Raw genomic sequence first — 57,671 nt, 5'->3', positions numbered from 1 at the left:
ATCTCCAACGGCACAAGCCGGCTATGCCGATCAACCGCCACCGCTGCCGGGTTGGACGCACCCAGTCTCCTATGGCCTTGGTGTAGATACGACTGCCCGCCACGGGATCAATCTTGGTAATGCGCCAATTATTCGCAGTTCGCCAGTGATTGCCGAAATTGATGGAAATGCGGCCAATCACAAAGAGGTAGCGGTTGTGACCAGTGATGGCTTCTTGCACGTGCGTCGAGCGAATGGAACGCAACTCTGGTCGCCGGTGCAGTTGTTGCCGGCGCCATGTTCGCCGCAAAGCGGCGATCATGTGGGGAATAGTAATCCGGTGGTTGGTGAGTTGCTCAGCGATGGCGTGCCGTACATTGTGGTAGGGTATGGCTCCATACTGCCATCCAATTGTGATGGTGGGATTGTCGCTGTGAATGGCCAGACCGGCCAGATTGTATGGCGGTTTAGCTTGCGCCAGTGGCAACAGCAACAGGGTTACGCACAAGAGGAACTCTATGGGGTAGGTGGGTCGGTTGCATTAGCTGATGCTGATGGTGATGGTAAAATGGAGATCGCTTTCGGCGGCTTTGATCGCAACCTCTACCTGCTCAGCGCCGTTACTAGCACCACCTATACGGTACGCTGGTATTACCATGCCGCTGATACCATCTGGTCAACGCCGATTTTCTACAATATTGACAACGATCCTGAGCTTGAGCTGTTAGCGGCCACCGATATTACTGCTAACGATCAGCTCTTGCCACCAACCCAAGACGGCGGTTTTCTGTACGCCTTTGATATTGCCCCGCGCACCCCCAAACGGATCGAATTCCACACCGGCTTTATTTGGCGCACCTACGTCGATCAGGCGCTCTATTCGTCGCCGGCCATTGGTGATGTGTTAGCCAGCAATCCCGGCAGCGAATTGGTGATCGGTTCGAGTTGTTGGTTGCCGGTTAGCCCTATTAACATTCCTGTCACGAAGAAGGGGCGTTGGGTTAAGATCTTTCGCTTGAGCGATGGTGCAGTGTTACAAACGCTCAATGCTCCTGAATGCGTCGAGTCATCGCCAGCGCTCGGTGATATCGACGGGGATGGCAAACTCGAGATTGTCGTGAATGTGGGGTGGGCAGGCGATAATGGCATCCCTCATAGCGAAACGATCGCGTGGGATCCTGAAAACCCCACGCCGAAATGGCGCACTATTCCATATAGCGCCAACTTTTCGCTTGATCCGAATGTGCGCTTTAACGATCCGAACGGCGGCAATTTGCAGTCGCCAGTCATCGCTGATATTAATGGCGATGGAATCGTTGAGGTCGTAACGGCTAATTTCTGGAGTGTGGTCATTTTACGCGGTTACGATGGCCAGCAGATGACCTGCTATCTCTCGCCGGCATGCGGCGCTCAGCCATCGCTCTATGCGTGGTATACCGTAAAATCGACGCCGGCGGTAGGTGATATCAATGGTGATGGGGTGCTGGATGTCGTGATCGGCGGCGGGCATCAATTTGTCAATGGCCCTAGCGCGGAGCCGCCGATTACGGCCCATCTCTATGCGTGGACGAATCTGGCTACGGTCTTTCCGGGCCAAACACCGCCATCCGGCTACCAGACGGCTCCGGCTTACAGTGCGCCATGGCCGCAATTCCGCCGGTCGGCTACCAATGATGGCGTCCTCAACGTTCCCGGTTTACAGGCGGCAATAACTGAGCTGTTTGTGCTTACCGATGGTTCGACGCCGGAGACGTATGAAATCGCGTTGAGCTCGCGCGATGGTTCGTCGCTCAATCTTAGTTTGAGCGAAAGCGGCGATAGCCAGAATATTATCTCGGCCACGCTGAGTAGCCCAACGGTGAGCGGCACTACGCCAAGCCGGGTCGTGATGACGGTGAATGCAGCCAGCGTGGCGAACGGTGTTTACCCCGTTACGTTGACTGTCAGTGCGCCTAGTTTGCCGGCAGTCACCATTAACGTTACGGTACGAAAAGTTACGGTGGTGTATCGTACGTTGACGCCGTACATTGCCCGTTAGTTGCGTGCTCCTGTCGTCAAGCGAACGCTGGTGCGCCGATTCAGGGCCGCCGGCGTTCGCTGTGTTGGTCACTATGCTATAATTGGCCGGAAAAGCTTTTGATTGATGCAAGAGGTAGATGATCCATGACCCATCTTATCACTGGCGGCGCAGGATTTATCGGCTGTAATTTGGCCGATTACTTGCTCCGCCATGGCGAACAGGTGACGATTGTTGATAATCTGAGCCGGCCGCGCACGCCGCTCAATCTGGCTTGGCTGCAAGAGCGGTATGGCGACCGGCTGCGCTTTGTGCAAGCCGATATTCGTGATGCTGCCGCTATGCAGGCCGTGATTCCCGGCCATCGCATCGTCTATCACCTTGCCGGCCAAGTCGCCGTTACCACCTCGGTGAAAGATCCGCGCAGCGATTTCGAGATTAATGCGCTCGGTACGCTCAATATTCTCGAAGCGGCCCGTCTTGCCCCTGAACCGCCCGCCGTCTTTTTCGCGTCAACCAATAAGGTGTATGGCGGGATGGAGACGGTGGCGGTGGTTGAAGAAGCCACCCGCTATCGCTACCGTGATCTGCCGGACGGCGTGCCTGAGCACCAGTTGCTCGATTTCCATTCGCCCTACGGGTGCAGCAAAGGCGCCGCCGACCAGTATGTGCGCGATTATGCCCGCATCTACGGCCTCAAGACGGTGGTCTTCCGCCAGTCATGCATCTATGGCCCGCGCCAGTTTGGGGTTGAGGATCAGGGTTGGGCGGCGCACTTTGCGATCGCGGCTCTGCTCGAACGCCCGATTACGATCTATGGCGATGGCAAGCAGGTGCGCGATATGCTGTACGTCGATGATCTGATCGCGGCGTATATGGCAGCGCTCGAGCGGATTGATCAGGTGAGCGGCCATATCTACAATATCGGCGGCGGCCCCCATAATGCCTTGTCGATTTGGGCTGAGTTCGGCCCGGTGCTGAGCCGTTTGATTGGCCGCGAGATCTCGGTGCGCTATAGCGAGTGGCGGCCCGGCGACCAGCCGGTTTATATTAGCGATATTACGCTGGCCAAGCAGGAATTGGGCTGGGAACCGCGTGTTTCGGTCTACGAGGGTATTGAGCGCATGGTGGGCTGGATCCGCGATAACCTGCATTTGTTCCGCTAAAGCTTGGCGTAGCGCCTGATCCCACCGGGATGGAGTGTGGCAGTCTAACTCCCGCATACCTGCCGTTTGGCGTAGCGCCTGATCCCACCGGGATGGCGTGCGGTTGTACACTGCCGCACGTTCATAGGAGTATCCTACAATGACTTCTCATGGCCCGATCATCGTCAATCCACGCGACGACGAGCCGCTTGCGGCGGCGGTTGCGCGTGCGTTGAGCAACCCGGCGGTTGACCATAGCCAATTGGCTGTTCTTAGCGAGTTGCTGGCCCGCGATGCGTATCTGGCCGAGCAAGTGAATGCCTTGCGTGCGTTATGGGCAATGACGCCGCTGGCCGATCCACTGCTGGTTCGCTTGCACCGCCGCTTGGCGTGGGGGCTGGCGGGGCCGGAGTTAGCCCGGATGTATGAAACGCTCGCCACGCTGACTCGTATTGTCGAGAGCTTGATTGCTCATCTCGATACTGAACGGGCGGCCCGGCAGGCGCTGGCCGAACGCTTGGCCGCGCTGGAAGAATAACCTGCGCTCGCATGCTGTATGGGCATAGCGGCGCTATGCCTCTTGCCATCTCTATCTTATGCATCCGCACCTTGTTTGGCATTCAACCTTCGCTTCGCCAACCGGCTATAGCAGCTCGTCACAAGCGATTGTGGCTGCGCTGACCGATGCCGGTTTACCGGTGCGCCCGCTCTACTTGTTCGATGTCGATGTCGTCGAGCATATCTACGGCGTCATCCCGCCGCATATCCGCTCGCTGCAACAGTTGCCCATCCGGCTTGATGTGCCGCAGGTGGTGTATGGCCGTGGCGACCTGTTTTGCAAGAATAGCGGTGCGTATCGGATCGGTTTTACGATGCTCGAAACTGACCGCCTGCCCGCCTCTTGGGTTGAACAGGCTAACTTAATGGATGAGGTCTGGACGCCAACGGCGTGGGGGCGGGAGGTGTTTATGGCGAGCGGTGTGGTAAAGCCGGTCTATGTCGTACCGCTCGGAGTGGATCTAGCGGTTTTTGCTCCCGGCCCGGCGCGCCGCGATCTGGCCGATCGCACCGTCTTTCTCTCGGTTTTCGAGTGGAGTAAGCGTAAGGGGTGGGATGTGCTGGTGGCGGCCTACCGGGCCGCCTTTCAACCGCACGATCCGGTGGTGTTGGTGGTGAAGATCGACCATCGTGCCCCCGGCAACCCGCTGCGCGAGCTGGCGGCGGCGCTCGGCGAGCAGGCTCCGCCGGTGGCAGTGCTCTACAACCAGACCTTTAGCCCAGCGCGCATGGCCGAACTCTACCGCAGTGCCGATTGTTTTGTCTTGCCCAGCCGGGGCGAGGGGTGGGGTATGCCGGCGCTTGAGGCGATGGCGTGCGGGGTGCCGGTGATCGCCACGGCTTGGAGCGGCCTGACCGCGTTTCTTGATGAGACGTGCGGTTATCCCTTGCCGATCCGCGGCTTAACGCCGACCGGCGCCAACCGCATCCCTTACGCCGGTGCGCAGTGGGCCGAGCCAGACGTTGATGCGCTGGTGGAGTTGTTGCGGCGGGTGCATCGCCAGCGCGACGAGGCCCGCGCCCTCGGTGCGCAAGCCGCTATCCGGGCCCGTGAGTGGCCGTGGCAGCGGAGCGCGCAGACCATCCTCGACCGGTTGCACGCCATCGGATAGAGGCAAAGACGCAAAGGGAGCAGAGGCGCAGAGGATGATATAACGCAGAGACGCAAAGGGCGCTAAGGTTTTTTGGAAAATGGCAAAAGCACGCTAGAGGCTATCACAACAACAGCTTAGCGTCCTTTGCGCTCTTCGCGCCTTTGCGTTTACCATCCTTCGCGCCTTTGCGTTAAACCCTTCGCGTCTTTGCCCCCTCTGCGTCTTTCACTTGGTAGCGGCGTCGAGCGCCTCTCCCACCCGCAGCACTTCGTCGAGGGTGTTGTAGAAGTGGGGCGCGATGCGCACACCCGCGCCGCGCGGCGTCACTACAATCCCTGCCTCGTTGAGCCGGTGGGAGACAGCGTTGGGATTCTCGACCAGCGCCACCACAATCCCGCTACGGTGTTCGGGGGCGGTATCGGCGGCCAGTTGGTAGCCGCGTTCGCGCAGATCATCGATTAGCGCCGCTACCAGCGTGTTAATCTGGCGCTCAATCTGTTCGATCCCTACCTCTTGCAGCATCGTTACTGCCGCTAAGAGGGCGAGATTATTGGCTACATTCGGCGTACCGAGCGTAAACCGTTCGGCGGTTTCGGGCAGGGTTAGGTTGTAATCGAGATAATTCTGCCCGCTCACACTGCTGGCCGCGCCAACATACGCTCCCGGCACAAGATCGCGGATCAGCTCGCGTCGCACGTAGAGAAAGCCGCTCCCCGGCGTTGACAGCAACCACTTCTGCGAACCGCAGGCCAGCATATCGATGTGCCACGCCTGCACATCGAGCGGGAAGGCGCCGAGGGTCTGGATCGCATCCACCACGAAATAGATCCCGCGTTCGCGGCAAATTTGGCCCACCGCGGCTAGATCATTGCGAAAGCCGGTGGCAAACATTGCCGTGCTGAGGGCAATCACGCGGGTGCGGTGGTCGATCCGGCGCGCGAGGAGGTCAAGGTCAAGGCCGCCTTTGTGTTGCGGCACCACCTTCACCAGCACACCCCGGTACGCCAACTGCTGCCACGGATAGACATTCGCGGGATAATCGCCATCGAGCACCAGCACATTATCGCCGGGCCGCAGCGGCAAACTGACGGCAGCGGTATTGATGCCGGCGGCAGTGTTGGGCATCAGTACGATCTCGTCGGGCGAGGCAGCATTGATCAGGCGGGCCAGCCGCTGCTTGAGTTCGGCAAACTGGGCCATCACCTGCGGAAAGACGGCCAGAAACGGCTCGCGGGCAGCGTGGTCGAGGTAGGCTTGCACGGCAGCCTGTACCCGCCGGCTCAGCGGCGAGACAGCGGCGTGGCTGAGGAAGGCGTAGCGTTCGGTGATCGGAAACTCGGCGCGGTAAGCGGCAACATCGATCGTCATGCGGGTGATTCCTCAAGAAACTCGGTCAGAATAGCGTGATACTCTTGTGGACGTTCGAGCATCGGGAGATGGCCGCACTGCTCGATCCAGACCAGCCGGCAGCGCGGGATGCGCGAGGCGGCGACCGGCGCGCCGGGAGGCGGCATAATCTGGTCGTGGCGGCAGGCGATAATCAAGCTCGGCGCGCGCACAGCGGCCATCGCGCCGCTGATCGTCGGGCTGCCGGCGCCGCGCGCCGTTTCCAGTGCCGTGCGCTGCTCCATGGCGAGAAAATCGGCAAACGTCTCGCGTAAGATGCCGTGATCGGCGGGGAGCCGGTAGAAGAAGCGATTGCCGACCAGCCGCATAATCGGCTGTACGTCGAGCATCCATGGGCGGCGTAGCGCTAGCCACAGCGCCATCAGATGGTGAATCGACGCCACTACCCGCCGCTCGCGTTCGTCGCGGAAGGTGCTGAAGCTGGTTAAGACAAGGCGCGTCACCCGGTCAGGGTAACGGGCGGCCACATGCACGGCGACTGCCGCGCAGAGCGAGTGGCCGTTGATTGCAAACCGCTCGATTCCCAGCGAGTCGGCAAACGCGATCACCCAATCGGCCAGCCGCTCCAGCGAGAGCCTCCCGGTCAGCGGTGGCGACGAACCGAAACCGGGCAGATCGGGTGCGATCAAGGTATAGCGATCGGCCAGATCGCGCAGGGTGTAGTGCCACAGGCGTGACGAACCACCCCAACCGTGCAGTAACAGCAACGGCGCGCCTTGGCCGGCGCGGCGAAAACTGGTGCGCAGTCCGGCCACCGCGGTTTCAGCATTCGATGCAGCAAGTGTCGCCATAGCCACCATATCCCTTTGCACGGAGATCCTGCCGATATGATACCAGATTTGTTGACGTGCGGACAAAGCGTAGTCGCATTATCGTCAACTTGTAAATGATTTTGTAACCATTTCCCCGCTTGACACAAGCCTAAGCGCTGTGCTACACTATCGGCGCGTGCGAGAACACCAAGATATGCACCCTATCACTCATCGTACACACTAGATGTAGTATTTACCTCTAGTGACGGCTTTCCGCGTCGTGATGAAAGTGAAAATAACTCTTTACACTTTTGGGTGTGCTGTCCCGGTTTCTCCGCGTGCCGACGGTTTGTCCAACAGAGGAGCATTCTAGCAATGATGAAACGAGAGCTTGCCCCTGCCGATTTGACCGATATCGCCCGCACGGTGTTGAAGAAGCGCTACCTGCTGAAAAACGAGCACGGTGATGTGATCGAAACGCCAGAGACGATGTTTTGGCGGGTGGCCGAGACGATCGCCGCCATCGATGCTCGCTATGGCGCTTCGTCCGAGCAGGTCGAAGAGCGGGCCGAGCGATTTTACCACCTTATGACGCAGGGGTATTTTGAGCCGAATAGCCCGACCCTGATGAACGCCGGTCGCCCGCTTGGCCAACTGAGCGCCTGTTTTGTGTTGCCGATTGAGGATAACCTCAACAGCATTTACGAGACGCTCAAGCATCAGGCCCTGATCCACCAGAGCGGCGGCGGTACCGGCTTTAGCTTCTCGCGCCTCCGCCCGCGCAACGATGTGGTGCGCAGCACGATGGGGGTGGCGAGCGGCCCGGTCAGCTTTATGGATGTCTATAACCATTCGACCGAGGCGATTAAGCAGGGTGGTACTCGCCGCGGCGCGAATATGGGCATTTTGCGCTGCGATCACCCCGATATTCTCGAGTTTATTACCTGTAAGCTCGATACCACCAAGATCACCAATTTCAATATCTCGGTGGCGATTACCGATGCCTTTATGCGCGCGGTCGATCGCGACGAGGAGTACGATCTGATCAATCCGCGCACCGGCCAAGTGCATATCGCTTCCCGCGAAGGCCTGAAGCATCCGCTGACCGGCGAGGTGCTGGTGCCACCCGGCCAGCCGATGCGGCTCCGCGCTCGTATGGTCTTTGACCTGATTGTGCAGTGCGCCCACGCCACCGGTGAACCCGGCCTGTTCTTTATCGACCGCGCCAACGAGTATAATCCGGTGCCCCATCTCGGCGAGTATGAGGCGACCAACCCGTGTGTAACCGGTGATACCCGTCTCCATACTCAGTATGGTCTAGTGCAAGTGCGAGAATTGTTTGAGCGCAAGACGCCGCTGCGGGTGGCCGTTGATACGCGCGCGCTGGGTGAGGGTAGAGGCGTGGCAGTGCGCGACGCAGTGCCAGTCTTTATGACTGCCGAGAGCGCCGATGTCTTCCGAGTTGTGACCGAAGATGGCTACGAGATTCGGGCAACTGAGTGGCATGATTTCTACACCACCCGCGGCAAGGTGAAGTTGCGCGAGTTGCAGATCGGCGATGAACTGCTGGTGCAATCGGCGGAAGGGCTGTGGGGCCAAGAGGGTGATTATCAGTTGGGCCTGTTGTTGGGTCTGATCACCGGCGATGGCGCCTTTACCGCCGAAGGCAGCGCAGTGGTGAATCTGTGGGGCGAAGATCAGCTACTGGCAGCGAGTCTTGTGGCCCATATTAATCAGTTGGTTGCTGGTACTGCCCTCGGCTATCGCAAAGAGTATGAAGTCACGCCGGTGCGGGTTCCGGAGCGTGATCTCACCACGATCCGTTCGGTGCGGTTAGCGCGGGTGCTCGAAGAGTATGGCTTTACTGCCGCTACCAAGCTGCGCGTGCCGGAAGTGGTCTGGCGGGGCCGGCGCGAGTGTGTGGTAGGGTACCTCCGTGGTTTGTTCCAGACCGATGGGACGGTCAATGTTTCCGAGACGAGTCAGACCTGCTCGGTTCGGCTTGCCTCTAGCTCGGTCGAGCTGTTGCGCGATGTGCAGCAATTGTTGGCGAATTTCGGCATCTTTGCCAGCGTGCGGCTCCGGCGTGAGGCTGGTCAGCGTCTCTTGCCTGATGGGCGCGGCAATCGCAAGCTGTACCACTGCCAAGCTGATTATGAGCTGATCATTGATGGCGAATCGCGCGATCGGTTTATGCGCGAGATCGGCTTCCTGACGGCGGCCAAGAATGAGAAGTATGCGCGCTGGGCGGCTGAGCGCGCGTTGCGCAAGACCCAATCCTTCACCACCAAGGTGATAGCGATTGTCTATGAAGGGCAAGAACCGGTATACGATACGACCCAGCCTGATCACAATACGGTTATCTTTAACGGGCTCGTAACCGGGCAGTGCGGCGAGCAACCGTTGCTGGCCTACGATGTCTGTAACCTTGGCTCGGTCAATCTGGGCAAGTTTGTGACCCCCGATAAGCGGATCGATTGGGAGCATCTGCGCGAGGTGGTGCATGAGAGCACCCGCTTCCTCGACAATGTGATCGATGCTAACCATTACCCGCTCGAGCAGATTGCCCAACTGAGCCAGCGCATCCGCCGGATTGGGTTGGGGGTGATGGGTTGGGCCGATATGCTGGTGAAGCTGGGTGTGCCTTACAATTCGCACGAGGCGATCGAGCTGGCGCGCAAGGTGATGCACTTCCTCGATGAAGAGAGCAAAGTCGCGTCCGAGCAGTTGGCCCGCGAGCGCGGCCCCTTCCCCGAATGGGAGTACAGCATCTGGGGGCCGGACGCAACCTGCGCCCGCCGGCCCGATGGCTCGCGCGTCCGCCCGCAGCGCCTCTTGCGCAATTGCAACGTGACCACCGTCGCTCCCACCGGCACGATTAGCATCATCGCCGGCTGCTCGTCGGGCATCGAGCCGCTGTTTGCCATCGCCTTCTGGCGCTATCAGGCCGATACCCGCATGCTCGACATTAACCAAGACTTTGTGGCCCAAGCCAAGCGCGAGGGGTGGTATAGCGCCGAGTTGATGGAGCGGATCGCTGACACCGGCCACATCCACCACCCCGAAGTGCCTGCCGAGGTGCAGCGAGTGTGGGTGACGGCCCACGACATCGCGCCCGAATGGCACGTGCGTATGCAAGCCGCATTTCAGGAGCATACCGATAGCGCCTTGTCCAAGACCATCAATTTCCCCCACGAAGCGACGCCCGATCAGGTGCGCGAAGCGTATGAGCTGGCCTTCCGCCTTGGCTGCAAGGGGATTACGGTCTACCGCGACGGCTCGCGGGCGAATCAAGTGTTGTCAACCGGCTCGACCGGCAAGAGCGAGAGTAAGCCGGCTGAGCAGCCAGCCGCCGCAGCGCCGGTGGAACTCACCCCCCGCCCGGTGCCAGCCGAGGGTCTGCCCAGCCACTCCTTCCCGGTGGTGACGCCACTCGGCAAGTTGCGCCTGTTCGTCACCGAGCTGGAGGGCAAGCCGTTCGAGGTCTTTGCCATCATTGGCCGGGCCGGCAGTGATGTCACCGCCTTCACCGAGGCGATTGGGCGGCTGATCTCGCTGGCGCTGCGCTGTGGCGTGCCGGTCAAGCTGATCGCCGAGCAACTGCGCGGGATCGGCGGTTCGCGCTCGGCGGGCTTTGGCCCGGATCGGGTGCGCTCGGTGCCCGATGCAATCGGCAAGGTGTTGCTCGAGCACTACGTGAAGGGCAACGGCAACGGGAATGGCAACGGTAACGGCTATTACAACGGCGAGTATGCCTTCGCCAGCGATTACAGCAACGGTGTCGCCGAGCCGCCTGCGCCCAAGCCGGCGCCGGTCACGCATCTGCACGTTGAGCCGGGTCACGGCGCGATCGAGTCGGGCGAAATCTGTCCCGAATGCCAAAACGCGACGCTGCTGAACGAAGAGGGTTGCCGCAAGTGCCATTCGTGCGGCTATAGCGAATGCTAGCCATTTCGCCCGGCAGGGGCGCACCAGCGTGCGGCCCTGCCTGATAGACCATCGCGTCAATGTCGTTGGGCCGCACATCTGTGCGGCCCAACGCTAGCCTTTCGATCACCGCATCACCAACGGCGTGTAGATACGGTTGCCGGGGACATCACCCAATGCCGCCAAACCCCACGTTGCCGGACTGCTGGCGCCGCCGCCTGCCGGCCAGACCGACGAGCCACTAGGGATCGAGCCAAAACCAACCCATTCATGCCGCACCGTCATCCGGATACGTTTGTTCCAGCCGCCGAAGAGATTGGCATCAATGCGCAGTTCGGCGCTCCAGTTGTCGCTCGTCTGGCTAAACACCGCCAGAATCCCTTGTGCCACCGGATCGAATTGGTCGGTACTGGTGCCGTTGCCCCGCCCGCTGCGCACAATGCCGGCCCGATCAAGCGTAAAGATAAGGTCGCCGTTCTGTTGGACAGTATCGGTGCTGTTGTCGGGATCAAACTTGATCCGTATCCCATCGCTCACAATGCCGCTGAGCGGCAACCCATTCAAACAGAGGTAGAGATAATCGCCGCTGCGAATCATCCGGCCCTGCGCGCTGGTCGCCGTAGCCGTACCGGGGTTGTACCAGAGCGTGATCGGGTCGGGATCGGCGTTGTAGCCCTCATCGTCGCAGAAGCCGTCGATCTCAGGCGCAGCGCCATCAACCACCCGCTTCGGTTCAACCACGAACGCGAAGGTTGCTTCACTTGCCTGCCCGTCGTTGTCGGTAGCGCGCAGCCGGACGTTGTAGGTTCCGGGTGGCAGATTTAGCAGCGTGAACTGCAAGCCGTCACCGGTGCGCGTGACCGGCCCGCTCACCTCCCACGCCAGCCGGTTGCCGGCTAACGGCCCATCTTCGGGGTCGTAGGCGTCGCCACGGAGCACAACCGGCGCGTTGAGCGGGAAGAAGATGCCGCCTTCGGCTTGCCCAAACACCTGCGGCGCGCGGCGCGGCACGCTAAACGGCGCTGAGGTGGCGATCGCCGTATTGAGGCCATCCGTTGTAATGACCTGCACCCGCGCTTGCGTACCGCCGGGCATGCCGCTTAAATCAACCGTCAGACTATTGCCGGTCAAACCTTGGCCCAGCACGCTCCATGTCGCGCCATTATCCCCGCTATAGCGTACCAGATGGTGAAGCAGATCGCCATCGGCGTCGCTTGCGTTCCAGCTTACGGTGAGCGTGCGGTCAACATTGCTGCCAGCCGCCGGCGCAGTAATCGTCACCGTGGGCGCATTGGGCGAGGCGTTGCGCGTGCCGATGACCGCGCTGCCGGCAACCCGCACAATCTCGATCCGGGTTGGCTTCACGCCCAAATCGAGCCGGTGGAAGAAGCCAATCGTATCCGGTTCAGTTTGGCCCGGCCCGATCTCCGCCGTCGCTTCATTAATCCGCAATTGCTGATCGGCGAGCAGAGTGGCGCCGTTGTAGGCGCGAATGCGGAAGGCGCTGCTTGGTGCGGTGATCGTATTCATGCGCGTGGTCACTTCACCGAGCAGCGGATCGGTCAACTGGTACGCCTCGCGCAGCTCAGCCGTATTGCCGGTGATAAAGCCGGTGACGATGTACGAGAAGGCGGCGGCCGGTGTTGCGTCGGGGGCGGCGGTCAACGCTGCCGGCCCGCTGCGCGGCGCCAGCCGGTTGAAGATGGCGCGCCACGTGTAGTCGGAAGGCCATCGTCGTTGGGGAATGTGGTGGGCATACGACAGCAGATCGCCCGTGCTGCCCGGCACGAGCAAGCTGCGTCCCGCCGGACGAACATCAAGCCCGATATGCTCATTAGGGCCGGTATGATCAAGCTGGCAGCTTGGGTAGGGGTACTCGCCATCAACTCCATCAGGGACTCCGGGAGGGCAGTTGATATGCCCGCGCCCGTAGTAATGTCCGATTTCATGCGCTAATGTCACCCCTCCGCCCGGTGTGTTTTCGATAAAGCCGCCGTCCGGATTCCAAAACGCGAAGAAGAGCAGGGCATTGCCGAATTGGATGCCATTCACTTGACGATCAGGAAAGTCCTGCGCCATCACAGTTTTGATCGTATCGCCGCCGTTGGCGCAGAGATTGCGGTCAAAGAGGGTGTTCACATTGAGCAGAAACACCATCCAACCGCTATCAGCATTGGTTCTTGAGAGACCGAACGGATCGCTCTCGAACAGATACCAGCGCGGTTTGCGCAGCGGATCGCCGCCGCGCGCGATGACGCGCAGTTCGTGGGTGGGCAGCAACTGTTCAGCTTTGCGGAAGAAGGAGTAGAACCATGCGCCTTCGCCTGATCGAGGGAGAGTGGCAATGGTCGTACCGCGTTCGGTCGCAACTGGCCGCAGATCGAGACAGATCGGCGCTTTACGCACAAAGGTGACGGTACGGGTCAGCTCATTGTTGGCATACGACGTTTCGCCGATCACCCGGCGCGGATTCACCACCACCCGCAACTCAACTGTCCCATCGCTCCATGAGGCCGGCAGGCGGAACCAGAAGCCATCGTTGACATTGCGGCGATCTGGCGGGCTACTACGCACCTCATTCCCTCCCGGCGGCAATGGGGTGAGCGGCGACTCAGGCAATGGCACGCCGCCGCGAGCGCCGTAGAGCAGGGCAGCCGGCCAGATACTCACCGTCGCGCGCTCCGGATCGCTGCTCACGATTTGGGCAAAGACGCGCACAAAGGTCTCTTTGTCACTCACCAGCGGTACGTCATTGGCTGGCCGTTGCACGGCTTGGATGATTTCCATCGCATTCACACCCAAATCGATCGTCCACGCCGAGGCATTCACCGGTAAGCGATAGACATCGTGGTTATTCCAGTACAAGAACCGATCGGTGACAAACATGCCGCTTGATGTCATTTGATCGCCAGTGATCGCTTCCGGTGAGCCGCCGAGTCGCAGCCGGTACAGCGGGCCGATGTTCGAACGCACTTCGTGCCAAAAGATCGTGTCGCCATACACCACAATGCCGGCTGCGTTCGGATTACTGGCGTTGCCGCGATTTGCCAGCGTTTCAACGGCAGTCAGGTCGTTGCGCGGCGCGCGTTTGATGATCAGATTCGTAACCTTCTCGGCCCAATAGAAATGGGTGGCTGTCACAGCATACGCTTGTACGCCAAACGGCCGGTTTTCCAGCGAGGTCGCGAAGCCGCTGCCGCTGGGAACCGTCTGCAGCAGGAGATTGGTAAAGAGCGGCGCAATATAAAAAGCGCCGCCGGCGCCATCGGCGCGCACCTTGCTCAGCGGTTGGTTGAACTCCTGCATCAACTGGCGCGGGCCGCCGTTTTTGGGCATACGGTACAGTCTTCCGACGCGGCCTGTCCCGCTGGGAATGCTCTCTGTCCAGAAGATGAAATTGTCATCGACGTCGAGCGAGAATTGCAGTGTGGAGGTCGTATGGGCGGTATTCGCAATAACCACAGCACTGGCGTCATTAGCGCCGTATATCGACTTGCGTTTGATGGTGAAATCGCTGCCGATCCAATATACGTAATGATCATCGGCTGCCACATTCGAGCGAACGAATGGGCCGGCGCTACCGCTGTTGTAGATGATTTGCTGGCTGCCGCCGGGAATGATCCGCCGGATCTGGCACGCCTCAGGGAACTCAAACGTTGTGCAGGTGAGGGGGTTAGCGGCCCACAAGACCATGCCCCTCTTGTAATAGAGTGCATTATAGGCATCACTTCCGAGCATAGTTGGCGTATCGCTCAGCGTCGCTGGCGGCTCGCCCGGTTCGGCTTGAATAATCGGTGGAGGCAACGTCACGGCCAGCATCGTGAGTAGACAAACGAGTAAAAGTAGCCGTCGCGCCATTGGTCTTCCCTCCTTATCGACCACATGCATCATTGTTTGCCGGGATTGGACTTCTACCGTAACGCAGGCGCGTCCACAAAACGTCTACAGCGCGATCCGCCGGGTGCTAATTGACCGCAACGCGCCGCCTCGTTACAATACAACCGCAACATGTACAGACGCACGGCAGTGCGTCTCCCAAGGACAGACGCAAGCAGTGCGTCGTGGTACGGCGCACGGCAGTGCGTCTCCCAAGGACAGACGCACGGCAGTGCGTCTCCCAAGGACAGACGCAAGCAGTGCGTCGTGGTACGGCGCACGGCAGTGCGTCTTCTGCATCGCTGAGGAGCATGCAATGAACATTCGCGAGGCGATTGCCGCGGTGGTTGCGCGGCGCGATCTGACCCAAGCCGAAGCGGCTAGCGTGATGGAAGAGATTATGAGCGGGACGGCGACGCCGGCCCAGATCGGCGCGTTCCTCACCGCGTTGCATATCAAGGGCGAGACCGATGCCGAAATTGCCGGCATGGCGGCAGTGATGCGCGAGAAAGCGACTCACGTCTATTTTGACGGGCCGGTGATCGACACTTGCGGCACCGGCGGCGATGGTGCGCATACCTTTAATATCAGCACCACCGCAGCGTTTGTCGCAGCCGGCGCTGGGTTGACGGTGGCCAAGCACGGCAATCGGGCGATGTCAAGCGTGTGCGGCAGCGCCGATGTGCTGGAAGGGCTGGGGGTGCAGATCGAGCTGGACGCCGAAGGGGTGTCGCGCTGCTTGCGCGATGCCGGCATCGGCTTTATGTTCGCGCCCAAATTCCATCCGGCGATGCGCTTTGCCGGGCCGGTGCGGCGCGAGATCGGCATTCGTACTGTGTTCAACATTCTTGGCCCGTTGACCAACCCGGCCCGTGCCCGCTATCAAGTGTTGGGAGTGGCGAGCGCGGCGCTGGCCGAAAAGCTGGCTAACGCTCTCAGCCGGCTCGAAACCGTCCACGCGCTGGTCGTGCATGGTGACGGCGGGGTTGATGAATTGACTCTTTCCGGCCCCAACCTAATCTTCGAGGTGCGGGCTGGGCATGCGCCGCGCCAAATGATGGTTGCACCGGAAGATGTCGGCTTGGCGCGCGCGCCGCGCGAGGCGTTGCGCGGCGGTGATGTCGCCTACAACGTGGCGATTGTACGCGCCATCCTCAGCGGTGAAGAGCAGGGGCCGCGCCGCGATGTGGTGTTGTTCAATGCCGCCGCAGCGTTGGTAGCCGGCGACCTCGCGCCCGATCTGGCCACCGGCGTTAAGATGGCGCGGGCCAGCATCGATAGCGGGCGGGCGCTCGAACGGCTCAACCGCATGATCGCAGTGAGCCGCGGCGAGGCGTGACGGTCGTTGCATCTTCGTGTTTGAGCGTAGACAACCATTGCTATGGCCCAAGACATTCGCCTCACCCGCCTGCGCCGGCGCCGGTTTGCGTTCTGGCGGCTGATTCTTGCTAACATCATTGACGACCTGCGTATCGTGCGGGAGGCGTGGTTCCCGATCACCGCACTGCTATTGGTATTGGCGAGCAGCACCCTCTACTTGCGTTGGTTTTATTTGCCAGCGCGTCTCGACTACGAACCCGATACCGCCTTTGCCCTGTTTGAGACGCTGAAGCTGCTCATTTTCCAAACCGATCTCGATCTGCCCGATGAGCCGTTCGGGCGGGCGCTCTTTTTTCTTACCCCACTGCTCGGTCTCTTCTTTTTGCTGCAAAGCGCGGTTGACGTGGGCCGGCTGCTGGTTGACAAACGGGCGCGGCCTGATCGCTGGCAGGAGTCGTTGGCGGCTACCTACCGCGGCCACATGATCGTGTGTGGGTTGGGTAGAGTTGGCTACCGGGCCGTGCTGCAATTGCTCGATTGCCGGCGCGAGGTAGTGGCTATCGAGCTCGATCCGAACTGCGAGTTTATCCCGACGCTGACCAGTTTAGGGGTGCCGGTGGTGCGCGGCGATGCCCGTGATCCGGCGGTGCTGGCGCGAGCCGGCCTTAAGCGGGCGCAGGGGTTGATCGCTACTATTGATGATGATCTGAAAAATTTAGAGATTGCGCTGGCCGCGCGCCGCATCCGGCCCGAATTGCCGACGGTGCAGCGCATCTTTAGCCGCGCCCTCGATGCCCGCATTGAACGCACCTTTGGCCGTAATTCGGCCTTTAGCCCGGCGGCCCTCGCCGCGCCAACCTTCGCCGCGGCTTTGCTCAGCTCGAATGTGCGCTACGTGCTCGATCTGCCCGCCGGTTTGCTGGGGGTCGCCTATCTCACCGTCAGCGATGACAGTCCGCTGATTGGGCCAGTGGCCGATCTGGAAACCCGTTTCGGCGTGCGCCGTTTGCCCGGCCCCAATGCCCATCTACCCATCTTGCCCAGCGAAGAGATCGCGCTCGTCGGCCCGCTGCCGGCGCTGGAAGCGGCCCAATGGGCCAACCGTCCGCGGCCTGTGAAACGCAGCGGCGGTCTGATTGTCTGCGGTTTAGGCAAGGTAGGCACGCAGGTGGTGCGCTTGCTCAACCGGCGCGAACCGCGCCCGCCGCTCACGGTTATCTGCAACGTTGAAACGCCGCAACGCTATGTCGAAGCCTTAACCGCGCAGGGGGTGCGCGTGCTGCGCGGCGATGCCCGTGATCCAGAGCTGTTGCGGGAAGCTGGCATCGAGCAGGCGATGTCGCTGGCTGCCCTCTACAGCGATGACCTGCTCAATTTGCAGATCGGGCTGGCCGTGCGCAGCATGTACCCCGATGTCCATCTGGTGCTGCGCGTCTTTAGCGATGTACTAGCCGACCGGTTGGCCGACCTGTTTGGGATTCGCACCGCCTTTAGCACCTCGGCGCTGGCCGCGCCGAGTCTGGTAGCGGCGGCGCTCGTGCCTGATGTCGAAGCAGCCTTTGACATCGGCGATCAATTGCTGGTGGTGCGCCGCCAAATCATTACCGACCGGCGCGCCGGCAAGACGGTCGCCGAACTGCGTGCTGCCGGCCAGTTGCCGTTGAGTCTGCGTCGCGGCGGTGAGTTTCAGTGGTTGCCGCCTGATCATTTGGTGATCGAGAGCGGTGATGAGGTAGAGATGTTAACGTATTTGACGTAGGATTACCGCTCAAACACCACCTCGCCTCCCACCATTGTCACCATCACTCGCGCCGCCGTAATGTGGTCAGGCGGGCCGGTGGTGATGTCGCGGTCGAGCAGGATCAGGTCAGCCAGATAGCCAGCCTCCAGCCGGCCCAATTCGCGCTCGCGGAAGCCGGCGTAAGCGGCCCATGTAGTATAGCCGGCCAATGCTTCGGCCACCGTCAGCCGCTGATCGGGAAAATCGCTTTCTAGCGGGCTCAGATCGAGCTTGCCCCGCGTGCAGGCCACCTGCATCCCGCGCAACGGATTGGGATCGGCCACCGGCCAATCGCTGCCGAGCGCCATCGGTGCGCCGGCCTGCAATAAGTCGCGCCACGGGAAGCCGGAGCGGTGGCGTTGCGGCCCCACCAGCCGCCACCACGGGTTCTGTTGATCCATCCCGAAATCGACATGCACCGGCTGTACTGAGGCGATTGCTCCCAGCGCCGCAAACCGCGGCAGGTCAGCCGGATCGACGATCTCGGCGTGTTCGACCCGGTGGCGGGCATCGCGCCGGCCATTGGCCCGTTGGGCCGCGGCAAAGGCGTCGAGAGTCTGGCGCACGCCGCCATCGCCAATGGCATGCACGCAGACTTGCAGGCCGGCAGCGTCAGCGCAGGTGATCAGTTCCGCAAACTCTGCCGGATCGTAGTTGGCCACCCCGCACTCGCCGCTGCCATCGGCATACGGCGCTAGCATGAGCGCCGTCTTGGCTTCGACCACGCCATCAACGAACAGCTTGACCGCATCGGTCTGCACGAAGGGGTGGAGATGGCGGCGGGCATCGGCGGCCCATGCCGTGATCTGGGCCGGATCAGTCCCCGGCGCCACCGAGAGGGGCAAGCGGATGCGCAAGGTCAACTCACCCGCAGCCGCCAGCTCGCGGTAGCGGGTGCGCTGCGCTTCATCGCCGTCCATATTGTGGATGCCGGTCAACCCCAGCGCCGCCAGCTCGCGCAAGGCGCGGCGCAGCAGGTCACGCAGCTCGGCTTCGGTTGGCGGCGGGATGCAACGCCGCACCAGATCCATCGCCGGCGCTTCACGCAACTCGCCGCTAGCCAACCCATCTGCCCCCAGCACCACAGTACTCAACGGATTACCCGTTTCAGCGCCGTTTAGGATGCCCGCGATCTGCAAAGCAGCGGTATTGGCCCATGCTGTATGCCCATCGAACGCGGTCAGCAAGACTGGCCGGTCAGGCGCGACCGCGTCAAGCAAGCGCCGGTCAGGCGCTAGGCCGCCGGCAAACAGCCGGTAGCGCCAGCCGCGCCCGATCAGCCACGGCAAATGCGGGTGGGCAGCGGCGTAAGCTGCCAGCCGGGCTTGCAGATCGGCGACGCTCTGGGCATCTTCGAGCCGCAGCACCCCCAACGCACGCGCGCCATTGTGCAGGTGGAAGTGGTAGTCGGTCAAGCCGGGCAGGGCGAGCATCCCGCCGCCATCGATCACGCGCGTCGCTGCCGATTGCCACGACGGCGCAGCGTGGTCGGGGCCAACCCAAACGATCCGCTCGCCGCTGATGGCGATCGCATATTGCCCGATTTGCCCGGCCAAGCTAACATGACGCAACAGCACATTGATTGGCGGCATAAGATTAAGCAGTACGGGCGCAGCGGGCTGCGCCCCTCCCGCTCTCCTCATCAATTACCGGTACGGGCAGCGCGCTGCGCCCCGGCTATTATCGCACCAAACTCAACAACACACTCAACGTCACCAAACTCGCAAACGACGACACTACCACCGTGCTCACCACCAACTGCGGGCGCGTATCAAACTCAATCGCCAGAATAGTCGTATTCACCGCGGTCGGCATCCCGGCCATCATCACCCCCACCCCCAGCGCGATACCGTCCATACCGAGCACACGGGCGAGGCCAAAAGCAAGGATCGGCGACACAATCAGCCGGATCGCCGTGGCAAACGCGACCATCGCTGGTTGCACAATCGGCGCGCCGGCCCCCAATTGCACGCCGAGAATGAGCAGCATCACCGGCAGCGCCGCTTCGCTGAGCAGCGCCACCCCCTCGAACAAGCTGCGGGCAATGCCGGTAGCTTCCGCCGGATGAAACCCGATCCCACGCAACGCCAACGCGCCGGCTACGGCGTAAATCTGCGGCATATGGGTGAGACGGTCGAACACCTGCCGCCACGCCTGTTTGCCGCCGCCAGCCGCGCCGGCAGCCGCCACCCCAACCCCTAGCGTCTGCGCCATGATAGACTGCATGATAAAGTAAAACACCCCTAACGTAAAGCCGGCCTCGCCAAAGGCAAACCGCGACGCTGGCAAGCCATAGTTACCCGAATTCATAAACATGCTGGTCAGCAACAGCGCCGTCACCTCTTTGCCGCGCAGCCGCAACGCCAAGGCGCACAGCCAGACCGTCAGCGCCATCAGCGCCAGCACTCCCACCGAAAAAAAGAGCATGCGCCCCGCGTCAGGCCCGCTTAGATCGGCCCGCACCAACGCGACAAAGATCAACGCCGGACTCAGGCCGTAAATCATCAGCCGGTTGAGCGTCACCAGATCGAGCGGCAAAGCCCGGCGTAACGCAAACCCCGCCGCCGCCACCACCGCAATCGGCAAGAGCACTTCAATTAGAACCGCAATCATCGCAACCTCGGCGCCAATATGTTACAAGTCAACAATCATAGCATAGGTTAGCAAGCTAGCTTTCGGGTGGTATAGATGCAACTGGCGAGACCAGAAATACCGTCACCAATGCAGTGACGGCGGACTATGTGAAATCTAGTACCACTAGTGGGTGCCATGACTGGTACAAAATTGGTACAATGGGCGTGGTAGACTCTCCATAACGAGCATTGCAGCATATACGTTATTCGATTCGTGCTAGGAGTAGGTATGCCAAAGCAAAGCGTATGGTGGTTTGTGGTGGTGGTCTTCTCGCTGCTTTTCGCCCCTCTGAACACGCATCTTGTCCAAGCTCGTCAGGCTAATATTGCTGCAATGCCAGCGACCGTGGCCCGTGACAGCGCAGTGCTCGCCGGCCCGGCGACAGAACCTGCGCCGATTGTGTTGGCCCAGAGCGGCGTCAGTGTCACCATTTTGGCCTCACCGGCCCGGATTCGCGGTGGTCAAGATTTGACCTACACCGTGACATACCGTAATAATAGCGGCGCCACGCTGAGCAATGCCCGGATTAAAATCACGTGGAACTTCTGGAGCGTCGCGCGACCGACCACGCTCAACCCTGACAAATTCCAACAACACTGCTTTGACAGCGGCGCCAATGCTTGTGTGGCGACCAATGTGAGCGGGCCATCCATTACCCGCAGTGGTGCGGCTGATTACAATGCAACGACTGCCGTGGGCGGTTTTACCTATACCATTGGTGATGGCACGCTTGCGAATGGCACTGAAGGCAGCTTCCAGATTAAATTGCGTGTGCCGGAATTTGTCTATCCCGTGTTTGGCAAGGATCCGCGCCGTCCATCAGCCTCAGCGGAATTCTTTGTCGGTAGCGAAAGCACTGCGCGCGCGATCGCCAATGCCTCGGCGCTGGTCGAGGGGCCGCTCTTCCGGCTGGAAAAAGAGCGTACTGCCAGCGGTCTGAATCCGCGTATCTTTCCTACCCAAACCGGCGAATACCGCTTACGCCTTACCAACGTCGATCGCGAAGATGCAATTACGGCCACGAATGTCCAACTGACCGATATTGTGCCTTTGGGCGCCGAATTTGTCAGTAGTGCGCGCGGGCCTGAACGCACCAATTTCCCGCCTACGATCACGACGATCAATGGCCGGCCAGCGTTAGTATGGACGATTCCTCAACTGTTACGGGGTGAATCAGTTGATGTTTTCGTCACCTTCCGCAAGCTCGATGTCGAGCCATGTGAGCGCTTGACCAACCGCAAGCCGGACTATTATGTGACGAGCGACGAAGTGCCACTTAAGCTCAATCCGGCTGAAGGGCGCTACACGTTGGCGCCGATAAGTGGTGATATCACCTACTCTGTGCGCCGGCCGGTGGAAGTCGCTTTTGGCTCGCCCCAGAAGGTTATCTTTGGTCAGCGGAGCAGCTTCACCTTTAAAGTGCGCAACTACTGGCCACAGGCGTTGAATGGGTTACAAGTCAGGATCGAGTTGCAACCAAACGTGCGCTATGTTCCTAATAGCGCCAGTAACGTCGGTTCTTTTTCGGCTCAGCCGCCAAGCGCCGGCAATGGCGGTATTCTGATCTGGACGTTGAATATGCCGGCGGGCAATATCAATACGGCGGTCGAGCAGAGTCTTTCGTTTGAAGTGACGGCACTCCATTCGACGGTTGGCAATGGCACTGGTTCTGGTACAACAGTAGGCAGCGTGATTGTGCCGGCTGGCGTACCGCAGACGTGTGCCGGCAGCGATATAGGCGGGTTTAAAGTTGAGCCCCGGTTGGAAGTTGCCAAGTACTCTGAAGCTGAAAAGAGCGGCACAACGTACATTGCCCGCAATAATCAACCCTTCCAGTACATCATTTCGTTGACCAATAATGGTTCGACCACGATGACTGGGATCGAGGTGCATGACCTCTTGCCAGCCGGTAATCAAGCCGATTTTGCCTATGTGACCGGCAGCGCTACGATTGATAACGGCGATCTCGATAGTGCCGTGCCTTTTGAGCCAGCGATCGGCTCGACCCCGGTGGGGTCGCTCGTGCGCACCACGTTGAGCTGGCAAAACATCACGCTTGCGCCGGGAGAGACGCGATACATTCGATACAACGTGATCACGCGCGGCCAGTTGCAGACCCGCACCTACTGCAATGAACTCGACCAAGCGCGCATGCAGAATGCTCTGATAAATCCTGATACCAATCAGCCGGGTGAAGAGATCGCCTTTGCTAGCAAGCAGGCCTGTGTGCGGATCACGCCCAATATTCAGGTGAGTAAGTTCTTTAGCGACGCTGCCGGCGCCAATTTGGGCACAACCCGGATCATTACTGGCCCGGTGCCACCCGGTGGGCAGGAACTGTTCTTCACGCTGATCATCACCAATGCCGAAACGACGACGACCTATACCGCTGGTCTGGTGGATTTCGCCCTGTCTGAATTGGCATATCAGGGTGTTGTTTTCACCAATTTGCCGGCAGGCAAGCAAACCCCTGATATCAGTGGCAATACATGGGCATGGCCAACGCTGACGATCGCTCCCGGCCAGAGCTATACGGTACGGGTGCGCACGCTCTTCAATCCGCCATGCGTGACCGATAAATATAAAAATGCGGTCGGTTACGACTTTTTCGACTCAACGACCGGACGCAATACCCGGGTCACACCGCGACCGCCGATTGAAGCGGTCATTGACTATCGCTGCGGGAGCAACCGGCTCGACTTCGAGATTAAGGCTGAACGAACAACGTTGGGGTTGCGCGATCGAGGTCTATTTACCATAACGGTGCGTAATCTTAATCCAAATGCACCTTTGGAAGGCGTGAGCGCCTACGCGTTCTTGCCGCCGCGCTATCTCTATAGCGAGACGGTCAATAGCTCATTGTATGCCTTTGCCGGCCAGCGTGCGCTACCGGATGGCCGCACTGAAGTGCGATGGAATGTGGCGCCGATACCGGCCAATGGCAAAGTTGACATTCTCTTCCGGGCAGCAGCGTCTGATATCATCGGCACCCAAGATGTCTATGCGCGGGCAACGGCTGATAACCTGTTATCGGCCACGTGCCGCAGCACCAGTCGCTGTGTGTCCTACACGATTGATGGCCATACGTATGAAGTGGCATGGGAACGGGTGACAACCCAACCGCTGCATACCTATACACCCCGGATCGAACGGATTAGTGAGTGCGCGGTGTCAGGTGAAGAGCGCCTCTACACCTTGACCATGCTCAACACGAATACGATCGCTTATCGTAACACAACGGTCACATTGACCCTGCCGATCGGCTTGAGTTATCTGCGGCCAGATACTGGGATGCCGGCACCCGATAGCATCATTCGCCTCACCAGCGGCGCGCAAGCTGGTTCTACCCAATTGGTGTGGCGCAATTTGACCGTGCCGGCAAAGCCGACGGCGAGCAATGTCAGTGAATTGCCGCTGGCGATCTGGTTGCAGGTTGGGCAGGTCTGGAGCGATCAGGGCACGAGTGCCGAAGTGACGAGTCCTGATGGTATCATTCCGCGCACCGATGGCGAGGTTGATCCGACTGTGCGCATGTGTGTCGATGGGCCGGCAGTTGCCAAGACGGCGAGCATCACGACACTACCGCCTGTCATTCCGGGTGATCCCAACCCAACCTTCCTTTACCAGATCGAGGTTGTGAACCCGACTGATAGCGCCTTTACTGTTACCCTGCGTGATGTGTTGCCGGTAGGGTTGGTGTACAACGCGATGCTCAGCGGCTCGGCGCCGGCGATTAGCTCAGCCGGCGGGCGCACAGTGCTACAGTGGAATAACCTGAATGTGCCGGCCCAAAGCGGGACGACACCCGGTCGCGTGACCCTGCTCTTCCGGGTGACGGTCAATCCGGGGCAAGTGAGCGGCGGTTTGAACAACACCGTCGAAATTCTTAGCTCTTCGACACCGATTACGAACCAATTGCTGGAAGCGCCGGTGTTGCTCAGTTTGCCGCGGATGTGGGTGCCGTACATTACCCGCTAGCGAGTTGGTGGGGGCGTGGATTGGCTGCGCCCCCTACTATCTGGGGAAACAGACATGAATTGCTGGCATTGTAACCGTCCGGCTCATGGCACGTGCATCTTTTGCGGGCGTGCGGTTTGTCGTGAGCATGCCCAAGAGATGCCGCATATCGTGGCGCTTTACGCTGACCGCAAAGGCAGTTATAAAGCGATCGTGACGGCCCGCGCCTTGTTTTGCGGTTCATGCGAACCGCGTGAAGACCCGATCGAATTGCCCGAGTTGCGGTGATGGCCGGTGCATCATCTGGGCAAGAGATTAGCCTGAAGGTGACTCAATCTTTGCGTAACGTTATCGTGAAGATAAGCAAACCGTTATCCTAGCGGGCAAAACGCCGTGGTATAATGCGGGTGGGCCATGTCCGCCCGCATTCTTCCCCTGACGTAATGAGGTGAATGTATGCCGATGTACGAATATGGCTGTTTGAACTGTGCGCGCCAGTTCGAACGGCTGCTGCCCATGAATGCGGCTGATCAGCATATTGTCTGTCCCTTTTGCCAGAGCACCCATGTACAGCGCCGGCTGTCGCTCTTTGCTGCGCATAGCCGTGGCGAAGCTTCCGCGCCAGCGGCGGCTGCGACGACAAGCGGCGGCGGATGCAGTTGCAGTAGCTGCGGCTGTGGCTCAAGGAGCTAAGGTATGCGCGTCATGATCTTAACCGCCGGTTTAGGCACACGCTTGCGTCCGCATACCTTTGTTCGCCCCAAGCCATTGGTCAGCGTCGCCGGTAAGACGGTGCTGGCGCATATTATTGACTATTTGGCCCCCCTCCAGATTGAAGAGCTGATCTGTGTGGTCGGCTATCTCGGCAACCAGATCGAAGAGTTTGTGCGGGCCAATTATGCGTACCCGATGCGCTTTCTTGAGCAAAAGGTGATGCGCGGGCAAGCTGATGCGATCGCGTTGGCCCGTGAATTGACCGGCCCGCTCTTGATCGTGTTTGGCGATGGTTTGCTTGAGTTTGATATTGAACGGCTCAACGAGCATCCCGACTACGGCATCATTTACTGCAAAGAGGTTGATGATCCGCGCCGGTTTGGCGTGGTGGTGGTCGAACAAGGCCGGATCGTGCGGCTGGTTGAGAAGCCGAGCGAGCCGATTTCCAATCTGGCCGTGGCCGGGTTCTATTATGTGCCTGAAGCGAGCCGGTTGATGTCGGCGATCGACTACATCATGGAGAACAATATCCAGACCAAGGGGGAATTCTATTTGGCCGATGCGCTGCAAGTGATGATCGACCGCGGCGAAGAGCTGCGCGCCGAGACGGTGCGGGTCTGGCGAGATTGCGGCACGATTGAGTCGCTGCTCGATACCAATCGTTATCTGCTCGAACATGGCCACAATCGCGCCGCCGAGTATCCGAATGCGGTGATCATTCCGCCGGTCAATATTGCGCCGACGGCCGTGATTGAAGAGGCAGTCGTGGGGCCGTACGTCTCAATTGCCGACGGCGCAGTGGTGCGGCAGGCGATTGTGCGCGACTCGATTGTCAATGCCGGTGCGCAGATCCAATCGGTCATTATCACTCGCAGTTTAATCGGTGATCGAGCCCATGTGAGCGGTGTCAGCCAAGAGTTAAATGTCGGCGATATGTCGGATATTCGTTTCGGGTGAACCATTATGATTGCTTACAACTTCCATGCCGCAAGCAATGGCGCTCGCGGCGAGGCCAAAGGGGGCCGCTGGGAGTTGGCCTTGCCCGCGAGCGGGCAGACGCCAGCACTGGCCGGTGTGAGACGGCAGGATCCGATGCTGAGCGCCGAGCAAGAGACGATCCGGCGGTTGCAGGTTGATGCTGATCCAACCGAAGCACGCTTGTTGACCGCTGTGTACGTGTCGCTCAAGACTTATCCGTGTGTGGTGCTAAGCGGGAGGGCCGGGGCCGGTAAGGCAGCATTGGTGCAACATTTGGTCGCAGCACTGGTTGGTGACGCCCCCGGCCAATTTGTCCGCATTGGTTCAGCGCAGTGGACGGCGCAGAGCGGCCAGCGTGACTATTACCGTGATCTCCATACCCGCTTTGGCGATAGCCAGTTGAGTGAGGTGCTGAGCGAAGCGCAAGCGCCGCAAGGCGCCGGCAAGCTTTACGTCGTCTTGTTTGATGGTTTGGCCCCCGATGAGTTGTTCCATTACTTGCACGAACGGCTGCACCTGTTGCCGGTTGCTGCTAGGCCGGCAGCCGCGCCGCCGAATGTGTTGTTCATTGCCACGTTTCACCAACCAAACCAGTTGTCGGTGCGCGATGCGCAACTATTAGCCCATGCCCATCAGATCAATGTCACTGCCTACCGGCGGCAGCCGCCCCAATTGCCGCCGCCTCCAGTTGGCTTGCAACGAGCCATGATCCGCGACGCTGCCCGCGATGTGGTCGAAGCCCGCGATCGGTTGCGCGCGGTGTTCGGCGGGCCGCAGTTACCGCAACTGAGCCCCTCGGCGCAAATTGCCGGCTTCCTGCGCTGGTATGGTCTCTCGCCCGATACCACGCTCGATAGCGATATGTGGCTGTTCTTGGCGAACAGCTTCGATCGTCACGGTCATGGTCTGTTCGCTGCCGATCCGGCGCGCAACCTCCAAGTTGCCTACGATTTCCGTATGGTGCAACGGGTGATGGCCCGGCTTGATCCGGCCAATGCTGCGCTCAGACCGGAGTTAGCCCGGGCCGTTGGCTGTTGAATCCTGATCCCCGCTGTCGTTTCTGGCGCCGCTCTCTCAGTACAGAGAGCGGCGTTGTTTGTTTCCGCACCTCGCTCGCGTCGATCGTGTTATGCCATGATCATTTTTGCTTAATCTTTGTTTCATATTTCCATCAATTCTTGTTTATAAACATTCCATATAATCACGGTTGCCCAGAACGTATACATCCCAATGGCAAGAATCCTGTTGCCCGGTTGGCAACCGCAGGCTCCTGTACTGGTGTTTACTGAGGAGGCGTTCACGCTATGGGTGGCCACGACGAGAAAGACAAATGGATTGTGCGTTCGCAGGCCGGTATTGGCCAGACGCTGGAAGAGGTATTGGCGCTGCGCATTTCGCGCCGCGGTATGCTCAAGACGCTGGCGATCGGCGGTTCGCTGGCCTTGATCGGTTCCAATCTGACCGCCGTCGAAGAGGCGCTAGCCGCTAACCCCGGCTTGAAGTTCAAGGCGATCAAGCCCACCGATCCGAATTTCGATGATGTGGTGGTGCCGGAAGGGTACTATGCCCGCACCCTCATCCGCTGGGGTGAGCCGCTGAGCGCTGATGCGCCTGATTTCGATGTCTGGTTGCAGACGCCAGAGGCGCAGGTCAAGCAGTTTGGCTACAACTGCGACTTTGTTGGCTTCTTGCCGCTGCCCTACGGTTCCAACAACTCGAACCGCGGTCTGCTCGTGGTTAATCACGAGTACACCAACGAAGAGTTGATGTTCCCGAAGTACGATGATAAGAATCCGACCCGCAATCAGGTGGATGTCGGCATTGCTGCCCACGGCATGTCGGTGGTCGAAGTGGTGCGCGCGCCTGACGGCACGTGGAGCTATGTGCGCAACTCGCGCTTCAACCGCCGGGTGAGCGGGTTTAGCGCCACCCGTCTGAGCGGCCCGGCTGCCGGCCATCCGTGGATGCGCACCAGCGCCGATCCCGGCGCCGATGCGATCCTCGGCACGCTCAACAACTGCGCCGGCGGCAAGACACCGTGGGGCACGGTGGTGAGCGGTGAAGAGAACTTCCACCAGTATTTCGCCAATTTGAACGGCCTCGACCGCAATGACCCGCGCTACGCGGTGCATCGCCGTTATGGCATGCCGGCGGCTGAGTCAGAGCGCAAGTGGGAGCGGTTCCACAGCCGGTTCGATATTGCCAAAGAGCCGAATGAGGCGTTCCGCTTCGGCTGGTGTGTCGAGATCGATCCGTATGATCCATCCAAGCCGGCGGTGAAGCGCACGGCGCTGGGTCGCTTCCGCCACGAGGCAGCGACTTTCGCCATCGGGCGCGATGGCCGGGTGGCGGCTTATTCGGGTGACGATGCCCAGTTTGAGTATGTCTACAAGTTCGTCACCAATGGCAAGTTCGATCCGCGCAACCGCGAAGCGAACATGAATCTGCTCGACGATGGCGTGCTCTACGTGGCCAAGTTCAACGCCGACGGCACCGGCGAGTGGCTGCCGCTGGTGTTTGGGCAAGGCCCGCTGACGCCGGAAAACGGCTTCCGCTCGCAGGGTGACGTGTTGATCAACACCCGCTTGGCTGCCGACCTCGTGGGTGCGACCAAGATGGATCGCCCAGAGGACGTGGAGGTCAACCCGGCCAACAAGAAGGTGTACATCGCCTTGACCAACAACACCCGCCGCGGCGCGAGCGGCCAACCCGGCGTGGACGCGGCCAACCCGCGGGCCAACAATGCGTGGGGCCATATCATCGAGCTGACCGAGCGGAATGATGATCATTCCGCCACCACCTTCCGCTGGGAAATCTTTATCCTCGCCGGTTTGCCCACACAGGAAGACACCTACTTTGCTGGCTTCGACAAGAGCAAAGTGTCGCCGATGGGTGCGCCCGACAATGTGGCCTTCGACAATCAGGGCAACCTGTGGATTGCGACCGACGGCGCGCCGCGCGCGATCAAGTTCAACGATGGTCTGTTTGCCGTGCCGGTGAGCGGTGCGCAGCGGGGCAACCTGCAACAGTTCTTCTCGTCGGTGGCCGGCAGCGAGGTGTGCGGGCCAGAGTTTACCCCCGACAACCGCACGCTCTTCCTCGCCATCCAGCACCCCGGCGAAGGCGGCACCTTCGAGAACCCGATCAGCACGTGGCCCGACCGGCAAGGCTTGCCGCGGCCCAGCGTGATCACGGTGCAACGCTTCGATAGCGGCGTGATCGGGACGTAGGAGGGGCATTGCGCCGCCCGTAGGGGCATTGCGGCGCCCGGTAGGGGCATTGCGGCGCCCGGTAGGGGCATTGCGGCGCAATGCCCCTACCGGGCGGGATCCGGGAGCAATCCTATGACAAAGATACCGGCGTGGATCACCCCCTTGCTCGCCGGTGTAATGCTGATTGGCATGGTGGCCGGTTGCACCTCACAGCAACCGGCCTCGCCATCGCCAACCCCATCGCCGGTGGTACACGTGAGCGGTGCTGACCTCTTCTTTGGCCGGCAGCCATTGGCTGGCGGCGTGCCGTGTATGACCTGCCATACCCTCGATACGAGCGGAAGGTCAGGCGTAGGCCCGAATTTGGCTGGGGTTGGCCGGCGAGCCGGCGAACGCATGCCCGGCATGAGCGCGCGGGAATATATTGAACGGTCGATCCGCGCCCATGACGAGTTTATCGTCCCCGGCCACCAAGGGGGAATCGTGCGTGCAGTGGTTGGCGACGATTACGGCAATCTCTTGCCGGACGAGCAAATTGCGGCGCTGGTTGATTTTCTGTTGCAACAACAAGCGGTCGAAGTCGCTGGCGGCGCTGTTACCCTATCGCCCACCTCCACGCCAACCGCGTCGCCTACCTTGTTCCCCACCGCAACCGCAACGCCAACCCTCGCATCCACCGCAACCGCAACGCTAACGCGCTCGCCCACGACAGCCGCAACTCCCACGGTGTCGCCTTTGCCCAGCGCCACGTTCACGCCTTCCCCGCAGGTGACGGCCACAGCTTCGGCGACCGTCGCACCGTCACCGGCGTTCACGAGCACCCCAACCAGTGTGCCACCGACGGCAACGCCACTAGCGCTGCCCACCGATACCCCACTGCCAGCGCCAACCCCAACACCGCCGCCACCCACCCCAACGACCGGGCCAGAACCAACGCCAGTGCCGCCGGTGGCAAGCGAAGCCGGGTTGGAACAATACCTCGGTTGCGTCAACTGCCACAACCTGCATCCGCAACAGGTACGCATGCCGCATCCGCTCAACCCGACCTGCAACGATTGCCACCGCGGTTCACCAAGCCGGGTTGGCTGCCCGACTTGCCATAGCATGCATCAGATCGACAACCGCCACGAACCGGTGCCGGATTTGCCGTGTCATGTGTGTCATCAGTAGCGAGGCTCTCGTTGGCAGAAGAAAGACAGCGTATTCTGGATGGATACTTTACTTTACCATAAAACTGAGATCAAACAACTTTCCTGAGCTGGCTAGCGACGAAAAGTACCACATTGGCGCCGCTATCAGCAGGTATGTCAACCCACCAGTGATAACCAGACCAATAATGCTTTTCAATGCATTGCGCCCTGCCATCACATCGCTCACCACCAGCAATCCGCTGCTGAGCAGCGCGCCGCCGATCAGGATAAGCCCGATCATCCCGTTCAGCAGTTGGGGCAAGATGGTAGAAAGTAGCGCAATGCAGGCGATGCACGAGATAAACATGCCGGCCATTTCACGAGTGTTGCGTGTCATAGCAAGCTCCTGATTATCAGATGCAATTTTAGAATTAGTGGTATGCATGTTCTACTTGATCGTTGTTACGGCAGTATTACCAGCCATCTGCCGGCATTGCACCCATGTCACTCGTTCGGGCCGACTGAACGGCAGATATAGTACTGCTCATCCTCAACCCCGCCGTTGCGTAACCATTCAGCAGCATCATGCTGAACGGGGTGAAGCCACATGATCGGGCAGATTTCAGGGGTGCTGTCTTTGAGCAAGGCGAGATGGGTTACGATCTTTCTGTCAAGTGATACAACGCGGCGGTCGCTTTGGAGGGCTATGCCAACGAGGTGAAAATCTTTGGCCACGGCTGGCGCTGAAGTCTTTGTCTGCGGGTTCTGGTCTAATGCAGCGATGCAACGGTGACGCAAGGCTTCAGAATCGGGGCTAGCATTGATCTCAATGACGCGCTGTTGGCTTTGCATCTGCGTTAACCAGCGCAAGGCAAAGGCGGTCGCGTAGGGAGAGTGCGTATCTGGTCGCGGCTTCATCCATTCACTGCGCAACGACGCACTCATCGCCACTTTGTGGTTGTGCGTAAGCATTGCGAGCAGGGTGGCGCGGCAGGCGGATGGTTCAGGCTTGCCGCTCTCGCCGGCGGCGCGCGCGACCGAGGCATCAATCACAATGGCATACCCCATACCGCCTTACCCTCCGGCAGCGCTCAGATAGTTGTGCATTGCTTCGAGACTCACCAATCCGAAATCAACCGGTACATCACCAAAACCGCCCTTTTCATCCAACTCGTGGCTGGTGAGATAACTCGCGCCGCGTTGATCGCGTTGCACCCAATGCAAGAGGATCTTTTTATCGCCAAATTGGCCATTGGCCACCAGTTCTTGCAAGCCTAACAGCAGGAGTTCGCTGTGGGTTTCGATCACGACTTGGACGCCGCGCATAACAGCGCGCTGCAACAAGCGGGAGAGTTGGTATGCTGCCCGTGGGTGGAGATGGATTTCAGGTTGTTCTAAATAGACAAGCTGCCCCGGACGCGCTGTGAGCAATGCCACGACCACCGGAAGCGATTGCGATAGACCGAAGCCAACATCAGCAATATTGACCATATCTTGCGCGCCAGACCGGATGCCGCGCGGTAGACGTGTCACCCGGATCTCAACCTCGGTATCGTTGAGGTTGCGCGCCTGCACATTCCACGCGAGGCCAAGCTCTTTGAGATCCTCTTTCAATTGTTTGATTTCATTGGCGTTAGAGCGTTGCCACGTGGCGATGACACTGGCAACGTAGTCGGGAAAAAGACCGGGGAAATTATGCTCAACTGCGGTAACCGGATAGGTGCGGCGCGGGTTGCCGCGCAATCCCGGCACGTGAATGAGGCCAAGGATGGCATTCTGCAGAGCAGCATGTGTTTTGGAAAAATGCGAGTCGTAAATAGTGATTTCGTGTTCAGCCTTTCCTAACATGGCTTCTAGGCGTAAAAATATTCGCTCAAATCCTACATTGATACGGACTGAATATTGGTCATCCTGATAAAAAAACATCTTGGCAATCGCGCGAAACTCATTTTCGTAACGACTGTACTCTTCTGGGCTTAATATTGGCGAAATTTCTGCACGATAATCGCCATTATAAGTAACCGCGCGAACAATACGTAATGGTGGCGTAGCAGCTTTTTGGCGCTGCAAAACAACTTCGTATCCTCGCACTTCCGAATCATTATTCAGTCGTATCCCAAGGGTCAATTCTTTTGCTTGATCACCCGGTGCATTCCAAAACAATTGCTCAGCGCTGGAGAAAATAATGTTCGGGCCGCTAAGCAACAGCGGGCCGGGGTCATAACTCGCTTCCAGCGTCTGTTTCATCAACAAGAGCGATTGCATGAGGGTTGATTTGCCGGCGCTATTAGCGCCGGCAAGGATGGTCAAATCGCCCAAGGCAACTTCAGTGCGCTCGCGAAATGACTTAAAGCCGCTAAGGATAATGCTGTCAACACGCATATCCGTCTCCCTATTCTTGACATGTTTGCTCACCACGCCCGCAAATACTGCGGCGGCGGCGTGAGGTCGTGGCCGAGCGCCCGCGCCGCGCGCAATGGCCAGTGCGGGTCGCGCAGCAGTTCGCGACCGAGCAGCACCAGATCCGCTTCGCCGTTGCGGACGATGGCGTCGGCGTGGTCGGGCCGGGTAATTAGGCCAACAGCGGCGGTGGCGATCTGTGCTTCGCGGCGGATATGGGCAGCGAACGGTACTTGATAGCCTTCGCTGGCGGGGATCGTGATGCCGGGGGCGATCCCGCCGGAGCTGCAATCGATCAGGTCAACCCCCCGTTCACGGAGCATACGCGCCACTTCAGCCGTGTCGGCTATTGTCAGCCCTTCCGGCGTCCAATCACTGCACGAGAGGCGCACCGCCAGCGGCAATTCTGCCGGCCATGCCGCGCGCACCGCCTCCGTCACTTCGAGCAGCAGCCGCGCCCGCCCGTGCAAATCGCCGCCATACTCGTCGCTGCGATCGTTGCCCAACGGCGAGAGGAAGTTGTGAAGCAGGTAGCCGTGAGCGGCGTGGATTTCGACCCAGCGGAAGCCGGCGGCGAGCGCCCGCCGGGTGGCGGCGGCGAAATCGCTGATGACCTTGGCGATCCCGGCGGCGTCGAGCGGGGTGGGGGCCGGGTAGCCGGGAGCGAATGGTTCGGCGGTGGGGCCGACCACCGGCCAGCCGCCGGCAGCGGGTGGCACCGGCTTGCCGCCTTCCCACGGACGGCCAACGCTGGCCTTGCGCCCGGCGTGAGCTAATTGAATGCCGGCCACTGCGCCGAGACTCTCGATCAGTTTGACCAGCCGGGCCAGCGCGTCAATGTGATCATCGCTCCAGATGCCTAAATCAAACGGTGAAATCCGGCCTTCGGGCGAAACGGCGGTCGCTTCGAGAATGATGAGACCAACCCCGCCGGCTGCCCGCGCGCCGAGATGCATCAGGTGCCAATCGGTCGGGAAGCCATCGATGGCGCTATATTGGCACATCGGCGACATGCCGATCCGGTTGCGTAAGGTGACGCTGCCGATGGTCAGCGGGGTAAACAGATGTGGTTGCATGGCGTGTCTCTCAATCGATGAACGGCGACAATCTGTTGCCAGTATACCCGTTTTTGGCGTTGGTACGCAAATAACCGCGTAGCGCCGCACGGCTGTGCGGCGCTGTTAGGGTGTACGCTGGCCGCGCCACACAAAGATCGTGGCATTGACGATCACCGCGACCGTATAACACAGCGCCGCAATGAGCAAGATCGGTGTAAAGCCAACGGCGCTTTGCAGTTCGGCGCTGATAGTGGGGCCAGCAATGTACCCTACCGACGCGGCAGCCCGGATGAGACCGATCACGGTGGGGTGGTGTTCAGGCGGCGTCTGCGCCAGTGCGTGCGCTTCAAATAAGGGTGTGGCCATATTCATCAGCGCGCCGCGCAGCATTGCGATCAGGGCCGCTACTGGCAACGTAGGCGCAAAGGCCAGCGCAATCAAGCAGGGAATAGCGAGCGCCTGCGTCAGCACGACGCCTTGCATGCGGCCAATTCGGGCCGCGAGGCGTGGCCCGGCCAGCGTTGCCAGACCGGTGGCGAGGCTGATGAGCGCGAACAATAGTCCGATGGCGGCGTCGGTGGCGGTGAAGCGTTGGCGAAAGAAGAGGCCGAGGTAGGGGATGAACAGCGCCGCGCCGAGCGAGATGAGCAGCGGCCCCGGCGCGAAGATGATCGCTTTGATGAGCGTGCGCCAGAGGTTGCTGATCTCGCGCCGAATCGTCGTCGCTGGCGTCGGTGATGGCTTTGCCGTGAGACGTAATCCCACCAACGGCAACCCGGCGAGGGCGACGATCGCTGCGCTGAGCGCGGCATTGAGCCGGTACGGCGCGATCGCATCGCTCTCGACCAGCGCCACCCGCCACGCCGTTGCCAAACTGCCAGCGAGCAGATTGGCGAGGCCGCCGATGATCAAGCTCAAGGCTGCGCTGCGGGCAAAGAGCCGGTCAGGGCCATCGGCTCCGCTCAGTTGCATCATCAGCGGCGGCCCGGCCAGATTGAAGAGCACACTGGCCGGCCCGCTTAGTGCGACGCCGAGTAACAACATCCATGCCGTCACCGGGGTGAGCGTAGTGCTAGACGGTGCTAACGCCAGCGCGAGCAATGCCGCGCTATGCAACCCACCACCGAGCAACAACGCCGGACGCGCGCCCCACCGCCGCACCGCTTGCCACGCCAACGGCCCGCTGATCCCGCCGGCCAGTACCGGAACGCTGTTGAGCAACCCGATCAGCGTAAGATCGCCGAACAACGGCACTGCCATCCGGTAGCCGCCGTACCCGAGTTCCGCGTAAGCGATGGTGGCAAACAACCACCCCACCGTCAGGCCGGTAGTCAACAGGCCAATGGCCAACAAATAACGCTGATCGTTGCGCATGATGGCGCACCGGCGCTTCACAACCCATTGCGCGCGATAATGTCGCGGTACACGTGCGCGCTGCGCTTCCACACCCGGCGTTGGGTGGCGTAATCGGTGTAGATAATCCCAAACCGCTTGCTTAGCCCTTTCGCCCACTCAAAATTGTCCATCAGCGTCCAGACAAAATAGCCGCGCAGATCAAAGCCGGCAGCGAGCGCGCGCTGGCAAGCGGCAATATGGGAACGGAGATAGGTCACGCGATCAGGATCTTCCACCACCTGATCAGCCGGGCCGGGTGGCGGGTCATCGAACGCTGCCCCGTTCTCGGTGATATACAGCGGGATGGAGGTATACTCACGCGCCTTTTGCAAAGCCTCGATAATACAATCGGGATAGATCTCCCACCCCATCGCCGTCTTGGGCAACGGCCCCGGCACCTGCTTGGCCAGCAAAAACGGTTCACGCCAGTTAAAGGCGTGAAACAGGCGGGTGTAGGTGTTAATGCCGAGAAAATCGATCGGCTGGCTGATACTATCCATATCGCCGGGTTTGACCGGCGCGAAGATGAGCCGGCGAGCAAAGTGGGCCATCAGATCGGCGGGGTAGCGCCGGCGGAACAGCGGTTCGAGAAAGAGCCGGTTCATCACCCCGTCGATCCGTTGGGCAGCGTTGCGGTCAGCAGGGTGATCGCTGGCCGGGTAATGCGGCCACAACATCAGGACGATGCCGATCTGAGGCGGCGGCAGATCGGCGCGGGCTGGTTGCGGTCGCGCAGCGCGGAAGGCGCTTACCGCCAGCCCGTGTGAGAGCAAGAGGTGATGCACGACCTTAAGCACCTGCCATGGCAAGCGTTTGCCCGGCGCATTTTCACCGTTGCCATAACCGTAGAACGCCTGAATAAACGGTTCGTTGTGGGTGGCCCACAGCGCGACCTCACCGCCGATCTGGCGAAAGAGGTAATCGGCGTATTCAGCGAAACGCAACGCCGTGTCGCGACTCGTCCAGCCGCCGCGATCCTCTAGCGCCTGCGGCAAATCCCAATGGTAGAGGGTAGCAACTGGTGCGATATTGCGCTGGTGTAGGCCGTCGATCAAACGCCGGTAGAAATCAAGCCCGCGCTGATTGGGTTGGCCGGCGCCGGTGGGAAAGATCCGCGGCCATGCGATGCTGAAGCGATACGCCTTCAGCCCCAACGCCGCCATGTGGTCGAGATCCTCGACGTAGCGGTGATAGTGATCGCAGGCGACATCGCCGGTGCTGCCATCAACAATGACACCGGGCCGCCGCACGAAGCGATCCCAGATGCTCTCGCCCTTGCCGTCTTCGTTCCACGCCCCTTCGATCTGATACGCAGCAGTTGCTGCGCCCCATAAGAAATTGGCTGGAAAGCGGATGTCGTTGTTCATGCGGATGTGTCTTAAAAAATGAAAAAGAACACGGATGCTCACGAATGACAGGAATGAACACGGTTGGCCTCATGCGTACAAACCCGTTGCATCCCTGAACGAGGACGGATTGGCACGATTGGTTTCATCCGTGAACATCCGTCTCAATCCGTGGGCATCCGTATCCCATTACGCCATAGGATAGCCGATGCATTACCACCGCTCATTGCGCGGCCACAGCGCCCAGAGAATCGCTGCCGCCGCCGCCCACCATGCCCGGCTTGCTTCGCGTTCGAGGCCGCGGGTACGTAATTGCACTCCGCCGAGGAACAGACCAGTCGCCAGCATTCCGCCCATCAACCGGTCAGTGGCCCGCTCCACCCGTTTCATACTGCGTTCGAGCCGGCTCAAATCCGAGCGGGTTTGCAACTCGCCGCGATTGGCGGCCCGGTAGTACGCATCCATTTGGCGGGGCAGACCGATCAAAATCTGGCCAATTTCAGCTAACTCTTGCTGGAACTTCTCGAACCAATTGCCATTGCGTTGTTCTTGGGCCAGCATCGCTCGCGCAAACGGGCGCAACTCTTGGAAGAGATTGATATCGGGGTGGATTTCGGTCGCCAACCCCGCCACCATACTTAGCGCCCGCCCTAAATAGAGCAAATCTTGCGGAATCTGGAACGGCAGATCGTAAATCAGATCCTTTGTCTCGGCCATAATGGCCTCGACATCGAGATTGGTCAACTCGCGCACTGTGCGATTGAACGAATAGCGCAGCATCGTTTCGAGCGCCGCCTTGATCGGTCGGCGGTCAGCGCCGGGCAAGATTACATTCAGTTTTTCAAGACAATTCAATAACCGGTCGGCGTCATTGGTAGCTAACCCCAGCACGCCTTGCCGCATAATCTCCATCGTCTCTGGCGGCAACCGGCCCACCATGCCAAAATCAACAAAAATGAGCGTGAAGGGGGTGCCGGTCGGCGTTTCATCAGGCGCATAATCGATCGGCAACTGCGCTTCAAGCGTCTCAATCGTAGCGTGCCCATTGACGCTAGCCGGCATCGGCGGCGGCGCTGTTTTGGTCGCAGCAAGGCCGGTTTCCACCCGCACGAACAGATTGCCGGGATGGGGATCGGCGTGGAAGAAGCCATCGATAAAGAACTGTTTGAGGTAGCAGTTATTGAGCCGGGCAGCCAGTTCGAGCCGGCTGACCCCCAGTTGGTCGAGCGTATGCAAATCGGTGATCTTGATCCCGCTGATCCGCTCCATCACCAACACGCGGCGGGTGGTGAGCTCGAAGATCGGTTCAGGGATATAGATACCGGGATGGTTGGCGAAGTTCTGGCGGAAGATCGCCGCCGAGCGCGCCTCTTGGACATAATCTAATTCTTGCACTAACACGCGGGCGAACTCAGCCAAGAGGGCTTCGAGGTCAGCGCGCCGGCGGATCGGCGGATAGTTCTTGATCAAGCGCACCACCCATGTCACGGCACTGAGATCGACTTCAATAATCTTATCGATCCATGGCCGTTGCACCTTCACCGCCACTTCGCGTCCATCGTGGAGCACCGCGTAATGTACTTGCCCCAACGAAGCTGCGGCGACGCATTCCTTCTCAAAGCTACGAAAGATCTCGCTCGGCGGTGCGCCTAACTCTTCCAGAATCACTTCGAGCACGTGACCGGCGGGGGCCGGCGGCACCTCTTCTTGCAAGCCGGTCAACTCGCGTCGCACCACATCGGGAATAATATCGGCCCGCGACGACAGAAACTGGCCGAGCTTAATCTGCATCCCGCCTAATTCAACCGCCATCATGCGAAAGCGCCGGGCAATATTCACCCAGCGCCGCAGCATCGTGCGTTGGACATACCAGCGAAAGATGGCAAAGCGGGCGAGAAAGATATCCCAAATATAAATATGGATCACAACGCCGAGAAAGAACGACGACACCCGCAGAAAACGCTCGCGCGGGCGAAAACGGGGCGGCTCGATTAGGCGAGGGACAGCGCCGGTGTTAGCGGTTTCGGTTGCTTGGATAGAGATTGGTTCACGCATAGCTTTCTACCAGTATTGCTATTTCGATTATACCAGAGGCGAAACTCAATCTCGCGACCGATCCGCATTAAATTGATCACCAACTACCATACGAAGGGTGCATGACGCACGTGGAAACGAGCTCGCTAGTTATGGTATCACCGGCATTATGACCATCGACAGTGTGCGTTTGCTGGCCGACAGCGCCGCAAATCTCTGGCAGCGGCTCAGCCAATTTGGCGCGCCTGACCTGCTTGGCCGGCGCGCTTCATTTGAGGAGTGGCTCGCCGCCGCTCGCCCTAACCTCTCCTCAGCCGACGAACAAGCTATCCGGCGCGATTATCGCCGGCTCAACCTCCTCCTCACCGAACTCGAACTGTTGACCCGTTCCCGCGAACGGGCGCTGGCATTGATTATGGAGACAATCCGCCAAGACGGCACTCCTACGGCGTCACCGTCACCCGAATCGGGCCAAAGGTCGGGGTTGGGGTAGGCGGAGGCGGGGTCTCGCAGGTATATTCGGCCACCACCGTCTCCCGTTCACGCTCGCGCACCACGATGTCGTGGACACCGGGACGTTCGTCGCCGATCCGGAGCACAATACGGAACGCGCCGGCGCGATCGCTCGCGCCGCCACCAACCGCACGGTCGTCGAACATAACCAGCAGCGCTGTTTGCGGGCGGGTTGCGCCAGTCAATTCGAGCACGTCGCCGGGAGCGCAACGGAGTGCGGACTGTATCGTTGGCGTTGGCGCCAATGGTACGGTGGGTGATGGCGTTGGGATCGACGTATTCACTGGCAATAGGGTGATAGTTGGCGGTTGGGTTGCAACCGTTTCGTTCGGCCTTAGTGTGGTTGGGGTGACGGTGGTAGTGGGTGATGCCGTTCGCGTATTGGTGGCCGATATCGTGGCCGTAGGTGTTGCTGTCGCTGGTTGTGATTGCTGACCACGGGCCAACGCCGTTTGGGTCAGTACCGGCCCTGCGGCGGCGGTGCGGGTAACAATGACGGCTGTCTTCGTTATATCGCAGACATTTGCCGGATACGAGTCACAGTTGACTGGTATTTCAACACACCCCGGATACGCTGGTCGGTCATCGCAACTTGGTTGAGCCAACGACGCACCCGGTGAGGTTGATAACGAGACCCACAAGAAAAAGGCCAAGCCTACAAAAATCACGCTTAAGGGCAAGATGGGACGAGAACGAACCATCATTTCCTTCCTCAACCGGCGCTTTACCGCTGCGCCGCGCGCTCGATCACCTGCGCAAATGCTTCAAGCCGTTGTGATCCTACCATTGTTTCGTTACCGATCCGAAACACTGGCCGGGCATACACCCCTTCGGCCATCGCCGCTGCGTAATCAGCTTGCACTTGCGCTCGATAGGTATGCGCATCGAGACAGGCGGTAAAAGCATCCCTTGGTATGCCCAGACCAGCGGCCAGATCGATCACCGTCTCGCGGGTGTTGAAGTACAGTTGATTGTACCGCGCATACAGCTCGCGGCGCAACTCCCAAAATTTGCCGTGATCGGCGGCGCATTCGCTAGCTTCGGCCAATAACTCCGAACGTTCCCCTAACTGCAACAAGTGGCGGTAGACGATTTTAGCTTGGCCGGGAACGACAAACTCCTCGATCAGCCGCGGTTCGACATCAAGGGTGTGGATGGCGCACGAGGTGCAGAGAAAGTCGGAATAGACCATGATCGTTACCGGCGCATCGGGATTGCCAAGGTATTGGTACCCTTCAGCGGTGCGGCCACGCGGCAACTCAGGAAAGTAGCCGGTCGTCGTTGGCGCGCTTTGCGCTGTCGTCGGGGTTGAGGTGGGCACACGGGTCGGGGGTGGGGTGGCCGTCGCCGTCGGTTCCGGCGCAACCGGCGCCGCGCAGGCGGCGAGCACGAAGATTGAGAGCAGAAAGAAGCGACGCATAGTTTGATTAGTTGGGGCGTGCGGTGCGATGCCTGTACCGCGGGATCGCCATACGAGATACGACAATCCAAAGGAAGTTTGCTTAGGAACAGTTTGCCTATTCCCGCAGTCACTCTACCACAGGTTACAATGGCGCGGCAAGGGTGCGAAGAATATAATATGGCGACAGGCGCGAGAAATCGGCATGGCCGGAGCAATCAAATGCAACAGATCCACGAGCGCACGACCACAATGATCCGCCGTCTGGCGGCTTTATTGACTGCGTTACGCGATGGCCCCTGCTCGTTTGACCAGCTTTATCGACAGATGGCAGAGGTCTTTGAAGGGGTTGCCAAAGAGAGCGCCCGCCGGATGATTAACCGCGATCTGACATATCTAGCGCAGCTAGGTATCCAAGTTGAACGCAACAAAGGAACGTATATCCTGCGCGGCGGGTTGCCGGTATTTACCGAAGCTGAATTACGGGCATTGGCGCTGATCCGTGATACCTTTGACCATCGTCACCCCCAATCAGCCCAGATCAACCAGTTATTGCAGCGGTTGACCGATCATCTCACTGACACCGAGCAAAAGATCTACCAGCGACGAGTGAGTCGGCAGGCGACGGTACGGCCAGCGATTGACTATGCGCCGTTTGCGCCGCTGATCGAGCAGTTAGAAACAGCGATTGCAGTGCGCCAACCAGTTAGCTTTTGCTACGAGAATAGCCGTAAGGTGCGCCGGATCCACCGCTATGTTGAGCCATACGATATTGAGTTCTACGACCGGCACTTTTACCTCGTCGCCTACACCGATAACGGCAGCCGTGTGCTCGATTTTCGCATCAATCGCATCTCGGCTCTCCGCCTGCTTGACCAGCGGTTGCCACCCGGCGTTGAGCGCCGCCGCCGTCTCATCACGTTTCGCTATCGGTTGACCGGGCCGTGGGTGCATGACGAGGTGAGCGAACGGTTTGAAGAGCAGCAGGTGATCGAGCGCCAGCCTGATAGCGTGGTGATTGAGGCGAAAGGCCGCAGCGAGTTTTTCATCATTCAGACGTTGCTGCGCTATCGATCGCACGCTGAGATTCTGCACCCGCCAGAATTGCGCCAGCAGATGGCGGCAGAGGTGCGCCGGTTGGCGCAGGTCTATGGGATTGGAACGTGAGTATAGGGTATATGATGGTATGATGGCATGGTATAATCGGGTATCCGCTTGGTGGATTGAAACGTCTTTGTATTAACATTCCTGAGCATCCCCATCGGGGTTGAATAGCATTTGACACACCAAAGAAAAGCCGGTTGCTGTGAGGATGCCATTGATCCCCATCGGGGATTCAGCGGCCATCGATTGCTGTGAGCACGAGACTGTTCGTTGCGCAATGACGTGCGAGCTAGGATCACTATTTATGGCTATTGCACATTGCTATATTTATGGTAGTCTTAGTATTAACCAAACTCTACAGAGGAGGTTTTTATGTATAGCCAATGTCACCTCGGCCAACAGCTCTGGCGCAAGCTCACTAGCGCCGAACGGCAAGTGCTAGCATGCGCCCTTAACCACCTTAGTGACAGAGACATTGCCAATCGCTTGCACTGTAGCCAGCATACCGTGCGTAGCCATATTCGCAATATCTGCGGCAAGGCACGTGAATTGCACGGCCATCCGCTCAAATTCCGCCGCGATATTCTGCCCCTCTTCTGGCAAACCGGACTCCCCGAGTCCGATGTGGTGGTGTACCCTGTCAAGTGACAGGCGCAACGTACGGAGGGGCTATGCTTTCCTTGACTACCTTGCCGGTATCGTCACGCTTGGCCGATCCGGCGGAAGTAGCCGCCGAGCAGGGGTTAGCGGCGCGTCTGCCAGCCAACTTGCAATTATCGCAGCACCAGTTAGCTACCTATCGGGCATTGCGTAATTCTGACGCAACCATCGTGATCAACACGGCAATGACCGGCGATGGCAAGAGCTTGGCGGCGCTGTTGCCGCTCTTGGCCGATCCGCCGGTTGAAGGTATCGTATCGCTCTTCCCAACCAACGAGCTAGTGCAAGATCAATTGCGCAGTGCGCGCCGTTGGCTTACCCAATGGCAGCGTCCAGAACGTTGGGTCGAGGCGATCTTTGGCGCGCGGCTCGATCAGTTGGTTGATGAAGCGCAGCATTTGCAGCGCGCCGATGTGGTGCAGCAGTTGCTGGCGAACCATCGATTCCTGCTGTCGAATCCGGATATTTTGCATGCCATTATGCAATTTGCCTATCAACGGTTTGGCCGCAGCCGTGATGCAGTGATCGGCGATTTGACGTTGCAATTTCAGCAGGCGGTGTTCGATGAGTTTCACGTCTTTGCCGAGCCGCAGATTATTGCGGTGCTCACGGCGCTGCTCTTTTGGCATACCCAACAGCCTCGCCTGAAGGCGCTCTTTCTGTCAGCGACGCCGCAGCCGCAATTAGTGGCGGCGCTTGAGAAGCTTGGCTACAACAATCGGATTCGCCTCATTGATCCTCAGGCAGAAGGTTGGTACCATCACGGGCCATTGCCCGCACAGGGATGGCGGTTGATTGCGCGCCCATTAGCGCTTGATCTAGCGGCGGGGACGGTGGAAGAGTGGGTTGTTGGCGGCGGTGATCAGGCGCTCGTACAATGGTTGCACGAACGCCGTCCGGCGGCGAAGGGGGCGCTGATTGTGAATTCGGTGGCGACAGCGCACCGGCTCTACGCACACTTACAACCACTCTGCCGAAGCCACCAGCTCACCGTGGCGCTTAATACCGGCATCACCGGGCCGCTCGCGCGCAGCGCTTCGTATAGTGCTGATCTGCTAATCGGCACCTCTACGATTGATATTGGGGTTGATTTCCATATCAACCTGCTCGTCTTCGAGGCCGGCAGCGCTGGCGCGTTCTTACAGCGCTTGGGCCGGTTGGGCCGGCACGATGGCTATCACGCCAATGGTCAGTTCCATCACTTTGATGGTTTCAAAGCGATCGCGCTGGTACCGCAGTTTGTCTACGAGCGGCTCACGGAAACTGAGCAAGCCCTGCCGGCAGACGCCGAGTTACCCCGGCCAGCCTTGGCGCAGGCCATTCAATCCGCTTTCCCGCCCCCAATCGAGTTTCGGCGCTATGGCCGCTGGTGGGGCCGGTTTATCCCTGCCCGCGTCTACGCCGAATTGTTGCGCGAACCGTTACGCACCACCTACGCTGGCATTCGTGATCACCTGCGTAACCAGTATGAGCAGGTGGCTGAGGCCAAGTTGAATCAGACTTTACACGAATGGCAAAAGTACAAAGACCGCAACAACGAGGCTATTGTCCGCGAAGCGCAATCGTTCCGCGGCACGAGCGGGTTGATGGCGGCTGTGGTGAAAGACGATGGCGATGATCGCGGCGTAATCGGCTATGACCTCTTTTGGCTGCTGGCTAATGCGGAACTAGAGCTGCTCAACGAACAGGGTTTTTCGCAAGCGGTCACACGATTAGGCCTAAAACCCGATCCGTTCTTGCGCGGCTTTCACCACTGCTTTTTCCGCTGGCGCAAGCTGCGCACGCAACGCGAAGCGGTGACAGTGCTCCTGCCCCGCTGTGATACGCAGTGGTTACACGCTAACCAACAGCAGGTGCTGGCGCTAGCGGGGTTACGAGTTGATGTCAACGGGCATGCGTTTCTCAATACCCTCAACCGCCAGCTTGCACAGGTGCAGGCGGTCGTGTTCTTGATCCCGACCCTCGACCCGCAGGCGGTGCGGAAACGCCTGTATCTGCCGCCAACGTTTCAACTGTTGCCGTACCGGGTTGATACCAGCGATGCCGGCAAACAAAGCGGCGCCATCGCGATCGGTCGTGATGCGTTGTTGCTCGATAGCATCTTACGCGACTGTCCGCTCAATACCTGCGCTGTCAACGCGCCGCTGATCTTTTGATGAGAGGAGGAGGCAGGCGTGAACCAGAACCCGATGTTTTCAGCTAGTGATGATGATGATCTGTCAGCGGAAGAGATTGAAGCGCTGTTGGACGATAAGCCAGCGCAACCGGCCCCAACCGCAAGCGCCGAACCGTTGTTTGCGAGCTTGTTGAGCCGGGTCGTCAAGCATCTCGATCCCGATGATCAGGTGCTCGCCGAATTTGCGACGCGCGTCGTGCCGGCCATTTCGCGCGAATTGGCCCATGTCGCCGCCAAAGGGGGCGATTTTGCCCAGCAGAAGCTTGCCGATGGCGCTCAGCAAACCGATGTTGAACGCTATCGCTACGACCAAAGCATGCGCGCTCATCTCTTGAACGGGTTGTTGCCGGTAGCGCGCATTGCCCGGCTCTTGCAACAGTGGGGAGCGTCGCGGTTGGTTGATGATTTTGATGACACAACCTATCGTCTCTTTTGCGCCGGCTATACCTTGCACGATTGGCTCAAGCTGCCCGAGGTGAAGGCCCAGCTTGAGCAGGCAGGCCTCAATCATCAGACCGTCAATGTGGCGGCGCACCGCGAACTTGTGGAACAGATCTTTACCAAATGGTGCTGGCGCTTGGGGATCGATCAGATACTCGATGTCGAGCAGTATTTGCCGGCGTTGATCTACATTGCGGCGAATACCCAGCAATTGCACGGTACGATGCGCAATTTGGCCGCTCTGCCCGGTGTGCAAGCAGCCGGCGGGCGTAAAGTCAAGCTAGCCACTGATCTCGCGACGCTGGCCGATTATCTGGCCTACTTGGGCCGCACGCCCGTCGAGGTCGTGAATCATCCGGCGATCCAGCGCCAGATCGAGCATCTGAGCACACCGCACCTGCAACTGCGTCTAACCTGCCACCATCTCGCCGATGTGCGCGGCGTGTTAACCAGCCTGATTAACAACGCTGCGCTGGAACTCTATGCGCATGAGGATTACCGGGTTCCGTTGCTCTTCGCCCCCACTGGCGTCGTCTATCTGGAACGGGCTGGCGCCAAGCCGGCGCCAACACCGGCGCAGGTTGCCGAAGCGGTGATCGCAAAGATCCGGAATGTCTGCGCCCAGCAGTTGGCAAACAGCCTGACCGGCATCAGCCGCGATGGCAAAGGGCTGAAATATGCTGACTACTATGACCTCTTCTTTGCCCCGGCTGATCTGTTGCGCCTAATCGCGCGCTTCGCCGAGCAGCGGATCGCCAAGGCGAGCGCCGGCGGACGGTATCAAGCCATCCGTGACAAGCAGTTGGTTGATGCGCAGACCTTGCAGACGCTCGATCTCGATTTGCCGGATACGGTGGAAGTGGATCGAATTGCAGAGGTGTGCGCGCTGGCGGTGAAGATTGCGCAAGCAGCCAATCCGGCGCTGGAAGCTGACCGGATCTTGCTTGAGACGATGGGGATCGCTGACCATCTTTCCGCTGTGCGCGCGATCAACACCTCTGGCAAGACTGGCGGCGTGCCTTACGGCTGGTACTACGCGGCTGGCCTCTACCGCAAGCGCAACCCCGGCCTCGACGACCGGCAGTGGATTGAACGGATCTATCTGCTGGTCGAAACGCTTGCCCAGCAATTGCCAGCCACGCCAGTCACCGATGATCCGCGCTGGAACGATCTGCGCGACTACATTCAACGCCACCTCACGTTGGGCGGGCAGAAGCCAACCGGTCTCGGCGAACGCTTGCAGACCGAGTTGGAACGCTACAGCAATGCGCGCAAAACCCGCGGCGCAACCAATGTCTGCTCGCTCTGTTCATCGCCATACACCGTTTCGGCCCAGCAAGAGGCGGCGATCCTCTTTGCGCCGATGGTCTACACCAATAAACAGCCGTTGCACGGCAGCAAAGCGATTCGTCACATTTGTTCCATCTGCAGCTTCGAGATCATGTTGCGCCAATTGCTCATGAAGCGCGGTGCCGAGAGCGGCAAGAATTTCGAGAAACGCAAGCTGCGCTATCTCTATTTCTACCCCACCTACTTCTTCACCCCAGAGACGTTGCAGATGCTGCGCTTGCTCTACGACCAAGTGCGGCGCGTCAGCTTTACCGAGCTGCGCAAGACCCTGCTTGACGGCGGTCTTGATATATCGCCGGCCCGCTTCCAGCAGCTCGAACCGCTCTTGCTCGAACCGGTCGATCCGGCTCAAGATCGGCTGTTCCGCCTGCATTTTCCGCCCAACGAGCCGATCACCTTTAGCTTTATCGGCATTCCGCCGCTCGAACGTGATCCGGCTGACGCTGAGGCATGGGTGACGCCAGCATTCCTCGCATTGTTGCTGCCATTGCTGATCGATATCAAAGTCGTGGCCAGCGAGAGCATGCTGCCGATTATCCAAGAGGCTAATGAACTGTACGAAACCGTTGCCTTCGATGGCGCGCATCCGGCGGTTGTGCGCCTAGCCGGCGGCGAGCGGATCAATCTCGATCAACTCGTGCCGGCGCTGCAACGGCTGGTCAGCGGGTACATCATTCATCTTGACGGGAATGCCCGGCCCGGCGCCGGCGGCTACCAGTATAAATGGAACCAACTGCCGGCGCTGAGCCGTGATCTAATCACCTCGCCGCTGTACGCCTTTCACTACCTCAAGCGCGGTCTGCGCAACGCTCAGCGCGAGCTCGCGTCAGAACGACAGACAACGGCGTATCTTACGATGGTCGAACAGTATCTGAATGGGAGGGATGCGATGTCACATGCGCGGGAATTGGTTAAACGCTATCGTCGCTTCTACCGCCATCAAAGCGGACGGCGGAACAGTAACACGATTTTGCGCCCGATAAGCGAGGCAGCTAAAGCGCTCTTGGTTGCTGACCTGCGCCTCTTCAACGACGAAGAGTCGTTAGTGGAAGCCGTGCGTGGCCGGCTAGCGAAGTTCATCGATCGGGTCAGAAACGACCGTGCTGACGGGACATTTCCCGGCTGGTTGTACGAAGGCGGTGATATCCAGCAAGCGGTTGCCGACGCCATCGATGACTTCGCCCGTTATTTTGTGCATGACATTTTCTACGGCGTCTTCAAAGGCAATCGCGCCGCCTTGGCGGGCAAGCAGCTCAACCTGCTCAAGAATGCCTGTGAGGTCGTCTACATGGACGAGCATTGGCGTGAATGGCGTGAGCGCAACCTCCCGCCAGAGGACGAGGTCAACGACGAAGCGGAAGCATAACGATCCGCGCCACAGTATGGTTCGTTTCGGGTCAAGACACCTGTGACATATCGTTAAGGAGGCATTAGCACTATGCTCAATCGCGACTTCTTTCCCAAAGCAGTTCCTGCGCGCCCGACCGGCCACTACGCCCACATTATTTTGCTGCGTGAAACCGAGTCGTATGCGCTCTTCCAAACCGATGGCGAGTTGAATACGGCGCGCGTGCCGGCTGGCACGAAGCCGGATGACGGCATCATCACCCGCATCACCATGTTCAAGCGCAAACAGACGACGCCGGAACGGCTGGTCGGGCGCGAGCTATTGCGGCGCTACGGGTTAATTGCAGCGGAGCAAGGTAAAGAAAAGTCCACAGACGAGGCGCCTTTCTGCGACTACAATGTCGATTTCTGCAAGCAATGCCCTGACTGTATCGCCTACGGATTTGCCATCGGTGATGCTGGCTCAGAGAAATCAAAAGTCTACAGTGACACCGCCTATAGCCTCACGGCCTTTGAATACAGCCACGAAACATTCACACTCAACGCACCATACGAGAGCGGAACGATGAGCCAGCAAGGGGTTGTTACTAGCCGGATAAACGAGCAAGATCATGTGCGGCCGCAAGTGATCTTTCCGGCGGTGATCACCACCCGCGATCTCACTTTCCCCCTCTTTACCTACGTGCTCAACAATGTGTTGCGTGCCCGGCGCTACGGCGCGCAGACCACGCGCACCGGCACGATGACCAATCACCTGATCGGGATTGCGCTGACCGACGGCGAAATCTTCTCGAACCTGTACTTTACCCAGCGCTTGTACGATGCGCTGCGCGAGCAAGGGATCGATCTGAGCGAGCCGGTGAATGCGCATAGCGCACTGGCGGTAGCCGCCAAGCTCGTTCCAGAGCTTTTGGCTGAGGATCGGGTGGTGGTGAGTCAGTGGCTGAGCGGCGCAGAACTAGATCAATTTCTTACCGAGATCTTCGCTGCTGATGAGGCTGCGATGCAAACATTGCTCAAGGCGGCGTACAGCGATAGCAAGCAATACGCAAATGCCCACGTGTTGAAGAGCGCAAAGGGTAAATCGTGATGACAACCCTCTATCGGTGCCAACTTACATTGCACGAACCGCTCTTCTTCGCCACCCGCGAGATCGGACGGCTCTACGAAACCGGCCGGTACTTGCACAACTACGCCCTCGCCTACGCGCTCGGCTTTGTCGTAGCGCCGTGGTTCAACCGCGAGCAGGTACCAAACTACGCCACCGATCTCGTCACACTGCGCGATCGGATCTACGTGACGCCGGCCGAGCCGGTGGCGGTGGATTTCCAACTCGCCACCTTCAAATATGGCGAAGAGGTGCTGCACGTCGAGATGGCGCAAGCGACCCGCAACACGCCCTCGTTTGGTCGCGCCAAAGAGTTGCGCGCCGGTTCGACCTTCCAGTTCTACGTCATTAGTCGCGATCCGGTGCGCATTCCGCGCTGGATTAGGCTGGGCAAATGGCATAGCAAAGCGCTGGTAGAGAGCAAGGAAGTGCCGGTGCGTGAGGGGGACGGGTTCTATCGCGCCGCTTGCCCGCTCAACCCGCTCGATCTTGCTCGTGACGACTTGGTCGCTTTCGATATCATCACGATGCCGCCAGCCAGTCTGGTTGCCAATGCGCGCTGCCAAGGCCGTCACTACCGGTTAGAGGATGGGTTTGGCCTACCGATCGATATGGCCTTTAGCCAAGCCAGTCGCAAACGGTAATGAACCCATCACCGAGGCGCTGCTGGCAATATTCTTTGGCAGCAGCGCCGCTTATCACAACTGCTCAGCTATCGTCAGGGAACGTCTATGACCGTCGCCGATCCTGATCTGTACGCTTTTGTCATTCAGCTCTACCCAACCGAGATCCACCCCGCTTCCCGCCCGCTCGGTCATGGCGTACAGGCACTCTTTCTCGACCTCGTGCGCCAGATCGATCCGGCACTGGCGGCTGCGCTGCATGCCGATGCGCCGGGCAAACCCTACACGGTAGCGATCTTGCCCACGCCGGCGCGAAACGGGCAAGTCTGGCTGCGCATCAGCCTTTTGCGCACCGATATCTTTCGCACGTTCGTGCAGGCGCTGCTGCGCCAACCTGCCCGCCAAGCGACGTTACAACTAGGCAAGACCACTTATCGCCTCGGCGATATTATCGGCACGCCGCCACCCAATGGTCATCCATGGGCCGGCTACCATAGCTTTACCGGCCTTGCCCAAGCAGCAACAGCCACTGCAACCATCGAACTCGAATTCGCGACCGCCACCGCAATCGGGCAAGGCACCCGTCCCGATGGTAAGCCACGGTTAGCAATCCTGCCCGATCCTGAACTCATCTTTCCCAGCATTGCCAAACGTTGGAACGAACTGGCGCCGCCGGAGTGCCGGCTTGATCTCGAAGCAGTGCGGGCAGCCGCCAACGAAACCCTGCTCAGCCGGTATCACGCCGAGTCAGTAGAGATTAATTTAGGACGTGGCCCGCAAAAAGGGTTTACTGGCCGGTGCATCTACGAACTGCCGCCCGATCCAGCGCTAGCCCGCCTGATCAGCCTCTTGGCCAGCGCCGTCTTCTTCACCGGTGTCGGAATCAAAACCGCGCGCGGCATGGGTCTCTGCCGGCAACGCAGTGAGGTGGGGCGATGAATGCTTACCAAGCGCCGCCTGACTACATTCCATTGGCAATGCTCAACGCGCTCGCCTATTGCCCACGGCGCTTCGGCTACGAATTCATCTATGCCGAAATGCTGTACAACGAACACGTCGTTGAAGGCCAATTGCGCCATCAGGGCATTGATATACACGGCATGAAATGGTTGAACGACAGCGTGCAACAACGGCGGGTCTATGTCTGGAGCGATCGGCTGCGTATCGCCGGGTTTTGCGACATCGTCGAAACACGCGACAGCCAACGTTATCCGGTCGAATACAAAAAAGGCCGTCCGGGGCAGTGGGATAACGATCGCATCCAGCTCTGCGGGCAAGCGCTTTGTCTTGAAGAGCGCACCGGCGAGCGCATCGAGCGCGGGTACATCTTCTACTTTAGCGCTCGCCGGCGCGAAGAGGTCATCTTCACGGCTGAATTACGCCAGTTGACAATTGCCACTGCCGCCGAAGCGCACCGGCTAGCGGCCATCGGCGCGCTGCCGCCGCCGACACCCCAGCGCGCGCGATGTCGCGATTGCTCGCTGCAACCGCTCTGCTTGCCCATCGAAACCGAACGGCTTCAGACGGTGCGAATGGATGAATGGTAATCACCTATGGCAAATATGCTCATCAGTGAAGGCGTTGAACTGCTTATGGCCACCCTCTACCTCACTGAACAGTATAGCTTTGTGCGGCTCGAAGGCGAAACTCTCCGCTTGCAAAAATCAGGCGAGCGCAACGGCAACCCCGTGCGCATTCCGCTCAACCAGATCGAACAAGTGATGGTACTCGGCGACATCACCCTCTCGACCGCCGTCATGCACGAACTGATGAAACGGCGCATTCCCATCCATTACCTCAGCGCATGGGGTGCATCGTATGGTTCGGTGCTCGCCGATTGGGGCAAAAACAGTTTAGCCCGGATCGCGCAATACGCGCTCTACCACCATCGTGAGCGCAGTTTCGACGTTGCCCGCCAATGCATCCTCGGTAAACTCCACAACATGCGCACCATGCTTGTGCGATACGCCCGCGAGCGTGATGACGCCGAACCGCTCAATACCGCCGCGCAACACATCCGGCGCTGCATCCGCGAACTCCGTGACCTTGCCATGCCGGAGCGGAACGATGACCGGATGCACGGTCTCGGCCCACTGTTTGGACTGGAAGGGAGCGGCAGCAATGCATACTTTAGCGTCTTTGGTCATCTGCTCAAAGGCGAATGGAACTTTACTGGTCGGGTCAAACGTCCGCCAACCGACCCCATTAACGCGATGCTCTCGTTTGGTTACAGCCTGCTCACCAACCAAGTCGTCTCTCTCATTCACGCAGTTGGCCTCGATCCCGGCCTTGGCGTACTACACCAACCCGGTTTCGGCAAACCGGCGCTGGCGCTCGATCTCGTCGAAGCCTTTCGCCCGCTGATTGTCGATTCGGTCGTGCTCACACTGATCAACACCGGCCAAATTGGCCCAGACGACTTCAGCCAAGAATTTAGCGCCTACCGGCTTAAAGACAAACCGCGCAAAACCTTTCTCGAACGCTACGAAGCGCGGCTTGCAGAGCAGATTCAACATCCCATCTTTGGCTACCGGGTCAGCTACCGGCGCTGCATCGAATTGCAGATCCGGCTCTTTGCCAAATACGCTCAAGGCGAAATCGAACGCTACGTGCCCTTTACTGTTCGCTGAAAGCAACGTCTATGCAACGCAATGAATCAACGCTGTACGTGATTGCCTACGACATTCCCAACGACCGGCGACGCACCAAAATTCATAACCTTCTGAGCGGATACGGAACGTGGACGCAATACTCACTCTTTGAGTGCTGGCTCACCCGGCAACAACTGATCGAGCTACAGGCCAAACTAGCGCGCCATATCGATGCCGAAACCGACAGCGTGCGCTTCTATGCAATTTGTGGCGCGTGCCAAAGCAAAGTGATCACGGTGGGAAGCGCCAAACCGGCGCCAGCGATCACCTACATCGCCTGAGTCGAGCAGCTCAGCCCAGAGTCAAAACCCGGAGGTTGCTCGCAACAACGATATGAGGCACCGAGATGCCCAAAAAGCCTCTTGCACCGCTATCCCAGCTAAGCTACAATATCAAAAAAGCGGTTGGCGATGTCACAGGCTCGAATCAAAGCCCTTACACCGCATCACAACGTAGCAGAGACGGGTGCGGTTGAAAAACAAAAAAATCCGCATCGCGGATTGAAACCTATTGTGGATTATCAGCGCCAGCGAGAGAGGGGGGGGTTGAAAAACAAAAAAATCCGCATCGCGGATTGAAACTTTATAAAATTGCTCAATTGCATAATGCGCCGCCTTGTTGAAAAACAAAAAAATCCGCATCGCGGATTGAAACCCCATATGATACAGCGTTGGTCGTACTTTCCGCGACGGTTGAAAAACAAAAAAATCCGCATCGCGGATTGAAACTCACCGACGTCGGCAATTGTTGGGGCGGCATTCCATATGTTGAAAAACAAAAAAATCCGCATCGCGGATTGAAACTGCAAGTTCAGTAACTCTTACCATTGCCCGTTCTGATGTTGAAAAACAAAAAAATCCGCATCGCGGATTGAAACGACAACGAGAAACACATCAAATGTTTTTGGTTCAACCGTTGAAAAACAAAAAAATCCGCATCGCGGATTGAAACCGGAGCACCATGATTGGCGCAGTAAACGCTTTCTTAGTTGAAAAACAAAAAAATCCGCATCGCGGATTGAAACCAGACTGTAGGCGATGGCTCGTCGCGAACATTCGTAGTTGAAAAACAAAAAAATCCGCATCGCGGATTGAAACGCCTGCGGGCGAATCCGGCCTTCGCGGATCCCCTCGAGTTGAAAAACAAAAAAATCCGCATCGCGGATTGAAACCAAACGCAATGCACTGCACCAACGGTAAGCAATGGCAGTTGAAAAACAAAAAAATCCGCATCGCGGATTGAAACTGCGCTCAGCCGGCCCGCCTCGTATCCGCTCAAAGATGTTGAAAAACAAAAAAATCCGCATCGCGGATTGAAACCGGCGCTGGCCGGCGTGGTGGAACTCCAACCACTTGGTTGAAAAACAAAAAAATCCGCATCGCGGATTGAAACGCTTCGGCTTCTCCGCCGGCGGCCCGTACCGCTCGGGTTGAAAAACAAAAAAATCCGCATCGCGGATTGAAACTCTCCTGACAAGGCGCAGCGGCTGACCGCCTCCGGGAGTTGAAAAACAAAAAAATCCGCATCGCGGATTGAAACATGTGTCGTTGCAACGTTGCAATCGTTGCGCGAGCACGTTGAAAAACAAAAAAATCCGCATCGCGGATTGAAACCACCGCATGGCTGATGCTCGCTGATGGCCGTCAAGGGTTGAAAAACAAAAAAATCCGCATCGCGGATTGAAACATCCTGAAGCGCGGCCCGCACCGCCGCTGGCATGCCGGTTGAAAAACAAAAAAATCCGCATCGCGGATTGAAACTAGGTGTCACCAGCATAGACCCAGCGTGGCGCATCAAGTTGAAAAACAAAAAAATCCGCATCGCGGATTGAAACATGGCGTTCTTGCATCGGTACCCCGGCGATGCAAGTGTTGAAAAACAAAAAAATCCGCATCGCGGATTGAAACCTTGAATTGGCGCGTTGCTTGCTTCGCGACCAATCGGTTGAAAAACAAAAAAATCCGCATCGCGGATTGAAACACTACGAGTTGGACAAGGTCGAAGACGCGATTATCGGTTGAAAAACAAAAAAATCCGCATCGCGGATTGAAACTATATCCGAATAGTAGCCACCAGAAAAATAGGAAGAAGTTGAAAAACAAAAAAATCCGCATCGCGGATTGAAACTTGTAATCACCGCTCTCTTCACATCTCACAGCTTGCGGTTGAAAAACAAAAAAATCCGCATCGCGGATTGAAACCTCGATATGTATCGCATGCTGCAAGAAATCGCGAAATGTTGAAAAACAAAAAAATCCGCATCGCGGATTGAAACGCGTACCGGATTGGAGTGGCTCGATCAAATGATCGGCGGTTGAAAAACAAAAAAATCCGCATCGCGGATTGAAACCTTGTTCACGTAATCCAACACAATTTGCCGCACTTCTCGTTGAAAAACAAAAAAATCCGCATCGCGGATTGAAACCTGTCGCGGATTGTCCCCTTCATTTCGTTAACTTGCGCGTTGAAAAACAAAAAAATCCGCATCGCGGATTGAAACATCTCTGGCAACGATTGCGGACGCTGCGCGAGGAAGTTGAAAAACAAAAAAATCCGCATCGCGGATTGAAACTTGATGAAACGATTGAATGAGCAAATCCGCGTCTGCCGGTTGAAAAACAAAAAAATCCGCATCGCGGATTGAAACTCGTGATCATACGACCCTCATTTTTACTAATTAGTCGAGTTGAAAAACAAAAAAATCCGCATCGCGGATTGAAACCGCGCGATGTCCGGCGCAACTGGTTCGGACTTTGAAAGGTTGAAAAACAAAAAAATCCGCATCGCGGATTGAAACGGTCTCTCAAACCGAAACGCACGGCTGAGTATTCGGTTGAAAAACAAAAAAATCCGCATCGCGGATTGAAACAGACGTACCGGTAGACCTGTATATCACCCAACGCGCCTGTTGAAAAACAAAAAAATCCGCATCGCGGATTGAAACAAGGTCAGCGTGGAGGGGCATTATCTCGTCAACCCTAGTTGAAAAACAAAAAAATCCGCATCGCGGATTGAAACGTCAGCGGCATCGTCGCTCTCTTAGTCAGCGCGTGGTTGAAAAACAAAAAAATCCGCATCGCGGATTGAAACTTGATGCGTTCGTCTGACGCCGTCAGCCAGCCGCTCGAGTTGAAAAACAAAAAAATCCGCATCGCGGATTGAAACGGGAGCGGGTTAAACGCTGGTCAGTTGGCGAACACTGGTTGAAAAACAAAAAAATCCGCATCGCGGATTGAAACAGGAAATCAATGACTGAAGGAGCTTGTTGGAGTTGATCGTGTTGAAAAACAAAAAAATCCGCATCGCGGATTGAAACCCGACAATCTTCCGTCCGAAGTAGTCTTCAGCGATGTCACAGTTGAAAAACAAAAAAATCCGCATCGCGGATTGAAACCTGAAACACAACATATCCACCAACGTGCTGTACCTCAGTTGAAAAACAAAAAAATCCGCATCGCGGATTGAAACCGTTGCCAAAGAAACGATGATTGAGATGGCCGACGGAACAGTTGAAAAACAAAAAAATCCGCATCGCGGATTGAAACGGCGCTATTGAATCCGGCACTGTTTAACGAGTGGTACAGGTTGAAAAACAAAAAAATCCGCATCGCGGATTGAAACGCGCGCCCAGCGCGCGCGCAACTTTCGCGACTAAGTTGAAAAACAAAAAAATCCGCATCGCGGATTGAAACGCTTCTTCGGAGGAGGTGATGTAAAAATGCTTCGGTACGTTGAAAAACAAAAAAATCCGCATCGCGGATTGAAACCTTGTTCATCATCGGTGTACCGGTCAGGAAGTAAAAGGTTGAAAAACAAAAAAATCCGCATCGCGGATTGAAACACAACCAGGTTTGAGGTACAGCACGTTGGTGGATATGGTTGAAAAACAAAAAAATCCGCATCGCGGATTGAAACTAGTAATTCAAGCTGTAGATGAGTTTGAGAAGTTCCGTTGAAAAACAAAAAAATCCGCATCGCGGATTGAAACCCATATTAGATCCACCTACTCCTACACTGAATATCTAGGTTGAAAAACAAAAAAATCCGCATCGCGGATTGAAACCGGTTTCAGATAGGTTCATGCAAGCAGTGAAGACCGGTTGAAAAACAAAAAAATCCGCATCGCGGATTGAAACCTTTTCATAAAAATTTTTCAAAAATTTTATGAAAAAGTTGAAAAACAAAAAAATCCGCATCGCGGATTGAAACCGGTTTCAGATAGGTTCATGCAAGCAGTGAAGACCGGTTGAAAAACAAAAAAATCCGCATCGCGGATTGAAACTACTGACTGTTGAAAGTGATGTGAATAATGTCAACGCGTTGAAAAACAAAAAAATCCGCATCGCGGATTGAAACCCTATCTTCACGAGGGTTCTGAGTTCGGCGGTCAACGTTGAAAAACAAAAAAATCCGCATCGCGGATTGAAACCTGAACCCACTCGCGGTAAACAGACCCCTGAGTCTCGAGTTGAAAAACAAAAAAATCCGCATCGCGGATTGAAACGCTTATCATTTGCTAAGCCCAGACGAGGAAAAATCCAGTTGAAAAACAAAAAAATCCGCATCGCGGATTGAAACATGATCTTGCCACTAGAGTCTCTGTCGTCGGTGACCTGTTGAAAAACAAAAAAATCCGCATCGCGGATTGAAACGAGAGAAAAAGTTCCGAGGGGCATAGAGGCTTATAAACCGTTGAAAAACAAAAAAATCCGCATCGCGGATTGAAACTTCAGAACCTGTCTGCATTCTCTGCGATAGGTTCTGGTTGAAAAACAAAAAAATCCGCATCGCGGATTGAAACTGTTTCTATATATCTATATCTATAAATCTAAAATAAGGTTGAAAAACAAAAAAATCCGCATCGCGGATTGAAACGCCTTCTTGACGTTGTTGATCCGGACGACTGCGTCCAGGTTGAAAAACAAAAAAATCCGCATCGCGGATTGAAACCCTAACACTACTGATTTCGCATCTGTCGTCAATTCGAGTTGAAAAACAAAAAAATCCGCATCGCGGATTGAAACGAGTTATGTGTTACAATCAGATTTGCAATATAATTGTGTTGAAAAACAAAAAAATCCGCATCGCGGATTGAAACAAGAGCTCCTTATACTTCTCCTGCTCCGCCGGAGAGTTGAAAAACAAAAAAATCCGCATCGCGGATTGAAACTTCCTCTCGTAAGGGTACCTCTGATTCCTGAGAATCTGTTGAAAAACAAAAAAATCCGCATCGCGGATTGAAACACGTGACAACTCCGTTCAGACGGAAGAGACGTTTCAGTTGAAAAACAAAAAAATCCGCATCGCGGATTGAAACCATTATAATAAACACATAAAGTCTAGGAGGTGACACGTGTTGAAAAACAAAAAAATCCGCATCGCGGATTGAAACCGATAATATTATAATGAGAGCAATCTCAGAGTGCTATCAAGTTGAAAAACAAAAAAATCCGCATCGCGGATTGAAACCGATAATATTATAATGAGAGCAATCTCAGAGTGCTATCAAGTTGAAAAACAAAAAAATCCGCATCGCGGATTGAAACTGGTCTTTCGGAGCATTGACTGTCTTCGAGATAGAAGTTG

Annotated in this window: 39 protein-coding genes and 1 CRISPR repeat array (1 of these 40 running past the window's edge); of the genes, 25 read left to right on the top strand and 14 right to left on the bottom strand. The window is 58.1% G+C overall.

Annotation, left to right across the window (positions count from 1 at the left end):
• From A6A03_RS07805 to A6A03_RS07790, 4 genes are all read left to right on the top strand, one after another.
• Window positions 1-2,017, top strand: the 3' portion of a protein-coding gene (locus tag A6A03_RS07805; protein ID WP_066785933.1) for an FG-GAP repeat domain-containing protein. It extends 68 nt beyond the left edge of the window; the window shows 2,017 of its 2,085 coding nt (coding positions 69-2,085); its start codon lies off the left edge, out of view; its stop codon occupies window positions 2,015-2,017.
• Window positions 2,018-2,142: 125 nt separating this feature from the next.
• Complete coding sequence (locus A6A03_RS07800; RefSeq protein WP_066785932.1) at window positions 2,143-3,162, top strand: GDP-mannose 4,6-dehydratase; 1,020 nt, start codon at window positions 2,143-2,145, stop codon at window positions 3,160-3,162.
• Window positions 3,163-3,301: 139 nt separating this feature from the next.
• Window positions 3,302-3,679 (top strand): hypothetical protein, encoded by a 378-nt coding sequence (locus A6A03_RS07795; protein WP_066785931.1) that lies wholly within the window; start codon window positions 3,302-3,304, stop codon window positions 3,677-3,679.
• A 58-nt stretch (window positions 3,680-3,737) separates the two neighbouring features.
• Complete coding sequence (locus A6A03_RS07790) at window positions 3,738-4,811, top strand: glycosyltransferase (RefSeq protein WP_066785929.1); 1,074 nt, start codon at window positions 3,738-3,740, stop codon at window positions 4,809-4,811.
• Between the two features lie 207 nt (window positions 4,812-5,018).
• Here the strand turns inward: A6A03_RS07790 and A6A03_RS07785 are convergent, their stop codons facing one another.
• A complete protein-coding gene (locus A6A03_RS07785) occupies window positions 5,019-6,161 on the bottom strand; it encodes an aminotransferase class V-fold PLP-dependent enzyme (protein WP_066785927.1) in 1,143 nt (380 codons plus the stop codon).
• Window positions 6,158-6,991, bottom strand: coding sequence for an alpha/beta fold hydrolase (locus A6A03_RS07780; protein ID WP_066785975.1), 834 nt, complete (start codon window positions 6,989-6,991; stop codon window positions 6,158-6,160). The genes A6A03_RS07785 and A6A03_RS07780 overlap by 4 nt, the downstream gene beginning before the upstream one ends.
• 336 nt (window positions 6,992-7,327) lie before the next feature.
• Between A6A03_RS07780 and A6A03_RS07775 the strand changes: the two genes are divergently transcribed.
• Complete coding sequence (locus A6A03_RS07775; protein ID WP_066785926.1) at window positions 7,328-10,900, top strand: ribonucleotide reductase N-terminal alpha domain-containing protein; 3,573 nt, start codon at window positions 7,328-7,330, stop codon at window positions 10,898-10,900.
• Between the two features lie 105 nt (window positions 10,901-11,005).
• On the opposite strand, the gene A6A03_RS07770 is transcribed toward A6A03_RS07775, so the two are convergent.
• Complete coding sequence (locus A6A03_RS07770) at window positions 11,006-14,737, bottom strand: Ig-like domain-containing protein (protein ID WP_066785923.1); 3,732 nt, start codon at window positions 14,735-14,737, stop codon at window positions 11,006-11,008.
• 334 nt (window positions 14,738-15,071) lie between these two features.
• Between A6A03_RS07770 and trpD the strand changes: the two genes are divergently transcribed.
• Both trpD and A6A03_RS07760 read left to right on the top strand, forming a co-directional pair.
• Window positions 15,072-16,094 (top strand): anthranilate phosphoribosyltransferase, encoded by a 1,023-nt coding sequence (gene trpD / locus A6A03_RS07765; protein WP_066785920.1) that lies wholly within the window; start codon window positions 15,072-15,074, stop codon window positions 16,092-16,094.
• Window positions 16,095-16,136: 42 nt separating this feature from the next.
• Window positions 16,137-17,834: a potassium channel family protein gene (locus tag A6A03_RS07760; RefSeq protein WP_066785917.1), complete on the top strand. Its 1,698-nt coding sequence runs from the start codon at window positions 16,137-16,139 to the stop codon at window positions 17,832-17,834.
• 2 nt (window positions 17,835-17,836) lie between these two features.
• On the opposite strand, the gene A6A03_RS07755 is transcribed toward A6A03_RS07760, so the two are convergent.
• A complete protein-coding gene (locus tag A6A03_RS07755) occupies window positions 17,837-19,447 on the bottom strand; it encodes an amidohydrolase (RefSeq protein WP_245668891.1) in 1,611 nt (536 codons plus the stop codon).
• 88 nt (window positions 19,448-19,535) lie between these two features.
• Window positions 19,536-20,468: an AEC family transporter gene (locus A6A03_RS07750; protein ID WP_066785914.1), complete on the bottom strand. Its 933-nt coding sequence runs from the start codon at window positions 20,466-20,468 to the stop codon at window positions 19,536-19,538.
• Window positions 20,469-20,717: 249 nt separating this feature from the next.
• On the opposite strand from A6A03_RS07750, the gene A6A03_RS07745 reads away from it, so the two are divergent.
• From A6A03_RS07745 to A6A03_RS20340, 7 genes are all read left to right on the top strand, one after another.
• Window positions 20,718-24,467, top strand: coding sequence for a DUF11 domain-containing protein (locus A6A03_RS07745; RefSeq protein ID WP_066785912.1), 3,750 nt, complete (start codon window positions 20,718-20,720; stop codon window positions 24,465-24,467).
• Between the two features lie 54 nt (window positions 24,468-24,521).
• Window positions 24,522-24,734, top strand: a complete 213-nt coding sequence (locus A6A03_RS07740; protein ID WP_066785910.1) for a hypothetical protein — start codon at window positions 24,522-24,524, stop codon at window positions 24,732-24,734.
• Window positions 24,735-24,902: 168 nt separating this feature from the next.
• The gene (locus A6A03_RS19960) at window positions 24,903-25,139 is read left to right on the top strand and encodes an FmdB family zinc ribbon protein (protein ID WP_076798232.1); all 237 of its coding nucleotides are present in this window, start codon (window positions 24,903-24,905) and stop codon (window positions 25,137-25,139) included.
• Between the two features lie 3 nt (window positions 25,140-25,142).
• Window positions 25,143-26,117, top strand: a complete 975-nt coding sequence (locus tag A6A03_RS07735) for a sugar phosphate nucleotidyltransferase (RefSeq protein ID WP_066785908.1) — start codon at window positions 25,143-25,145, stop codon at window positions 26,115-26,117.
• Between the two features lie 6 nt (window positions 26,118-26,123).
• A complete protein-coding gene (locus A6A03_RS07730) occupies window positions 26,124-27,176 on the top strand; it encodes a hypothetical protein (RefSeq protein WP_066785906.1) in 1,053 nt (350 codons plus the stop codon).
• Between the two features lie 266 nt (window positions 27,177-27,442).
• Window positions 27,443-29,368 (top strand): PhoX family protein, encoded by a 1,926-nt coding sequence (locus tag A6A03_RS07725; RefSeq protein ID WP_066785904.1) that lies wholly within the window; start codon window positions 27,443-27,445, stop codon window positions 29,366-29,368.
• Window positions 29,369-29,482: 114 nt separating this feature from the next.
• Window positions 29,483-30,520 (top strand): c-type cytochrome, encoded by a 1,038-nt coding sequence (locus A6A03_RS20340; RefSeq protein WP_066785902.1) that lies wholly within the window; start codon window positions 29,483-29,485, stop codon window positions 30,518-30,520.
• A 48-nt stretch (window positions 30,521-30,568) separates the two neighbouring features.
• On the opposite strand, the gene A6A03_RS07715 is transcribed toward A6A03_RS20340, so the two are convergent.
• From A6A03_RS07715 to A6A03_RS07685, 7 genes are all read right to left on the bottom strand, one after another.
• Window positions 30,569-30,877 carry a hypothetical protein gene (locus tag A6A03_RS07715; protein ID WP_066785897.1) on the bottom strand — a complete coding sequence of 103 codons (309 nt, stop codon included), beginning with the start codon at window positions 30,875-30,877 and terminating at the stop codon, window positions 30,569-30,571.
• 107 nt (window positions 30,878-30,984) lie between these two features.
• Window positions 30,985-31,548, bottom strand: a complete 564-nt coding sequence (locus tag A6A03_RS07710) for a hypothetical protein (protein WP_066785883.1) — start codon at window positions 31,546-31,548, stop codon at window positions 30,985-30,987.
• Between the two features lie 6 nt (window positions 31,549-31,554).
• Window positions 31,555-32,862 (bottom strand): AAA family ATPase, encoded by a 1,308-nt coding sequence (locus A6A03_RS07705; RefSeq protein ID WP_066785881.1) that lies wholly within the window; start codon window positions 32,860-32,862, stop codon window positions 31,555-31,557.
• 29 nt (window positions 32,863-32,891) lie between these two features.
• Window positions 32,892-33,956: an NADH:flavin oxidoreductase/NADH oxidase gene (locus tag A6A03_RS07700; protein ID WP_066785877.1), complete on the bottom strand. Its 1,065-nt coding sequence runs from the start codon at window positions 33,954-33,956 to the stop codon at window positions 32,892-32,894.
• Window positions 33,957-34,061: 105 nt separating this feature from the next.
• Window positions 34,062-35,312, bottom strand: a complete 1,251-nt coding sequence (locus tag A6A03_RS07695; RefSeq protein WP_066785968.1) for an MFS transporter — start codon at window positions 35,310-35,312, stop codon at window positions 34,062-34,064.
• A gap of 17 nt (window positions 35,313-35,329) precedes the next feature.
• Window positions 35,330-36,700 (bottom strand): GH1 family beta-glucosidase, encoded by a 1,371-nt coding sequence (locus tag A6A03_RS07690; protein ID WP_066785874.1) that lies wholly within the window; start codon window positions 36,698-36,700, stop codon window positions 35,330-35,332.
• Between the two features lie 192 nt (window positions 36,701-36,892).
• Complete coding sequence (locus A6A03_RS07685; RefSeq protein ID WP_066785871.1) at window positions 36,893-38,734, bottom strand: ABC1 kinase family protein; 1,842 nt, start codon at window positions 38,732-38,734, stop codon at window positions 36,893-36,895.
• Between the two features lie 148 nt (window positions 38,735-38,882).
• Here A6A03_RS07685 and A6A03_RS19955 point away from each other — a divergent pair, with 148 nt between their 5' ends.
• The gene (locus A6A03_RS19955) at window positions 38,883-39,206 is read left to right on the top strand and encodes a hypothetical protein (RefSeq protein WP_076798230.1); all 324 of its coding nucleotides are present in this window, start codon (window positions 38,883-38,885) and stop codon (window positions 39,204-39,206) included.
• Here A6A03_RS19955 and A6A03_RS07680 read toward each other — a convergent pair.
• Both A6A03_RS07680 and A6A03_RS07675 read right to left on the bottom strand, forming a co-directional pair.
• The gene (locus A6A03_RS07680) at window positions 39,157-39,930 is read right to left on the bottom strand and encodes a hypothetical protein (RefSeq protein ID WP_245668889.1); all 774 of its coding nucleotides are present in this window, start codon (window positions 39,928-39,930) and stop codon (window positions 39,157-39,159) included. The two genes, A6A03_RS19955 and A6A03_RS07680, sit on opposite strands and share 50 nt — an antisense overlap.
• A 20-nt stretch (window positions 39,931-39,950) precedes the next feature.
• On the bottom strand, window positions 39,951-40,646 hold the full coding sequence (locus A6A03_RS07675; protein ID WP_066785867.1) for an Rcas_1661 family thioredoxin-like (seleno)lipoprotein: 696 nt from the start codon (window positions 40,644-40,646) through the stop codon (window positions 39,951-39,953).
• A gap of 201 nt (window positions 40,647-40,847) precedes the next feature.
• Between A6A03_RS07675 and A6A03_RS07670 the strand changes: the two genes are divergently transcribed.
• The 10 genes from A6A03_RS07670 (at window position 40,848) to cas2 (ending at window position 52,366) form a co-directional block, all read left to right on the top strand.
• Entirely contained in the window at window positions 40,848-41,792 is a 945-nt protein-coding gene (locus tag A6A03_RS07670; protein WP_066785864.1) for a helix-turn-helix transcriptional regulator, read from the top strand.
• 309 nt (window positions 41,793-42,101) lie between these two features.
• A complete protein-coding gene (locus A6A03_RS07665) occupies window positions 42,102-42,377 on the top strand; it encodes a helix-turn-helix domain-containing protein (protein ID WP_066785862.1) in 276 nt (91 codons plus the stop codon).
• A gap of 23 nt (window positions 42,378-42,400) precedes the next feature.
• Window positions 42,401-44,545 (top strand): type I-D CRISPR-associated helicase Cas3', encoded by a 2,145-nt coding sequence (cas3, locus tag A6A03_RS07660; RefSeq protein ID WP_066785860.1) that lies wholly within the window; start codon window positions 42,401-42,403, stop codon window positions 44,543-44,545.
• Between the two features lie 18 nt (window positions 44,546-44,563).
• Complete coding sequence (gene cas10d / locus A6A03_RS07655) at window positions 44,564-47,722, top strand: type I-D CRISPR-associated protein Cas10d/Csc3 (RefSeq protein ID WP_066785858.1); 3,159 nt, start codon at window positions 44,564-44,566, stop codon at window positions 47,720-47,722.
• A 72-nt stretch (window positions 47,723-47,794) separates the two neighbouring features.
• Window positions 47,795-48,793 (top strand): type I-D CRISPR-associated protein Cas7/Csc2, encoded by a 999-nt coding sequence (gene cas7d / locus A6A03_RS07650; RefSeq protein ID WP_066785854.1) that lies wholly within the window; start codon window positions 47,795-47,797, stop codon window positions 48,791-48,793.
• On the top strand, window positions 48,793-49,455 hold the full coding sequence (cas5d, locus tag A6A03_RS07645; protein WP_066785852.1) for a type I-D CRISPR-associated protein Cas5/Csc1: 663 nt from the start codon (window positions 48,793-48,795) through the stop codon (window positions 49,453-49,455). Before cas7d ends, cas5d begins: the two co-directional genes overlap by 1 nt.
• 87 nt (window positions 49,456-49,542) lie before the next feature.
• Window positions 49,543-50,373 (top strand): CRISPR system precrRNA processing endoribonuclease RAMP protein Cas6, encoded by an 831-nt coding sequence (cas6, locus tag A6A03_RS07640; protein ID WP_066785850.1) that lies wholly within the window; start codon window positions 49,543-49,545, stop codon window positions 50,371-50,373.
• Window positions 50,370-50,981: a CRISPR-associated protein Cas4 gene (gene cas4, locus A6A03_RS07635; protein WP_066785848.1), complete on the top strand. Its 612-nt coding sequence runs from the start codon at window positions 50,370-50,372 to the stop codon at window positions 50,979-50,981. Before cas6 ends, cas4 begins: the two co-directional genes overlap by 4 nt.
• A gap of 6 nt (window positions 50,982-50,987) precedes the next feature.
• A complete protein-coding gene (gene cas1, locus A6A03_RS07630; RefSeq protein ID WP_066785846.1) occupies window positions 50,988-52,064 on the top strand; it encodes a CRISPR-associated endonuclease Cas1 in 1,077 nt (358 codons plus the stop codon).
• Window positions 52,065-52,075: 11 nt separating this feature from the next.
• Entirely contained in the window at window positions 52,076-52,366 is a 291-nt protein-coding gene (gene cas2, locus A6A03_RS07625) for a CRISPR-associated endonuclease Cas2 (protein WP_172812291.1), read from the top strand.
• Between the two features lie 189 nt (window positions 52,367-52,555).
• Window positions 52,556-57,631: direct repeats of the CRISPR family, unit length 37 nt; unit sequence GTTGAAAAACAAAAAAATCCGCATCGCGGATTGAAAC.
• Between the last annotated feature and the right edge of the window lie 40 nt (window positions 57,632-57,671).

Source organism: Chloroflexus islandicus, from assembly GCF_001650695.1.
In the GTDB taxonomy this organism is placed as follows: Bacteria; Chloroflexota; Chloroflexia; order Chloroflexales; family Chloroflexaceae; genus Chloroflexus; species Chloroflexus islandicus.
The sequence above is the reverse complement of the archived record's forward strand: the minus strand, read 5'-3'. Positions and strand labels throughout refer to the sequence as shown.

Bases quoted from the DNA above. Each gene is read 5' to 3' on its own strand.
- A6A03_RS07800 (WP_066785932.1), top strand. From the start codon at position 2,143: ATGACCCATCTTATCACTGGCGGCGCAGGATTTATCGGCTGTAATTTG.
- A6A03_RS07795 (WP_066785931.1), top strand. From the start codon at position 3,302: ATGACTTCTCATGGCCCGATCATCGTCAATCCACGCGACGACGAGCCG.
- A6A03_RS07790 (WP_066785929.1), top strand. From the start codon at position 3,738: ATGCATCCGCACCTTGTTTGGCATTCAACCTTCGCTTCGCCAACCGGC.
- A6A03_RS07785 (WP_066785927.1), bottom strand. From the start codon at position 6,161: ATGACGATCGATGTTGCCGCTTACCGCGCCGAGTTTCCGATCACCGAA.
- A6A03_RS07780 (WP_066785975.1), bottom strand. From the start codon at position 6,991: ATGGCGACACTTGCTGCATCGAATGCTGAAACCGCGGTGGCCGGACTG.
- A6A03_RS07775 (WP_066785926.1), top strand. From the start codon at position 7,328: ATGATGAAACGAGAGCTTGCCCCTGCCGATTTGACCGATATCGCCCGC.
- A6A03_RS07770 (WP_066785923.1), bottom strand. From the start codon at position 14,737: ATGGCGCGACGGCTACTTTTACTCGTTTGTCTACTCACGATGCTGGCC.
- trpD (WP_066785920.1), top strand. From the start codon at position 15,072: ATGAACATTCGCGAGGCGATTGCCGCGGTGGTTGCGCGGCGCGATCTG.
- A6A03_RS07760 (WP_066785917.1), top strand. From the start codon at position 16,137: ATGGCCCAAGACATTCGCCTCACCCGCCTGCGCCGGCGCCGGTTTGCG.
- A6A03_RS07755 (WP_245668891.1), bottom strand. From the start codon at position 19,447: ATGCCGCCAATCAATGTGCTGTTGCGTCATGTTAGCTTGGCCGGGCAA.
- A6A03_RS07750 (WP_066785914.1), bottom strand. From the start codon at position 20,468: ATGATTGCGGTTCTAATTGAAGTGCTCTTGCCGATTGCGGTGGTGGCG.
- A6A03_RS07745 (WP_066785912.1), top strand. From the start codon at position 20,718: ATGCCAAAGCAAAGCGTATGGTGGTTTGTGGTGGTGGTCTTCTCGCTG.
- A6A03_RS07740 (WP_066785910.1), top strand. From the start codon at position 24,522: ATGAATTGCTGGCATTGTAACCGTCCGGCTCATGGCACGTGCATCTTT.
- A6A03_RS19960 (WP_076798232.1), top strand. From the start codon at position 24,903: ATGCCGATGTACGAATATGGCTGTTTGAACTGTGCGCGCCAGTTCGAA.
- A6A03_RS07735 (WP_066785908.1), top strand. From the start codon at position 25,143: ATGCGCGTCATGATCTTAACCGCCGGTTTAGGCACACGCTTGCGTCCG.
- A6A03_RS07730 (WP_066785906.1), top strand. From the start codon at position 26,124: ATGATTGCTTACAACTTCCATGCCGCAAGCAATGGCGCTCGCGGCGAG.
- A6A03_RS07725 (WP_066785904.1), top strand. From the start codon at position 27,443: ATGGGTGGCCACGACGAGAAAGACAAATGGATTGTGCGTTCGCAGGCC.
- A6A03_RS20340 (WP_066785902.1), top strand. From the start codon at position 29,483: ATGACAAAGATACCGGCGTGGATCACCCCCTTGCTCGCCGGTGTAATG.
- A6A03_RS07715 (WP_066785897.1), bottom strand. From the start codon at position 30,877: ATGACACGCAACACTCGTGAAATGGCCGGCATGTTTATCTCGTGCATC.
- A6A03_RS07710 (WP_066785883.1), bottom strand. From the start codon at position 31,548: ATGGGGTATGCCATTGTGATTGATGCCTCGGTCGCGCGCGCCGCCGGC.
- A6A03_RS07705 (WP_066785881.1), bottom strand. From the start codon at position 32,862: ATGCGTGTTGACAGCATTATCCTTAGCGGCTTTAAGTCATTTCGCGAG.
- A6A03_RS07700 (WP_066785877.1), bottom strand. From the start codon at position 33,956: ATGCAACCACATCTGTTTACCCCGCTGACCATCGGCAGCGTCACCTTA.
- A6A03_RS07695 (WP_066785968.1), bottom strand. From the start codon at position 35,312: ATGCGCAACGATCAGCGTTATTTGTTGGCCATTGGCCTGTTGACTACC.
- A6A03_RS07690 (WP_066785874.1), bottom strand. From the start codon at position 36,700: ATGAACAACGACATCCGCTTTCCAGCCAATTTCTTATGGGGCGCAGCA.
- A6A03_RS07685 (WP_066785871.1), bottom strand. From the start codon at position 38,734: ATGCGTGAACCAATCTCTATCCAAGCAACCGAAACCGCTAACACCGGC.
- A6A03_RS19955 (WP_076798230.1), top strand. From the start codon at position 38,883: ATGACCATCGACAGTGTGCGTTTGCTGGCCGACAGCGCCGCAAATCTC.
- A6A03_RS07680 (WP_245668889.1), bottom strand. From the start codon at position 39,930: ATGATGGTTCGTTCTCGTCCCATCTTGCCCTTAAGCGTGATTTTTGTA.
- A6A03_RS07675 (WP_066785867.1), bottom strand. From the start codon at position 40,646: ATGCGTCGCTTCTTTCTGCTCTCAATCTTCGTGCTCGCCGCCTGCGCG.
- A6A03_RS07670 (WP_066785864.1), top strand. From the start codon at position 40,848: ATGCAACAGATCCACGAGCGCACGACCACAATGATCCGCCGTCTGGCG.
- A6A03_RS07665 (WP_066785862.1), top strand. From the start codon at position 42,102: ATGTATAGCCAATGTCACCTCGGCCAACAGCTCTGGCGCAAGCTCACT.
- cas3 (WP_066785860.1), top strand. From the start codon at position 42,401: ATGCTTTCCTTGACTACCTTGCCGGTATCGTCACGCTTGGCCGATCCG.
- cas7d (WP_066785854.1), top strand. From the start codon at position 47,795: ATGCTCAATCGCGACTTCTTTCCCAAAGCAGTTCCTGCGCGCCCGACC.
- cas5d (WP_066785852.1), top strand. From the start codon at position 48,793: ATGACAACCCTCTATCGGTGCCAACTTACATTGCACGAACCGCTCTTC.
- cas6 (WP_066785850.1), top strand. From the start codon at position 49,543: ATGACCGTCGCCGATCCTGATCTGTACGCTTTTGTCATTCAGCTCTAC.
- cas4 (WP_066785848.1), top strand. From the start codon at position 50,370: ATGAATGCTTACCAAGCGCCGCCTGACTACATTCCATTGGCAATGCTC.
- cas1 (WP_066785846.1), top strand. From the start codon at position 50,988: ATGGCAAATATGCTCATCAGTGAAGGCGTTGAACTGCTTATGGCCACC.
- cas2 (WP_172812291.1), top strand. From the start codon at position 52,076: ATGCAACGCAATGAATCAACGCTGTACGTGATTGCCTACGACATTCCC.